Here is a 41574-nt window from a genome sequence, read left to right on the forward strand (position 1 = left end):
CGCCCGAGCCGCTCCCCGCGAACCCCCCACACGAGGACAACGCCGCTCCGGCGCCGGCCAGGCCGACGGCGCTCAGGAACGTCCGCCGCTTCATCTGCGCCGCCGTCCACGATGTGCTCATGAGGTGCCTCCCATTCCCCCGATGTGATCGCGGTGCAGGCGCCGCGCGAATGCCCGTACCTGCTCGGAGATGGCCATCTCGACCGGCAGCCGCTCCATCGACGAGGCGCCATAGAACCCGTGAACGCCGTCGGTCTGCTCCAGCACGTAACCTGCTGCCTCGGGATCGGCGATCGGACCTCCATGGCACAGCACGATCACGTCGTCTCGAACCTCACGAGCCGCTGCTGCCCATGCATCGATCGCCGTCACGCACTCGTCCAACGTCCGTGACGTCTCGGCACCGATCGTGCCGCCCGTGGTCAGCCCCAGATGGCACACGACGATGTCCGCCCCTGCTTCGGCCATCGCGGCGGCATCCTCGGTCGAGAAGACATACGGTGTCGTCAGCAAACCCTCGACCGCGGCTGCCCGGATGAGGTCGACCTCGAGGCCGTAACCCATCCCCGTCTCCTCGAGGTTCTGACGGAATGTGCCGTCGATGAGCCCCACCGTGGGGAAGTTCTGCACTCCGGCCAAGCCCAGGTCGCGAACCTCTCGCAGCAGCCGCTGCCGGTTCATGAACGGATCGGTGCCGTTTAGCCCGGCAAGCACGGGTGTCGTCTTCACCGCGCCGACGATCTCGGCAGCCATCTCCCGCACGACATCATTCGCGTTGCCGAACGCGAGCAGCCCAGCGAGCGAGCCGCGCCCGGCCATCCGGTAGCGCCCGGAGTTGTAGATGACCAGCAGGTCCACGCCGCCGAGCTCCTGTGCTTTCGCAGACAATCCAGAACCAGCACCGCCCCCGAGGACGGCCTGCCCGGAATCGATCTTTGCGCGCAGACTCTTGAGCACGGATTCGCGTGTAATGCTCACTGGGACTTTGCCTCTCTTGTCGTTGCCGGAACGCCCGTCATGTTGCCGGGGGCGGACCATGAGGCGATACTGAGCCGCGAAACGGTCCGTCACCAGAGCCAATGGAGGCCAAGTGGACAGATCGTGGAGTCGTGAAAGGCTCACCAGAGTTCTGGGTGACTGGTCGTGTCGTGACGACGGAGCGCTCTTCCGGCAGCTGGCCGAGCGATTCCGACAGTTGATTCACGCCGGCGACATTCCCAATGGTGTTCGCATACCGTCAGAACGTGCGATCGCCTCAGCCTTGGGCGTGAGCCGCTCGACGGTCGTGACGGCCATGGACCAACTTCGCGACGAAGGGCTGATCGTCAGCCGGCAGGGCGCCGGCACGTACGTGAGCCGTGCCGGCTGGCACAGTGCCGCCCGTGGCGACAGCCGGCTGAACACGTTCCTGGACTCCAACCCCATCAAGGGGTTGATCGATCTACGCAGCGCGGCGCTTCCCGGACTCCCCATGGTCGCGGACGAGATGAGTCACCTGGGGAGTGCGGACATGAAGAACCTCGTCAGCTCGCACGGATATCTGCCACACGGGCTGCCATTGCTGCGAGAGGCCGTTGCACGGTACTTCGAGGACTTCGCATTGCCGACCGAGCCCGCAGAGGTCCTGATCACGTCGGGCGCTCAGCAAGCACTCAGGCTGGTCTCATCGGCCGTGCTCGAACCTGGTGCCACGGTTCTCGTGGAGGAGCCGACGTTCCGCGGAGCCATCGAGACCCTACGGTCGATCGGAGCGAGTCTCGTCCCGGTGGCGAGCGGTCCCGACGGCATCGACCTCGCCGAGCTCCGCCGACTGGCGCACCAGACCTCACCTGCCATGATCTTCGTCCAGTCGGGCGGCAACAATCCGACGGGGGCCGTGATGAGCGCCCAGTCCCGTGCCACGCTGGCCAGGATCGCTGCTGACGTCGACACATTGGTCGTGGAAGACGCAGCGGTGAATGACGCGGCCATCGACGATGCCCCGCTGCCACCGATCCACGGCTTCGGCGCTCGAGTGATCACCATCGGCTCGGCCAGCAAGAGTTTCTGGGGCGGCCTGCGAGTGGGCTGGCTACGCGGCGACGGTGATCTCATTCATCACCTGACCGTCGTGAAGGGCGGCGAGGATCTGGGGACCTCGGTTCTCGCCCAGCTCCTGACGGCGAGCCTGATGCCGAAAATGGCACTTGCCCGCCAGCAACGGCAGGAGAGTCTGTGCCGTTCCCGCGAGATACTGCTCGAACTGCTGGCCGACTCCTTGCCTGATTGGGAACCGACCGTCCCGCATGCGGGGGCGTCCATGTGGATCCGGCTGCCGGAAGGCAGCGCGACCGCTTTCGCACAGCATGCCGGCCGGTTGGGAGTGTCGATTCTCGCCGGGCCGACATTCAGTTGCGCGGACAGGCTGGACGACCATGTGCGCGTCGCCTTCGCCGCCCGCCCCGAGGTCATCGTCCACGGTCTCGGTCGGCTTTCCCGCGCCTGGCGGGAGTTCGCGTGAGTGGTCCTGCTCGCCCGCGAGCATCGGAGAGTCCGCTGCGCTCAGCGCTGTCCGCCCTCGCCGACACCGTCATCCTCGGCGCTCTGGTCCTGCTCGCCTCCGCGCCAGCCGTCACGTGTGTTCTGGCCCTCGCCGCCGCTGTCGCGGTGGTCGAGCGACGGAGAGACGACCAGGGCGACTCGGTCCTCACGGTGTTTCCTCGCGAGCTGGTGCGACACGGCCGACGCGGTATCGCAGTCGGGGCAGTGGTACTCGCCGCCTCCGGCGTCGTGGCCGTCGACGTCCTGTTCATCGTTTCCGAGTCCGCTGGCTGGCAGCGCGTCGCGGTACTCGCGGGCGCGGTCCTGCTCGGATTGGCCGTCGCCGGTACCTGGGTGTGGGCTCCACTGCTGCTCGTGCACGCTGACGGCAGCGCGCTCGACGTAATCCGCCTCAGCGTGCTGCTGACCTTCGGCCGACCGCTCCGCACCGCAACAGCACTCGCGGCATGGGTGGCCACGCTGGCCGCTGCAGTGGCCTTCCCTCCGGTCGTGCCCGTGGCAGTGGCGCTGACGACGCACCTGGTCGTTACTGTCTGTGGGCACCATCTCAGGCACATCGCGCGGCGGTCACCACAGCGTGCTGGGCTCGACCGAGCATGAGCAGGCTGGCGGCAACGCCCGTCGAGCCGAGAACGGCAAGGCGCGGGTCCGAGTTGTGAATTCCGTAGATGCCGAAGCAGAGCAGCTCGGCCAGTATGAGCAGCCAGGTCCCGCGGGAGATTCCGGTCGGCCGCGGCGTTCGGTAGGCGGTCCACACTGACGGCGCCACCTGAAGCACGAACGACACCGTCAGCACCGTGCCGATCCCGACCCGGCCGGTGGTCAGCCATGCGAGGACGAGCAGGGCCGCCCAGCCCGCCGCTACCCCGGCGGGGCGGCGCGGGACGCCACCTCGGCTGCTGAGCAGGATGGCGAGCACGCCCGCCAGCACAGCCGCCGAGATCGCCGGCACCAGAGCGGTCCAGAATCCGGATAGCGCGAAGTAGATGATCCATCCGCCGTTACTGACACTGGTCAGAGTCGCCCACGACCACGACACTCCGGAAAGGTCGCCGGCGCGCCAGACGCGAGCGAGCTGCGGCAGGAATTGTGGCACCCCGAAAACCGCCGCCGCGACTGGCAGCCAATCCGACACCTGATCCATCGACGGAATCCGCTTCCCTCTCACCTGTGTGCTGCTTGCGAGCAATGATAAAGCGATCAGGGGGCAGTGATTTTGCTACTTCTTGCCGTATTCGCGGCCGTAGTGAAACAATCAAGCTCATGGATGCGATCGACCGACAGATCCTTGCCGAGCTGGAGTCCGAAGGGCGGCTGACTGTCACGGAGCTCGCCCAGCGAGTCCGGCTCAGCCCCGCGCCGTGTCACAGGCGTCTGCGCGAACTGGAGCGGACGGGAGTCATCAAGGGATACCGAGCCCAGGTGGACCCAGCCGCTGTCGGGCTCGGTTTCGAGGTCGTCGTCGCCATCACCATGGACCGCGAAGACGCCGCCACCATCACTGCGTTCGAAGCAGGGCTCGCCGCAGTCCCGCACGTGCGGCACGCGGAACGGCTGTTCGGTGACCCGGACTACCTTCTACGCGTGCTCGCCCCTGATCTCGCCGGATACGCGGCGATGCGCGACGAGACACTCGCCACCTTGCCGGGCGTACGGCGACTCACCTCCACCATCGTCATGAAACGTATCGTCGACAGCCGACCGTTGCCGCTCACCTCCACCAGCTCGACGCCCACGTAGCCGGCTGGTGACGATGGCGAGCACGATGCCAGCTCGGAGGTGACCGCGACCAGCGTCGTCGCGGGCGACCGGGCCGAACCCGAGCGCGGGAACCAGGAGGGTTCGGCGTCGACGTGCGCGCTCAGCGGTCGTCTTCGCGAGCACGCCCGGCAGTACGGCCAGCGACTGCTTCTCGCGCCTCGTTCGCCAGGTCCGACTCCGTGGTGGGGTAATCGCGCCACGCCGTGTAACCGGTGGCCGACGGATCGTCGAGGATGCGTTCGTCGACGCGGATGGGTGCGCCGACGATGCTCGCGAGGCTGAGCGCGTCGCTCGGCCGGGCGTCGACGTCGCGCCGGCCTACGGGTCCGTCCACGACGACGACCGCGTAGAAGGACCCCTCCACGAGTCGGGTGATTCGCACCTCGTCGACGCGTCCGCCGGCCGCACCGAGTAGACCGGCGGCGAACTGGTGGGTCATGGGGCGTGGCATCTCCACACTCTCCAGAATCACCGCGAGATAGACGGCGTTCGTGGCCAGAACGCCGATCGGCAGCTCTCTCGCCCCACCGGTTTCCTTCAAGATCACAATGTGCATCTTCAGGTACGCGTCGTCGCCCCCCGGGCGGCGGATGCCCGCGATCGTCACGTCGACCCAGCGCGGTTCGGGCGCCTTCTCGTCGGTCATCCGAGGCTCCTTCTCGACAAGTGCGGAGAGCCGAGGCGCGAGGACACCTCGAGCCTGATGGAGACGTGCCTTGACGGCGCCTGGGCTGATCCCGAGCTCGGCCGCCACCTCGCGATGACTCAACCCTTGGAGGTAGAACAGCATGACCGCGTCACGTTGGCCCGGCGCGAGTTCGGCGACGGCCTCACGAACGCGCTCAGCCACGACGGCAGCCTCGGCAAGCTCGTCCGGGCCAGGCCCGTGATCAGGGTGGTTCTCACTCGGGACGCCCGCGACCCGGCGGGATTCCTGGAGCCATCGTCTCGCCACGTTCAATGCGATGCCACACAGCCACGAACCGAAGCTTGCTGGTTTCGCCAGCCGGTCGAGGCTCACCAGAGCCACTACGATCGCCTCCTGGCTCGCATCGCGGGCCAGGTCCCGGTCACCCAGCACGGTCTCCGCCAGCCGGCGAGCTGTCTCGCAATGGCGGCCCACGAGCATGGCGAACGCCTTCTTGTCGCCCAGCCGAGCCAGTGCGGCCAGATCCTGGTCGGGGACGTCGTCACCTATGCGCTCCACCGCCACGCTCAATAGTGCAGCCGGTAGCTGCGCGGGTTAGCTTCGCCCGTCGCCGCCGTTACGCCCCACCGGCGAACCCCGGCGACGCTGCCGGCCAGATCGTCACCGGACACGCGGGAAATCCTCCGGCACGTCACGCAGCCCGAAGACTCGCCATCGGTCCGATCTTCACTGAAGGCATACTTCCATACTAGGGTTGCAGTTGTTGGGCCGCCGATGGACACGCCTGTGGCAGCAGGCCGCGGGCACACGACGAAGGAGTCCGACCATGCCGCCACCCGCCCGCCTCCCGATCCACCGCGCCCGAGCTGTCCTCGCCTCGGCCGCGCTCCTGCTGACCGTCGGCGCGGTCAGCGTGCCCGCCAACGCACAGGACGCAGACCGAAGTCGTTCTGCCGAGGCTCCGGAACTGCCCGAGGTCGAATTGTCGGAGGTGTTCAACGCCGGTCCCCGTCATCTCACGGCCCTCGACGGCACTGTCTACAGCCCACTGGAGGAACCGCCCATCATCATGGGCCACGACAACGGTCAGAGCACTCTCTACGACAACGGTGAGGGTTTGAGGTTCTCCTATTGGTCCAACGGTGACACCGGGTTGACCGAGCCCAACAGCGACGGCAAGCGCTTCCTCGGCAACACCGCCGCTCGCACGACCGATCTCGACATGAGCGACAACGTCACCGAATGGGTCTTCGACGGCGATGGGAACGGGCCGCAGGAAGCCTGGAAGCTGAACGCCGATGAGGAGGCCTGGAACGAACTGCATCTCGACACCGACGCCGCAACGGCGGGATGCCAGCCGGCGGCTGGCGTGGAGTGGATGCAGTGCGGCGACGAGTACGCGATCTGGGGCGCGGGGATCATCGCCGACCCGGACAACGAGCGCATCCTGTCCTTCTACAACCTGATCAAGCGGTATCACGCGCTCGCCGAGGACCGGCCCGACCCCGACAACCCCGGTCAGACCATCCCTTGTACCGAGCAGGATGTCATCGACCGCAACGAGGCGTGCAGAGCGTTTTTGTTCGACGGCGTCGGCCTCGGCATCGCCGAATGGACGGAGACGACCGCCGACGGCGACGGATGGGAACGGATCAACATCACGAACGCCACAGACCCAGCGATCCCCACCGCTCTCTGGCCCTATGACGACGACCCCGCGACCCAAGACACGAAGTTCGACAACGCATTCTTCCTGTATGACGGCTACATCTACGCCTACGGCTGCTTCGAGGAGCGCGCATCAGGTTGCGCGTTGTCGCGGGTGCCGACGAACGACCCCGCCTACGTTTTCGATCGCCAGGCCTGGCAGTTCTACGCCGGGACAGAGCGCGACAAGAAGGCGTGCCCCGAGAAGTGGGCAGCGGACGCAGAATGCCGGGTGGCATTGCCGGTCGACACCAACGGCGGCCCAGCGCAGACCCTCAGCGGCGGGGCCGCGGGGTCGTCGGTGTTCTGGAATCCGGAGCTCGAGCTGTTCATGTGGATTCACAGCGGATTCTGGAGCAACGACCTCCTCTATCGCGTCGCGGACCGCCCAGAGGGACCATGGTCACAGGCTGGCGTGTTGGGTACCGCAGTGCCATCGGCCGGCGAGGGCTTCGGCTCGGTCAGCTATGCCGGTTTCGCCCATCCTGAATATGCCGAGGACAACGGATTGGTGCAGTACATCACCTACGCTCACACGACCGGGTTCTTCCGCAGTGACCTCGGGATACACAAGGTCAGGTTCGCTGACCCCGACAGCTGAGACCTCGCCGCTTCGCGAGGACGAGAGAGCCGGATCCCATTCGAGGGCTCCGGCTCTCTCGGACTTGAAACCCGTGCTACAGCGGCCTCCGGACCTGCGCGGGGGCTTCGCCGATACCGTCGCCCGCCATCAGTGTTGCTGTGCCGCGGACAGGGAACGGTAGACACCCGCAGCCTTCAGGGCCTCGTAGACGTTCCCGAAGACCTTCCAGAGCTCGCTGTACCGCTCGTGCCGGCCGGGATCCGGCTGGTAGGTCTGCTTGACATGGACCATGCTCGCGACCCCCGATTCGACGTCCACGAAGATGCCCGCACCGACCGCGCCGAGGATCGCGGCCCCGAGAACGGCGCACTCGCCCTCCTGCAGGATCGAGGTCGGCTTGCCGTAGATGTCGGCCTGAATCTGGCACCAGAGGTCGGACTTCGTCGCCCCGCCGGCGAGTCGGATCTCCTTCAGGTCCAGTCCCATGGCGTCGTAGGCGGCAAGGACTTCCCGCGCCTCGTACGCAACCCCTTCGAGAACCGCCCTGGCGAGATCACCGAGATCGTGCTTCAGCGTGAGGCCGAGGAATCCGCCTCTGGCATGTTCGTCGTAGTGCGGCGTCATGGACCCGGCGAGATACGGGTGGAAGATCAGGCCGTTCGCGCCACACGGCGACCTCGCCGCCAGTCGGTCGAGGATGACATATGGATCGATCCGAGTGAACGGCTCGATGTAGCGCGCCAGGTATCCGATGTTGTCGCGGAACCAGCGATAGGCGGCCCCGGCTGCGGCCTGGATGCCTTCGGCTTCCCAGACCGGCTCCGGCGTTGCGTGCACCGAGCGGGTGATGACCCGCTGCGGATCGCTGACCGGCCTGTCGAGGTAGGCGACGGAGTTGCCGGCCGTGCCGATGGTGAGCTCGCACAGCCCCGGCTCGATGACTCCCGCGCCGATGCCGGCGCATTGCTGATCTCCGCCGCCGGTCGATATCGGCAGGCCGACCGGCAGCCCCGTCCGCCCTGCCACGGCATCGCGGATGATGCCGACCTGGCGACCGGACGGAACGATTCTGGGAAGCTGATCGAAACGGATCCCGACGGCGTCCAGGATCTCCTGGCTCCATTCGAGTCGCTCGACGTCCATCAGACCGGTCAATGAAGCGTTGGACCAGTCGATACACCAGTCGTCGATGTCACTCAGCTGGCGGAGGAAATACTCCTGTGTCGTGAGGATCTTGTTCGCCTTCGCGTACTCCTCTGGTTCGTTCTGTTGCATCCACAAGATCTTCCCGATGGGCCAGAAGGCGCTGATCGGCAAACCAGTGATGGCGTAGAACCGTTGCTCACCGATGTCGCTTCGCAGCTGGTCGAGCTGCTTCGGGTGCCTGGCGTCCTGCCACGACAGGCCCCGGCCATTGCGCAGCACTCTGCCTTGGTCATCGACGTAGAGGTGAAGGCCCCGCTGCGTCGACAATCCCAACGACGAGATCGCCAGCGGGTCGACCCCTGAAGACCGCACGATCTCATGCAAGACCGTGAGATTCGCCTCGTCGAGCATGGTGATGTCCTGGTCGACCCAGCCTGGATTGGAGTACTCGCATTCGTACTCCTGGGATGCCTCGGCGACGACGGCACCGTCGAGGTCGTAGAGCTTTGCACGTGCGCTCGTCGTCCCGTTGTCGAGTCCGATGATGTACCTGGTCATGAGGGCTCCTTCGACCTCTGGTCTGAGTACACGACGTCCGCGCCAGAGCGACTCACCTCGCGATGTCGAGGACCCACCGCAGCTGGTCCTCGATGCTCTGTCCGGCCGGCAAGGTCAGATCGAGCACCGCGCTGCCGATGGTGAACGCCCAGTAACCGTTTCGCTCGAGTTCACGGATGCGTTCCGCGCTGTCGACCGATCCAGCGTTCACCACGGCGATGTCCGGGATTCGACCGACCGCAGAAAGCAACGCGGGAACATCGCCCACGTAGCGATAACCCAGCAGCATCACGCCGTCCACGTACGGCGTCTCGATCGTTGTCTGGACGTCGCGAACGATGTCGGAGATCGCACCATGAAGCCGCCCGGGCTCGATGGTGAGATCTCCGACCGTCGGAAAGTATCCGACTCCGCTTCCCTCGACCACGTCGAGGACAGCGGCCGTGTGCGTACCTCCTATGAGGCATTCCGCGCCCAGCTCAACGGCGAGTGCGGCCGCCTCGTGTTCGGCGTCCGCGCTGGCACCGACGATCTCGATGACCAGCTTTCGCCCGTCACCGGCTATCGCGGCACCAAGTTCACGGAGTGCGCCGACGGGAAGCCCGACGTTCTTGAACCCGACATAGGGCAGCTCCTCAGCAGTGAGACCCCGGGCGACCTCGTCATAGACCTCGAAGGCATCGGGGATCGTGACGTCGTTCTTCGTGAGCATGAACTGCGTTGTGATCATCTTGCCTTCCTGGTCAAAGGCCGGTGACGAGCGCGTCGACGCCGAAGACGACTGCGGTCAACGACCAGATCGTGTTCGCGGGCGGGTCGATGTGTGTGTCACCAGGGTTCTGAACAGCGCGGGCGAAGAACTCTCCGAGAACTCCGGCCACTGCCCCGACGAGGCCGCCGATCACGAGGTTGCCGGAAGCGGACGCAGCCACAGCCGACGTGAGCGTCATGTGGTGGGTGACGGGCACTCCTATGCCGATGGCGGCGAAGACGAGCGAGACGGCCGAGACCGCGAAGCCGGTAGGAACGGCGACGCTCTCCAGGTCGGGGTTCGATGCGCTGATCTCGAGCGTCGCGTAGCTGGCGAGCAGCCCGGCGATGACACCCAACGTGGCAGCTTGAGACCAGTGCCTCTGGTGGGGCACCCAAGCCTCCTCGGCAGTGGAGGCGAAGCGCTGGCGCAGGCTCGGCCGCCGTGGCCAGCTCCCGAACAGCCCTTTCCGGCCGAACGCCATTCGAGATATGACGCCGAGGGCGACGACGGTGAGGGCGATGGAGTCGGTGCGCCCCGCGAGAGTGGGTCCGAGAAGATCGACAACGAGGTACCCGGCGGCGCCGAAGACCCCACCCACGATCAACGGCCCCGGCTTGCCGATTTCCGCCAATGCGAAGCCGATGTCCTTCCCGTCGGCCAGCTGGTTGCGTCGGGCTGCATAGGCGGCACCGGCGACTCCACCGGCGAACGCGACGTGTGGGCCGAAGAACGGCCCCAGCGCGACTGCATCGACGAACGTCGTGCCTCCACCGCCGAGTGCGATCGCGATACCGACGAGAAGAGCGACACCGCAGAAGATGAACGCAGCGAGAGCACCGATGGCCGCGCCGAACGCGCCTCCACCGAGCGCCGCGAGCAGGGATGTCCAGTCCATGGCCTCAGCTCCGTTGCGCTTGTGCATGTTTGGTTGCGTTTCGCCCCGGAAGCTATCGCAATCTGCACGGCTTCGCAACAATCAGCCTGTGCGACCTCGCATTTTCACGCCTATTGCGGCATAATCGCGCACATGGAGATGCCCGAGAGTGCGCTGGAAGACAACCTCTTGAAGTCTCAGCGACACGACCGGATCCTCGCGTTGCTGCGCTCACAGGGTCAGGTCCATGCCACGAAGCTCGGCGACACGTTCGGCGTGTCTGCCTACACGATCCGCCGCGACCTCGACGAACTCGCGGACGCCGGCATGTTGGAGCGCGTGCACGGCGGCGCCGTTCTCGCCTCCCACGTGCCCCGCACCTACGCCGAGCGCCAGGAACAGTCCGTTGCCGAGAAGACGCAGAGCGCACGCGCCGCGATCGGACTCCTCGAGTCCAACCAGCTCGTGATCGTCGACGGCGGAAGCACAGCCGCTCTCTTCGTGGAAGCGCTCCCGTCGAACTATCCCGCCACCTTCGTGACCCACGCTCCCTCGATCGCGGCGGCACTCATCGCCAAGGAGCCCGACGACGTCATCTCGATCGGCGGCCGGGTCGACCCGTTCTCGCGGGTCTGCGTGGGAGCCACCACCGTCGAGGCGTACAACAACCTCACCGCTGACCTGTGCGTTCTCGGCATCTGGGGCGTCAACGTGACTCAGGGCATCTCATCGCCCTACCACGAGGAGGCACTCGTGCGATCGGCGATGGTCGCGGCCGCCGGCAGGGTCGTCGGCCTCGCCGTTTCGGACAAGCTCGGGACGGGTGGCGCCTTCAAGGTCGCCCCGGTCACGGCTTTGACGCACCTCTCCGTCGAATCCAATGTGCCTGACGAGCTGCTTGCCCCGTTCGAGGAGGCAGGCGTGAAGGTCCTGCGCCCCGAGTCGAACCCGGTGGACGTTGTATCCAGCCGGTCGCGGCTTTCGACAACCGGGCATACCGTCGAGCGCCGAACGCCCCAGTTCAGGAGCAGCCGTCGCGTGGACGACCAGTGAACGGCCCGCAGACGGGTGACGGCCGGCGTGTCGCCCTCGTGACGGGTAGCTCGCGAGGTCTGGGCAGCAGCATCGCACGCCGCCTTGCGCGCGACGGGCTCTCCGTCGCCGTCAACGGCCTGCCCGGCGAACCTCAAATGTTCGAGGTCGCTCGCGCCATCCGTGACGACGGCGGCGTCGCCGATGCCTTTCCCGCCGACGTCACTGACGATGAGCAGGTCACCAAGCTCGTGGCGGCGATCACTGATCGCATCGGCCCCGTCGAGGTGTTGGTGCTCAACGCGACCGGCCCACAGCCCGAAGCCCCGCTGGGTGAAGTGACGTGGCACGACCACCGGGCACAGCTCGACTTCTTCGTCAAGAGCCCCGTACTGCTCGGCCGCGCCGTACTCCTCGGGATGCGGGCCCGGCGGTTCGGTCGCATCGTGCAGATCGACTCGGAGGTGGCCGACCGGCCGCCTCCCGGCCGGTCGGCCTATGCCACCGCCAAGAGCGCACAGATCGGCCTCACCAGGAGCTGGGCGCGTGAGCTCGCACCCCACGGGATCACGGTCAACACGATCGCGCCGGGGTTCATCCCCGTCGAGCGGCACGCTGACGTGCCTGCGGAGATCCGAACCGCGTATCTCAACTCGGTCCCCGCGGGACGCATGGGTACACCGGAGGACATCGCCCACGCGGTGAGTTTCCTTGCCTCGGACGAGGCGGGCTTCGTGACCGGTCAGCGCATCGTCGTCGACGGCGGCCGCGCGCTGATCGGGTGACCCCAGGGGCGCCGGGACGGCCGACGCGCTCCTCTCGCCCGCCCTTGGCGCGCCGACCACTATCTCGCAATTGGCCCTGGTGTGCGCCGTTCGTGGCGCTGACACTGAGGCTCACTCAGCGAAGGTCGTCGCCCCTGGTGCCCTCGCCGGAAGGAGTCCCCGTCATGAGGCTGTCCCGCCGCGCCATCGTGGCGCGTGGTCGAGCGTGGGGGGCGGTCCTGGGTGCGGCACTGCTGGCCGCCGCCCTCACCCCGCCGGAGTCGCGGCCGCTGGACGGTCTTCCCGCAGCGGCCGACGCCGACCTGACGACTGCCGGCCACTCGCCCGGACGCGGCCAGGTGCAGATGCCGCTGGTGCCCGGTGTGTCGGCGGACCCCGCGATCACCACGCACGACGGCCGCTATTACCTCACGTACAACAAGGAGGGGTTCGCCGACTCGATCGTGATGCGGGTCGCGTCCAGTCTCGACGGCCTGTACCACGCGCCCGATCAGGTCGTGTGGGAGGGCGGGCAGGGCCCGGCGGAGGTCAGGTCGCGGGTCGGGCTGGGGTCCTGGCTCCTGTCATGGAACGGCCGGTGGTATCTGTACGGCTGGGGGGACGACGGCTCGAGCGTGACGACGTCCATCCCGTTCGTTCTCGAGAGCGAGGGCGACGATCCTCTGGGTCCGTACCGGTTCAAGGCCATGTTCTCGTCGCCGGCCCCGGAGATCGGAGGCGATGGTCATGGATATGCGGCGAGTCCGGTCAGGGTGGGCGACCGGCTGTACCTCACGCAGACCTCGCAAGGTCGTATCTTCCTCGCGGAGCTGGCCGACCCGTGGACGCTGGCCACCGGCTGGTCGCCGATACTGAAGCCTGGATCGGACGGCTGGGAGTGCGCGAACGGGCGGTGCCTGGTCGAGGGTGGCTCGGCCGTGGTCCGAGACGGCCGGGTCGCCCTCCTGTTCTCGGCCGGAGGATACGAGTCTCCCGACTACTGCGTCGGTATGGCTGTGGCCGACGTGGGCGACGACCTCCGTGATCCGGCGGCCTGGACCAAGTCCGACGACTGCGTCGTCGCCCGCGACGACGATGCCGGTGTGTACGGGCCGGCGTCGATGATCTGGTTCACCAGTCCGGACCAACGCGAGGACTGGGTGGTCTATCACATCAAGACGACGACCGAACTCACCGGCGGCGATCGTGTTCTCCAGGCCAGGCCGGTGACCTGGCGCCCGGACGGGACGCCGGACTTCGGTCACTCGCTGCCCGAGGACGCCTTCCGGCTGCTCCCCTCCGGGGATCCGGGCGGGCGGTTCCACGAGGCGGAAGACGCCGACAGAACGGGCGCCCGGGAGGTCCGGTCGGGCGCCGCCTCCGGAGGCCGCTACGTCAGGATCGAGAACGGCGACTCGGTCACTTTCTCGGTGACCTCGAACCGAGCCGGCACGGTTCCGGTCTACGTCTGGGTGCGCGCGGAGACCGGGCAGCGTCCGAGGCTTCACGTCCGGGTGAACGGACGGGAGCCCGTCGCCGTCGCAGTCCCGGTCGGTGGACGTTCCGAGGGCTTCGAGGCCGGCCAGTTCGCCACGGTCGCGCTGCCGCTGCGCTCCGGAGCGAACACCATCGAGTTGACCGGCGCCGACCAGGTCGTCGGAGTCGATCGGGTCTGGATCGACTCGCCGTTGACCGCCGACGGCGCGGCGGCGGCACAGCTGGGTGACCGGTTGGTGGTGCTCGACGTGGTCGACGGCGGGATCGAAGCGACCGCGTGCACGGACGAGACGTGTGAGCTGCTCGATCCGCCGCCACCCCCACCGGAGCGTCTGGTCGGCCATCCCGGGGCCGTCTCGCGGGACGGAACGTCCGTCGACGTCTTCGCCATCGGCACGGACGGCACGGTGTGGCAGACCGCTCTACGCGACGGGCACTGGAGTGCGTGGGACGACCGCGGCTCGCCGCCCCCGGGGGTCGCGCCAGGAGGCGTGTCGGCAGCAGCGCGGACGTCAGACAACCTCGACATCTACGTGTTGGGCACGGACGGCAGGGTGTGGAGCACCGCGTGGCAGGCCGGCGGCAGCTGGATCGGCTGGTTCGCTCCGGACCAGCGCGGATACGGTGTCGGACAGGTTTCGGCGCCGTCGGGTGTGGGGCGCCGGCCGCTCCAGCTCGACCTGGCCAGTGTCGGCAGCGATGGGCAGATCTGGCTCACGTGGTGGAACCGGTCCTGGAACCGCAGCTATCCGGTCGGCGCACCGCCGGGCGGGGCGACGTCGGCGCCGGCCCTGGCGTCGAGGGACGAGAGCTCCTTCGACGTCATAGTGCGTGGCGCGGACGGCAACATCTGGGGCGCGGAGTTCGACGACACGCACGGATGGAGCGAGTGGGTACGCGTCCCGGGCGAGCTACCCGGTGGCGCGGACTCCGCCCCGGTTCTGGTGGCGGACCGAGCGACGGGGACGGCCACTGCCGCGGTCCGGACGGCCGACTCATGGTGGACGGCCACGCTCGAGGGGACCAGCTGGTCGCCGTGGCGGCGGCTTCCGCCGCCGGCCCGACGGTGACCGCCGACAATTCAACGGCCGAGATGATTGCTATGGGCTCGAACATGCGACGGTCGGAGCGGCAGGCTCATTTTCGAGACGTCCTTGCCGAGATCAATGCCGACGACCGCGGTTTCGCAGTTTTTCGAGGACGCCGATAACTTTGATGCGAAAGTCCGGGTTGGTATGGGTGATTCCGGCACAACAATAGTCGAGGCAATCAACCGGTACAGTGACGACCCGCCACCGGAAGCGCCGAGGTGTTGGAACGACTGGCCAGGCTAGGATTCACTGTCACCGATGGCGAAATGTACCCGTGGCGTCCGATCGACACGACCTCGCTCGGATCTGCCAGCTTTTCTCGGTTCGCCTAGTTGCCCACGGCAACGCCCGTACAGCGGCTTTTACCGGTTCACCGGCACGGGATCGTTCGACGACACACCGATCTGCTGCTTGCTGGCCGGGAGTCCAGACCGTTCAGCGCCTCCGGGACGGCGCCAGGGTCGGTCAGCTTGGTCACGGTCGGCCACCTCACGGTCACTGTTTCGCGTGATTGTCTGCGTTGACCGGTTCCGGCACCGGCCACTCGTGTCCTTGGCTACCTCTCGTTCGCGTCGCGACGCTCGTCCGATGCCTTCGTCAGGTCCGGACGCCCGTCGTCCGGAGCATTGTTCGACGGCTCGGAGTCCTGATCCTGATGCTCGGCATCGAGAGCCTTCTCCTGCTGTTCGTTCTTCTCGGCTTCGCTCATCGACATCCCATACTCACGAGCTCTCGTGACCATTCGGTGAACGGCTCAGATCGAGGGTCTGCGGTAGCGAGATCCTGGCCCCGATTGGCGACGCCGAAGACGGGAAACAGAAGCGGCATGAGTGTCCAAGACCGCACAGCGACTTCGCGACGACAGCCCACCATGCCATCAGATGTCGCGGCCGGCCCACACCTCTTGGACCCATGTCGCGTCCGCGACCGCGATAATGGTGTCGCGGGCATGGATGCTCGTCCTGACCAGGACCCACACGAGCGCGCCAATCATGCGAGCACGACCACGGCGCTCACATTCGACCCGCTCAGAAGGCGACCAGGTAGCTTCTCACCGCGGCCCGGCGTCACCCGGCTAGGTCTTTCGATGGCTTCGATCGTCGAGCCGCTCAAGCGCGAGGGAAACCACGACAGCATAGGCCGCATGTGGCACGACATCGGCCGCCCAGTCCAGAGCTCTCCATCGACGCGGATCCGTGACGCGCAGACCGATCATCGGAGCATTGCCAGCCAGCGTCGCGAGGACCCAAGCCGACAGGGTGGCCCGTGGCGATCGGGTCCACTTCCCGGCCTGCGCCACGCCAAGCACTGCACCAGTCCCTACGCCTACGGCGACGCCGAGAAGCGCGCCCATGCCGGACAGACGCGCCTCCCGCTTGGCTTCGTCGCCGGCTGACGAGACACCGATGAGCTCGGCTATGCGTTTGACCGTGTCGTGCGGCGTGGAACTGCTCGGTCGACCCCGGGCGATCATGTCGAGATACGTCGTCGCGTTCAATGCCGTCGTGCCGGCTGCACCGGCGAGCGCGCCATGCACGAGATGGGGCGTCAAGGTTGCCATGCCCATGTCATTCCCGTTGCGTCGAAATCCAGTCAGGAGCTGCCGTCGGACAGCGGTTGAGACTAGGCATCGATCCGGCGACCGTGACGGCTGGATGTCGGTCGTCGAACCGGTCGAGAAGCTGTTCGTCCTGCGCTTTGTCTTGACTATTGGCTCTGCCTTCGATGCCCCCGCGCAGCAGGGCCACGGTGATCGTGGACCAGCGCGGCGCTTCTCGGTGCGCCGCCACTACAACCCAGCCGGTGAAGGCCCAGCAGTCCGCGAGACCGAATCCACCTGTTCCGGCCCAACTGGCACGTTCTGTTTGACCTCGATCACTGCATCACCCCCGGCGTCGCCGTAGTACGTCACTCCCGGCCGTACCTACCGCGCTTGCGTTCAGCCTCGCCACGGTCCGACGACGTCATGAATGCCAGGTAGCCAGCAAAAGGGCAGCATGGAGGCGAGCTCTGGCCAGAAACCTGCCTCGAGTGAGGCTCAGTCGCGTCATCGCGCATCGCGCGCGATCCCGCGTCAGCCACGTCACCGATCGGCTCACCTGACTCGTATCCGCGGTCTCGTCCCGATGGCCGGCGCGATCGGCCATGCCGTGGCCCGGTTTGCCGGCGCGAATCCCGGGCACAAGTTGAAGCAGGATCTGCAGCGGATCAAGTCGTTGGTCGAGACTGGCGTATCGCCGTCCCACGCCGCACAGCCGACCTCCGACGTGGAGTAGACCCGTGCCTGGTTGTGCCACCCCGCACCAGGGTGCTTATTCGCCGCGTTCGCTCACCTGGAATCGCACCTGTCCTTGCTCGCTGACTCGAGCACCGAGCGTTTTGTGATCAAGTGCGGTCGCCGCTGCCGGCGCCAGGAAAACCCGGGCGCCTCCGATGTCGATCACCTCGTCCAGCGGCGCCGGGCCAGCCGCGAGTTCCGCCGCGAAGGCAGGCGAGCCGTCCTGTTTGACGACGGGGGCGATGCGCAAACCTGCCCCCTCAGGCACGTGAGACTCGTGGACGAGTGAACGGATCGCGGAGACGGCGTTGTCGGTCATTGTGAGCATGTGAACCTCCTCATGGAAGTCAAGGCATGTACCCACACAGCACGGAGCCACGCGCCGGGCACTGCGTCGCGGCGTCCTGCCGGGCGAACGCGAGGTGCCTCACTGAATCGGTCGGAGAAGTTGGTCTCGGACGAAGTGCCAGGTCTGCGATTCGCGGAAGTGCATCACATACTCCTGCAAGATCTTCGGCGCGCCCACGAGGAACAAACAGCCGTATCTGCGTGACCTCATACAGAAGCACCGCGTGTCGCGTCAGGACGCGATGGCCCCACGCAGCATCGGCCTTTCCCGCGCACCAGCAGCCCCATGCCCGCGACGCACAACGCAGCGACTCAGTCTGCGTTCGCAAGGCTGAGCAGGCATCGCTGTTGCATGCCTCTGTCTTCGGCTCGACGCACTGGTGGCCCGAGTCACGCTCGCCGGTCCTGCGCCACTACGGCAACGGGCGCCTGTGAATTGCCGTCCGGGGTTGGCGGCCGAGCTCCCATCGACGTCAACGGCGGATCAGCGACGCCTCTCGGCCATCTCTCGGCCAGCGATCCGAGTACCGAACTCTCGCCAGCCCACCCCGGAAGTCGAGTCCCAGCCAAGGCGATCTCCTCCCCTGTTCCGGTGCGTACACGATGCCTCGAGGAGGCGCTGTGGCGGGACGAGCCACAAGGAGTCTGGGACGGCATGACGTCGAGCGAACGACCTCACGCCGCTCTGCTGGGCACAATGGGCGCAGCAGAGCACCTGCACGCCGACCTGGATGCCGTGTCCGATGACCTTGCAGCCGCAGTGGGCGCAGGTCGGCGCGCAGCGGTGGATGGCGCGCATTCGAAGCTGTCGAGGACGAATTCCTGGCCATCGGCGGTGCGCAGGGTGAAGGCGTCGCGATATTCGTTGCCGCAGACCTCGCAGCGGTTCATTTGGTGCTCCTGCCGGCTGGTGGCGTGTGTTGCCGGACTACGGACGCACACCCCGTACGGCCAGGTCTGAGTCAGCATGTGAGCGTCACAAGTACGTGGCCATCCAGGTCTCGCGGCCGAGGTCGTTCGATCGCGCGACGCTTCGTGGTGCTCGGAGTGGGAATGAGATCGCCATGGGTCTGCGATGTTCGAGCCGGTGGAGCGGGCACGAGTTCACTGCTGTCAGCGGCAACTGGATGCACGCAGCGGTCCTGGGTGAGGCCGACGGCGTCGAGATCGTTTGCGTCCACGGGTTGGGAGTGTCCCATCGGTACTATCTTCCGCTTGCCCGCGAGCTGGCGTCGGCGGGCTTGTGCGCTGTCGCGCTTGACCTGCCCGGATTTGGACGAAGTCGCGGGCCGGCGACGGCTCTTGGCGTGCGTGGTCTGTCGCTCGCCCTGGCTGGGTGGTTGCGAGCCAGCGGACGAGAAGGGGCGCCGCTGGTGGCCAACTCGGCGGGCTGTCAAGTGGTGGTCGATCTTGCGGTGCACGCGCCGGAGGCGGTGGGTCCGCTCGTGCTCATCGGCCCGACCATGGATTCGAGTGCCCGCAACCCGGTTCGTCAGATTGTGCGGCTCCTGCTGGACGTTCCGTTCGAACGTCCCTCGGTGTGGGCAGTGTTCGCGGGGGACTATGCCCGGTGCGGTCTACGACGTGCATGGGCAACCTTCGGTCATCTTTTGGCCGATCGCATCGAGGACAAACTCGGTGGTGTCCTCACGACAGTTGCCGTTGTCCGCGGGCAGCACGACCCGATCGCACCTGGCCGCTGGACGACCTTCCTAGCCAACGGCCTCAGCGACGCGTTCTGCGTCCAGGTTCCGGCCGCAGGTCACGTGGCGCAGTACTCCAACCCGGCTGCCGTCGCGCGGATCGTCGTCGACATGGTCTCGTGACGCCTCGACGTGCGATCTCTTGCGGAGCGCCCTAACACGGGGCGGTTGGCGTAGCCGATCCCGGGTATCGGCCGTTCGTAAGCACGCGTGCAATGCCGTCCCGAGGAGGAGACATGACGACTCGTACGGTGGCCGAAGTGATGACTGAGCAGGTAATGAGTGTGCCGACGACTGCTCCGGTCCGTCAGGCGGCTGAGGTGATGAGAGACAACGACATCGGCGACGTCGTGGTCGTCGATGACGGTGTCGTGCGTGGCGTGCTGACCGATCGCGACATGGTGATCCGTGTTCTCGCCGACAACAAGGAACCCAATGCTGTGACCGTAGGAGAGGTCTACAGCGCCAACGTCGTGGTGGCGCAGGCCGACACCACCATCGACGACGCGGTCCGCGCCATGCGTGATCGTGCGGTACGCCGGCTGCCGGTGGTCGACCGCGAAGGACGTCCGGTCGGTGTCGTCTCGATCGGCGACTTCGCACGGTCCGAGGACCCGCACTCCGCGCTAGCGGACATCAGTGACGCGCCACCGAACACCTGAGGCCGCCACCGATCCAGCTGAGATGAGAGGAGCGACGACCATGCCAGCCAGAGAGGACATGCCGTCGACACTGCGACGTTCGCCGAAACGGGCGCAGGAGGTGTGGGCCAAGGCCCATGACTCGGCGGTCGAGACATATGGCGAAGGCGAACGCGCCCACCGCACCGCGTTCTCAGCGCTGAAGCACCAGTTCCAGAAAATCGGCGACCACTGGGAGCCGAAGGACGGAAAGGGCCCATCGGATCCGCAAGCCAGCCGCCGAACTCCGTCGGCGCGGACGCGACCACGCGAAACGGCCGGCGGCGTGGACGCCAACGCATCCAGGAGCGACCTGTACGAGACGGCCCGCAAGCTCGGCGTCGAGGGCCGCTCCCGGATGACCAAGGGCGAACTCGTCGATGCGATCGACAAGGAGAACGAGCGCCGCACTGCACGTGCGCGGGACCGCTGACCGTACCAGCCGGTCGGACCGTGAGCTCAGGGGCGAGGCGTATGTGGGCGCGGCGCATACGTTACGCGACCGACTATGGTCGAGATCCGCAGAACTGGTCGCGAACCCGTCGAAGCGAGGCCCTCTTACCTGCTGCGCCTCGCTTTGTAGCGTTGGGCCTCGCGCTTGGGGTGATAGGCACGTTGGGGCTCGCCGCGCGGCTGTGGAGCGACGCGAGCACCGGTGTTGTCGGCGGATTCATCGTGCGTGGGCTCGTCGCGGTCGGGCCGCGCTGCACCTCGCGAGCGTCAACAGGCGGGGCGGCGCGCCCGCCACGAGACACCACGGCGCCCACGCGTCCGCCGGTTCTCGAGGCGGCGACGAGGGCTGCCGCGGCGCCGGTGCTGGCGCCGAGATAACCAGCGAAAAGCTCGCCATAAAGGGCTCCTGGGCAAGCCATCTGCTGCCCGGCCAGTCGTGGCCGATCGGGACGGAGACGCGGCCAGCAGGTCGACCTCGTCGTCGGTGGTTTGGCTGAAGTCGTCGTAGTAGGCGCCGATCGACACCATTCCTTCCAGGGCGGTGGCGCATACGACGTCGTCGGCGATGGCCGGGAGGCGGCGCGCGGTGTCGGGCGGGCACACGGGGGTCGCGAGCAGCAGCCGGCGCGGCCGGTAGCCGCGCAGGGACCGCAAGGCCGCCTCGGCTGTGACCCCGGTGGCCAGTCCGTCGTCGACGAGAATCAGGTCACGCGCCTCTGGTCGGGCAACGAGGCGGAGCCCGCGGTAAAGGTCCACCCGGCGTGCGAGCTCGGCACGCTCGTCCTGGACGAGCCGACCCAGCTGGCGCCGATGCCGAACTCCGGTTGCCGGGCGCCCCGACCTTGTTGTGGCATGTACATGGTTCATGGATGACGTCGTTGTCCATGTGGCCGCAGGATGTCGCGGAAGTCGCCGCGGATTGCTCTTCGCGAGCAGGACATCGACGTCGTCGTGCTGCAGCGGCCGCACGAGGCCCTGCTGTGCCGTGAGTGGCTCGGACGCCGACCGGGGGCGACGTGCCGGCTGTGTACCTGGAGCACAACACTCCTGGCGGCGGCGCGGTGACGACGCGCCACCCGCTGGCCGACCAGAGCGAGATCCCGATCGTGCACGTGACGCATTTCAACAACGTGATCTGGGACAACGGCATGGCGCCGGCGACCGTCGTCGAGAACGGCATCCTCGACCCCGGCTACAAGTACACCGGCGAGTTGGAACGGACGGGTGTCGTCGTCAACGGGATGCATCTCGCTCGAGCCGCCGAGGCCGGCCCCGGCGATTCGGCAGTTCGTCGGCGATCAGGACGCGGCGCGTGAGGCCGGTCTGGTGGCGCGCGAGGCGGCGACGGCGCGGTACGGCGTGAAACGGTTCCTCACGGTTCCTCACGGACTGGGACGCCGTGCTCGACGACCTCGTCTCCCAACTATTGCCCGCGGATGCCGCCCAGCAGGGCGTCTGCGGCGGCCACGACCTGGTCGACCTGAATCGCGGCCAGTGCCGGATCGAGGTGGTCACCGTGAGGGTCACCGCTAGGGCCGTGCCACAGCGCGATGTGCGGGCCGGATGCCGGAGGCCCCCAAATGCTGGGCGGCGTCGGCCCGAAGAGGACGACGGATGGCGTGCGGAACGCCGACGCGAGGTGGGCTACGCCGGTGTCGTTCGAGACAATGAGTGCAGCACGGGCGATCAAGGCCGCCAGCTCGTCCAATGGCGTCCGCCCTGCTAGGACAGCCGCGGGGGGCAGACCGGCCAATACGCAAACTGTTTCGGCCAACTCGGTTTCGGCCGCGGACCCCGTGACCACGACTGGTCGCCGCCCGCCGCGTGAGACGAGCTGTCGGGCCACCGCGGCGAATCGCTCCACCGGCCAGCGGCGGGCGGCGGTGGCGGCGCCTGGGTGGAGGACTACCGCACCGTCGACTGGCGAAGCCACGGTCGGCGGCGACAACAACAGGTCGTCGACCGGCGCGGCGACCTGCAGCTCGGTCTCCACCAGCCGACACCAGCGGAGCACCTCGTGCTCCGCACGCATCCACGGCGGACCAGTGACACCGAGCTTGTCGTTGCCGAACGCGACCAGCCGGCGCGGTCGCAGCGTGGCGAGCAGGACGTGACTTTGTGGGCCGCGGCCGTGCAGGTTGATTGCGACGTCGGGCCGTGCTGCGGGCCACGGCAGCGGTTCCAGTGGTCGGGCTGGCCACAGCAGGTCGATGGCGCCCGTCAACGGCGCCAAAGGCGCCAGCTCCGGGGCTGTGGCGAGCACGAGCCGATGCCTCGGTAATGCACGCCGGATCGCACGGAATGCCGGCACACCGGTGAGAAAGTCGCCGAGTCCGAGCGCCCGGTAGACGAGCGCAACCTTCTCTACGGCCACGAGCTCTCGATCGAGGGGGTCACGACGAGTTCGCGTACTTCGCAACCAGGCGGCTGGTCGAGGGCGAAGAGGACCGCGAGGGCGACGTCGGACGGACGGTTGAGCTTGGCGTCGGCGGGCGGCTTGTATTGCTCATCGCGTCCGTCGAAGAACGGGGTGTCCATGCCGCCAGGTATCAGCAGCGTCACACCGATGCGGCCGGCCGTCTCCGCGGCGAAGGCTCGGGTGAATCCGACGACGCCGAACTTCGACGCGCAATAGGCAGTTGCGTCGCTCAGGGCCCGCAGTCCGAGCGTCGACGCAACCGTGACGACCCGGCCGTGCCGCCTCTCGAGTTCAGGCAGCGCGGCGCGGACTACCCGGACGGTGCCCAGGAGGTTGACCTGCACTACATGCTCCCATTCGTCGGCGGGGACGTCCGCCAGCCGGCCACAGGAGTCGACGCCGGCGCAGGTGACGACGGCGTCCAGGCCTCCGGTCCGGTCCACGGCGGTGCGCACGGCCTCCTCGGCGGCACCGGCCTCGGCCAGGTCGGCGACGACGTGTTCTACCGGCGCAGAGGGCGGGGTCCGGTCGAGTACGACGGCGCGTGCTCCGGCGTCGTCGAGCATGTGCGTCACAGCAGCACCGAGTCCGGACGCGCCGCCCGTGACCAGCACGGTTCCCAGAGTCATGTAGTCCTCCTGGTGGTCAGTTCTCGCAGCTTGGTGTCGATCGCGCGCCGCCGAGGGCCCCGCACTGCCGCTGCGATGTCGCGACCGGTCTCTCGGTCCCGCCCGATGACCGGTGAGTCCGCTGTCAGCCCGGAGGCGGCGCCGGTACCGACGAACCTCGTGGCATCGGCGACGGCATACTGGACGGCCTCGTCGGTCACGCGGCCGGTGCCGAGCACCATCGCGGCGGCGGCCGTGTACGAGCGCGGTGGCCTGTCGGGCCGCGAGCGGCCATGCACCGTTTGGTCCGGCGTCAATGCTCGCTGGCGCTCCGCTGCGGTGTACCCACGTATCGGCCTCGTCGGCGTTGGGTGTGACCAGTTGTGGGTCGGGTATCGGCGCGGCTCCGTGCGGATGGGGATCCCAGATCACAGGCGGCTGCCGGGGAAGCGTCGTCAGTAGCCACCGGATGCTCGGCACAGCCGTGACTCCGCGGCCGTAGTCGGAGACCGAGTCCGCGTCCGCGGCCGACAGCGCGTCGACAGCGGACCTGGTCAGCTCGCCGATCTGAGCGGGCTCGCCGCCGGTATCGAGCCGGACGACGGACTGACCGTCGGCACGGATTCGCCGCTTGACAGGCGTGCTGCCCGTGTAGGGCAGGGCGTGAACACCAACCACGTCGCCGATCAGTTCGCGCAAGCGGGCGGCCGGTTCGTCGTCGGCCATCGCCGCGATCAGGCTCAGTTCGGCGCCGCGGGATGCGGCGACGTAGGCGGCCAGCGCCGCGCCACCGGGCCGGGCCTGTTCGGAAACATCGTCCAGAACGGGAACCGGGGCGTCTGGTGACAGGCACCGGGCGCGACCCACTAGGTCGACGTCGAGCAGGACGTCACCGATCACCGCGAGACGGACCGTCATGTCACGACCTCGAGGTCAGCGCCGACTTTGGCGTCGAAGCTTGCGCACATGATGTGGAGTGCGACCAGGTGCAGTTCCTGCACGGTTGCTGTCGTCGGCGCGGGCACGCATAGAGCTTCATCCGCGAGTTCGGCCAGCGGGTTGGGCTCGGGACCGGTGAACGCCCACACGGTCAGTCCGCTGGCCCGGCCGCGTCTGGCAGCGGCGAGTAGGTTCGCGCTCCGACCGCTCGTCGACAGCAGAACCAGCACGTCCCCTTGGCGCCCGTGTGCTTGCACCTGCCGGGCGAAGAGCTCCTCGACGGAGTAGTCGTTGGCGATCGCCGTGAGGCTCGAGGTCTCGGCGCTCAAACAGATGGCCGAGAACGGCGGACGATCGTTCCGGAACCTCCCGACCAGCTCGGCGGTCAGGTGCTGGGCCTGAGCCGCGCTGCCACCGTTGCCCGCGGCGAGCAGCCTCCCGTCGGTGGTGAGAACGCCGGCAAGGTTCCGGCCCCACGTGTCGGCGATGTCGGCGCACGGGCCAAACCGTGCGATCGCCGATTCAAGGCGGCGGACGTGTCCCTGGTGACTGGGCTCCCGAAACGTCATCACGGGACCTTCGAGGAAATGCGACCAGTTCTCGCGGCGACCCGGGCGTAGACACGCTCGGTGTCGCGAGCGATCCGCTCCCAGCCGTAGAGCCGGCGGGCCCGCTGCAGACCATCGCTGCCGTAGGCGTCGAGGCGCCGGGGGCTGGCCAGCATCTCGCGCAGCACCTGAGCCAGGCGGTCCGGCCGGTGGGGCGGCACCAATTCACCGGTGATGCCCGGCACCACCGTGTCGAGCAGGCCGCCCACGACGGTGCCGACGACCGGCCGGGCGCACGCCATCGCCTCCAGCGGGACGATCCCGAACGGCTCATACCACGGCGCGGTGACGACGATGTCGGCGGCACCGAACAACGCCGGCATGTCCGTCCGTGCCACCCGGCCGAGCAGGTGTAGCCGGTCGGCTGTGCCGTTCGCGGCTGCCCGGGCGCGGATCCGTTGTGCCTCGGGGTCGGCGGCAAGAGCGTCCGGGGCGGGTCCGCCGGCCACGTGGAGTTCGACGCCGGGCAGTTCGCTCAGCGCGTCCACGATGTCGGCCAGCCCTTTGCGCTCGACCAGCCGGCCGACGGTGAGCAGGCGGCCGGCCCGCGGGCCCGGCCGCGGCGGCGTCGGCACGAAGAGTTCCAGATCGACCCCGCACGGGATGATGGTCGTGCGGCCGGCGCCCAGGCCCATCAACGCCAGCTCGGCCACTTCGGCGGTGCAGGTGGCGATGATGTGGTCGACCTCGGCGCAGAGAGTGTGCTCGATGCCGATCCGCTCAGACGGGCTGGTGTCTTTCGAGCCCTGGTGCCGCCGCTTGACGGTTCCCAGCGCATGGAACGTCTGCACTACCGGAGTCCTGGTTGCGCGGCCGGCCTGCACCGCCGTCAGCCCGCTCATCCAAAAATGGGCATGCGCGATGTCGTAGTGTTCGTCTGCCCAGCGGTCGGTCAGGTAGGCAGAGAACGCTGCCATGTGCGGGAGCAGCTCATCCTTCGGCACCTCTGTCGGTGGTCCGGCCGGCACGTGCTCGACGACGTAGCCGTCCGGCGTCGTCACCTGGGGCGGCGAGTCCGGATCGTCGCGCCGGGTGAACACCGTGACGTCGTGTCCGCGTGCGGCCAGCTTCGTGGCCAGCGCCGCCACGTGGACGTTCTGCCCGCCTGCGTCGACGCCGCCGATGACGGCCAGCGGGCTGGCGTGTTCGGACACCATTGCGATCTTCATCAGGTCACCTTCCCGCGGCCGGCTCGTGCGTCTGGCGTGTGGTGGCAAGGGCTGCGATGGCACGGATGACTTCGTCCGCGAACACCGAGGACAGGGCACGGGTGCCCGGGGATCGTGCACGTCGTGACCCGGCTGTCCCGGCACGGCGCGTGCTGGTCGCCGAGCAGGACGTGCGGCACCCGGTACGGCGCCCATCGCGCCGCCGGCAAGGTCCGTCGTCAGTCGCTCCACCCAGTCCGGCTCGGGCACGACGTCGTCGTCGGGGAAGCTCACCCACGGAGTGCGGGACTGCCGCCAGCCCCGGTTGCGCGCCGCCGCCGGACCGGACCGGGTGACGGAGTCGTCGATCACGAGGATGTCGGCTGGCCGCGGCCCGCTCACCTCGCGCAAGCGGCGCAGGAGCACGTCGAGGCTGTTCCGTCCGATCGTGGGGATGACGATGGTGTTAGACAGCCGGGGCATCAGGTCACCGCCGGCCTGCGGACGACGAACGGGCCGATCGCCAGTAAGTCGATAGGCGTGGAGCCGAAGCACTCCAGGGCGTCGCGCGGGCTGTCGACCATCGGCCGCCCGGCGGTGTTGAAGCTGGTGTTGATGACGACCGGGAGCCCGGTGCGATGTTCGAAGCATTCGAGCATCCGGGCCAGTAGCGGCTCGTCTGCCCGATGAACCGTCTGGATGCGGGCGGTTCCGTCGACGTGGACCGCCGCCGGTATGCGCGGGCGCCACGCCTGCGCCACGTCGTGGGTGAACAGCATGTAGGGCGAGGGCAGTGGACCGCGGGAGAACAGCTCCGCGGCCCGCACCGCGCTCACCATCGGTGCCACCGGCCGGAACTGCTCACGGCCCTTGATGTCGTTGAGCCGGCGCAGGTTCTCGACCCGGCCGGGATGAGCGAGCAGCGATCGGTGGCCGAGCGCTCGAGGCCCGTACTCGCTGCGGCCCTGGAACCACGCGACGATGCCGTCGGATTCGAGGCATTCGGCCACGGCATCCGCCAGGTCGGTTGGCCGTTCGTACGGTAGCCGCGCCTTGCGCAGGTGGTTCTCCAGCTCGTTGTCGGTCCACGACCGGCCCAGGTCGGCGCCGGGCATCGGCAAGAGCAGATCGCCGTCTGTATGTGCCACCTGCAGGGCGGCGCCGAGCGCGGTGCCGGCATCGCCGGCCGCGGGCTGTATCCAGACCTCGTCGTAGCCGCTGCGTTCGGCGACCACCGTGTTGGCGACGCAGTTCAGCGCCACCCCGCCGGCCATGGTCAGGCGATTGCCTCCAGTGTGGGCGCGTAACCAGCGAGCCAGCTCCACCAGGACCTCCTCCAACCGGCACTGCACGCTCGCCGCCAGGTCGGCGTGAGCCTGCGTCCACTCCTGGCCGGGCCGCCGGGCCGGCGCGTACGTGGCCCAGTCGACGGGTTCGGTCCGGAAGCCCCCGTCACCGGTGGTGTAGACGGCAGAGCGCAGAACGTCGACGTACCGCGGCGTGCCGTACGCCGCCAGGGCCATCACCTTGTATTCGTCGCTGCTGCGCAGGAAGCCCAGGTGCTCGGTGATGTCCTCGTAGAGCAGGCCGACCGAGTGCGGCAGCTGCTGTGTGGCCAGGGTCTTGAGAATGCCGGTGTCGTCGTAACAGCCGGCCAGGTGACTCGCACACTCGCCGCGACCGTCGAGCACTAGTACGTCGCACTGGTCGTACGGAGCGGCGAGGCCGGCCGACGCGGCATGCGCCACGTGGTGCGCAACGTAGCGCACCTTGCCTGGGCGGAGCCCCGGCAGCGCGGTCGCGATAAAGCCCGGCGCACGTTGGGCGTACGTCCGGCGCAGATGGTCCCAGGGATCGTGCAGGCACATCTCGGCGGCCGAGCGGGCCAGACCGGGATCGAAGGAGTAGCCAACGGCATCGAGATCCCACGGCGCGAGACCAGCCTGATCAAGGCACCAGCGGGCCGCCTGCTCGGGCAGCTCCCACGCCGAGAACGGGACCGGCCGCTTGCCGTGCTTGCGTCGGCTGAAGCGTTCCTCCTCGGCGGCCGCGACGATCTGGCCATCGATGACCAGTGCTGCCGCGGGATCGTGGAAGATCGCGTTGATGCCCAGCACCTTCATGCGGCCTACCCCCTTTGCGACCCTTGACGCACGCACCGAGAAGTGCCCACTTCGCCTGAATAGAAACGGCTCTCCCAAGAAGTGCTTCTCGCCCAGAACGCCCGGCCCGCCGTAGGGCACCGCATCACCCGTGGAGGAACCGGCCGGCGGCAAGCCAGTCCCCGCGCGGCCAGCAGGAGAACAGCAACACGACAACCGCGGCGAGCACGATCCCCCGGTAGCCAGCTACCTCGGCGTTGTCAGCTTCGTGATAGGAGGTCGAATCGTGTGGGGAGACTCGGAGGGCGGACGTTGCGCCGGTGCGGGCGCCGCGTGAACCGTGTGAGAACGGGTGACGAGAATACGGCGGCGTTCCCTACGGCGTTGCCGATCTCGCGCGTTCGACGGCAGCGTGCACGGGCTCGATCAGGTGCGCCACCTCGTCCAGCCATTGGCGTGATGGCAGGTCACCGGCTGGCGGCGTACGACACGACTCCTCAACCCACCGACCAACGGTCGGTATCAGATCCCGAAGCATCGCCTGGCGCTCCGCCGGAGTCGCTGTGTAGAGCGCCTGGTTGATCTCACCGATGGGGTCGGTCATGGCGTCGCACCTCCGTTCGTGCTCGTGCGACGTATCGCGGCCGTGCCATACCCTCACGTGGCCGACATAGTCGCCGACTGGCCGGATGTCGGCGGCGTAGCGGCGATTGTCGGGGACTTCGGGCCCGTTGCCTTCGGAGCGCTTGAGCTTGGGAACATCACACACGACTTGATGTTCGGCCTTCGACGGGCGCAGCAGCGCCTCGCTGACACGGAGATCGCGACTCCGCTGATCACAGATTCGGATCCCCAGCGCTGATCTCGGCGAGCGCCGAGTCGGGCCTTCGGACCTGCGCGAGGTCTCCCAACGACACGACGCCTACGGCGCGGCCGTCGTCCACGACCGGCAGCCGGCGCACTGCTCGCTCGCGCATCAGTTGGACTGCCTCTGCCACCGAGGCCTGCGGACGTGTGATCACGACCGGGTCCGCACTGGCCACGTGGGCTGCGAGCGTCGTTTCGGGATCGATTCCCTCGGCAATCACGCGGACTGCAAGGTCGCGGTCGGTGACAACTCCACGAAGGGCACCATCGTCGAGCACGAGCACGTCGCCGATGTGATGGTCGCGCATCGCCCGCGCCGCCTCGAGTACGGGCGCGGTGGGCGAGACACCGATGATCTCCCGCGTCATGACGTCGCCCACTGAGGTCGCGGCCATGACTCCCGCGGCGCTGTGAAGCAATGGATCGTCGTCGGCCGGTGGTTCAGGATCGCGCCATTCTTCGACTCGGCTGGACCGGTTGGCGCGAATGGTCCCCTGGAGTTCGTGTTTCAGCTGGTCGTCGTGGCGAGGACCGTGCTTGTCGCTTCCACGTTCCATCGAGACCGCTTCCCTTCGATGATGGACGTCGCCCGACTCAGTACCCTCTCGGGCGGCCCGCAACCGCCGCCGTCAGGAAGCGCGTCGTTCGCTTGCCGTGGACATGTAGGGCTGGCTTCGGACCACCTGGATCCGCCATCACCCACCGGAGCGTCTGGTCGGCCATCCCGGGGCCGTCTCGCGGGACGGAACGTCCGTCGACGTCTTCGCCATCGGCACGGACGGCACGGCGTGGCAGACCGCTCTACGCGACGAGCACTGGAGTGCGTGGGACGACCGCGGCTCGCCGCCCCCGGGGGTCGCGCCAGGAGCGTGTCGGCAGACGGCCGGCGCCCCACATCCGACGGCGTCGAAACCCGTCCGACACCGTATTTGCGCTGGTCCGGAGCGAACCAGCCGACCAGTGGGATCGTGCCGGAGCCGCGAGAGTCACCGTCGGAGTGACCGTAGCCCCGTGACGCTGAGGCCACGGTCCACCCCGAGGGCGTCAGGTCCGCTTGATAGTGCAGCGGCGAGCGTGTCGCACCACCTGTTTCCGGCGCGTCGGCGACCCAGGACACCGGTGCGCGTATATCCCTCGTGAACCTCCGAGGAACACTGCGTGCGCGTCGCCCTAACCGCTTCAGCGTGATCTCCCCCGTCTTGCACCCTGTCAGGGTGCGATACTCCACGTCCGCTCCGCTCCGTCGGTGTCTGGCTTCATCGGCCGGTCGACCGCGAACACCGTCGCGGTTCGCCGCGACGACCCGACGAACGTCCACCGCCCTCGGGCCGGCCCGCTCGCGACGTCGCGATCCGCGGTACCGCGCGAGGTTGTCATGAAGCTGTTCATCCAGATCCCGTGCCTCGATGAGGAGGGGACTCTCCCCCTCGTGCTCGAGTCGATCCCGCGTGAGATCCCAGGTGTGGACGAGATCCACGTGCTGGTGATCGACGACGGCTCGACCGACCGGACCGCCGAGGTGGCCCGCTCCTACGGCGCCGAGGTGCTCCGCCATCCGCGCACGATGGGGCTCGCCAGGTCTTTCCGCGACGGCGTCGACTACGCGCTGGAACACGGGGCCGACATCGTGGTGAACACCGACGGCGACAACCAGTACCCGCAGGAGCGCATCCCCGACCTGGTCTGGCCGGTGATCGCCGGCCAAGCCGACGTGGTGATCGCCGACCGGCAGACGGGCACCATCGGGCACTTCTCGCCGTTCAAGAAGGCGATGCAGAGGTTCGGCTCGCGAGTGGTGAACTTCGCCGCGGGCACGGACCTGCCGGACGCCGCCAGCGGCTTCCGTGCCTACTCACGCGCCGCGCTCCTGCGGCTCAATGTGGTCACGCAGTTCAGCTACTGCATGGAGACCATCATCCAGGCGGGCAACAAGCGCCTGGCGATCACCTCGTTGCAGATCGTGACCAACCCGAAGACCCGCGAGTCGCGCCTGTTCAAGAGCCACTGGCAGCACATGTACTTGTCCGGCCGGGCGATCGCCCGGTCCTACCTCATGTACCGGCCGAACGTGATCCTCAGCTGGATCGGCGTGCCGATGCTGGTGGCGGCGCTCGTGCCGTTCGTGCGGTTCTTCGTGTTCTGGCTCATGGGCGACGGTGACGGCCACGTCCAGTCCCTCGTCGTCGGAACCGCGCTGCTCGTGGGGGCGCTGCTGACCTTCGCGCTCCTCGTGATCGTCGACCTGCAGCGCACCAACCGCATTCTCCTGGAGGAGACCCTCGAACGGATCAAGGCGCTCCAGTACGGGGACGCGTGGCGCGACCCGGGGACGGCCGGTGCCGTGGGCAGGCCGTCGGACGGCGCGCCGGATCTGGTGCGGCAGGCGGAGGACCTGGCCGCCAGCGAGGTCGTCGCATCGTGAGAGTGGTCGCGTTCGGGACGTACGACGTCACGGCGCACCCGAGGGTCCAGGTACTCATCGACGGACTGCGCGAGCGCGGGATCGACGTCCGCGAGATCGCCGAGCCTCTCGGCCTCGACACCGCGAGGCGAGTGGAGCTGCTGAAGAAGCCGTGGCTGGTACCCGTCCTCGCCGTGCGTCTGGGCCGACGGTGGCTCACGCTCACCGGCCGCGCGCTCCGGCTCGGCCGCGACGAGCGCCCGAGCCACGTGCTCGTCGGGTACCTCGGCCACTTCGACGTGCTGCTCGCCCGGGTCCTCTTCCCGTCCGCCACCGTCGTGCTGGACCACCTGGTCTTCGCCGCCGGCACCGCCCGCGACCGCGGCGTGGGCGCCGGCGGTCGGACCCTGCTGCTGTCGGGCCTCGACCGGCTCGCGATCGCGGCCGCGGACGTCGTCGTCACCGACACGGCCGAGCACGCCGCGCAGGTGCCGGCGCGACGAAGGGACGACGCCGTCGTCGTCCCCGTCGGTGCGACGCAGGCATGGTTCGACTCCGGAGCGCGAGCCGAGGCGTCGATGACGCGTGCGGCCGACGACGGCGCACTCGGGGTGGTCTTCTTCGGCCTGTTCACGCCACTCCAGGGCACCACGGTGATCGCCGAGGCGCTTCGCCTGCTCGATCGCCGCGGCGTCAGGGTCCGAGCGACGTTGGTGGGGTCCGGGCAGGACGCCGCCGCCGTGCGGGCGAACCTGGCCGGGATCGACCCCGTGGACGGCACGGTCGAGGTGACCTGGCACGACTGGGTCCAGGCCACGGACCTCCCGGATCTAGTGGCCGCACACGACGTCTGCCTCGGGATCTTCGGCACCACGAGCAAGGCGCTCGCCGTCGTCCCGAACAAGGTGTACCAGGGCACGGCGGCCGGGTGCGCGGTCGTTACGAGCGACACCGGGCCGCAGCGGCGCGCGTTCGGCGACGGGGCCACCTTCGTCCCGCCCGGGGACGCCGAGGCGCTCGCCACCGCGATCGAGACCTTCATCGACCGCTCCGTGCTCGCTCGGGCGAGAGCCGCCGGCCGCGCGGTCGCCCACCGGTTCACCGCCCGTGCCGTCGTCGCGCCGCTCGTCGAGGCCCTGGGCGCGGCGCCCACGACGCCCGCCCGATGACACGGCTGCTCGCGCTCTCGCGCAACCGGTGGGCGCGGCGGGCGTTCCTCGTCCTGGCGCTCGCCGCGGCGGCCTGGGCGACCGCCAGCCGGTGGGACGAGGTCCGCGACGCCTGGTCTGCGTTGCCCCCGCTGACGGTGCTGGCGGCGTTCGCCGTTTCGCTCGCCTACGTTCTCGCCACCATGGTCTCCTGGCGTGCGGTCCTGAGCGATCTCGGCTCGACGGTGCCGCTGGGGTCGGCGGCACGGATGTTCTTCCTCTCCCAGCTCGGCAAGTACCTGCCCGGCGGGGTGTGGAACCTCGTCGCCGCGGCCGAGATCGGGGCCGACCTGGCGATCCCGCGACGCCGGTCGGTGACGGTCATGGCCGTGGCGCTGCTGGTCTCGATCGTCACCGGGCTGCTGGTCGCCGTCGTCGCGGTCCTCGCCGGACCTGACGACGTCCGTGACACGTACGGCCCGGCGATGCTCACGCTCCCCCTGCTGGTCGTGCTCCTGCTGCCGCCCGTGACGAACCGGCTGCTCGGGCTCGTGCTACGGCTGCTGAGCCGTCCGCCACTCGACCACCCGCTGAGTGCGACCGGCGTCGCCGGGGCGTCGGCGTGGGCGCTCCTGGCATGGCTCCTGGCGGGCCTGCACACCTGGCTGCTCGCCACCGCGCTCGGGGCGGAGGCAACGCCCGCGACGGCGGCGCTCGCGACCGGCGCGTACGCGCTCGCCTGGGCGGTGGGTCTCCTCGTCGTGGTCGTCCCCGCCGGGCTGGGCGTGCGCGAGGCCGTGCTCGGGCTCGTCCTCGCCGATCAACTGGACGGCGGCGCCGTGGTCGTGGCCGTGCTCGCCTCACGGGTGCTCATGACCGCGGCGGACCTCACGCTCGGCCTCGCGGCGGCGAGGAGGAGGCGCTAGCCGTGCACGAGGCCACCGGCTACCGGGCCGCGCTCACCGCGATCACGCTGCTGGTGGTCGCGGTGGCGGGCTGCTGGGCGGTGCTCACGCCCGCGTTCCGCGCCCCTGACGAGCCGCAGCACGTCAACAGCGTGCTCCGCCTCACCTACGGCGGTGGCTGGCCCGCGCCCGGCGAGGCGCTCATGGGCCGCGCGATGGATGTCGCCCCCCAGCAGGCGGCGCTGGAATCCGACATCCCGTCGCGGCATCTGAACCGTGACGACGTCGTCCAGTACACCGACCTCGATCCCGTCCCGGACCAACAGCGCCTCGAGGTATCGGCGAAGAACGCTCTCCCCGAGCCCGGGAGCATCGTCCGGAGCCTCGACACCGTGGATCAGATGACCCAGCACCCGCCGCTCTACTACGCGGCCGCGGCGACCTGGCTGCGGGCCACCGGGACGGCGGAGGCCCGCTGGGACCAGCTGCTGCTGTCCCTGCGCCTGTTCGACGTCGCGCTGCTCGCGCCGCTGCCGCTCCTCGCCGCCGCGGCGGCGCGCACCCTCCTGGGGGACCGCCCGGAAGCGCGGCCGACGGCACTCGTCGCCGCCGTGGGCGTGCTGTTCGTCCCGATGTCGGCGCACATCCTCTCGGCGGTCACCAACGACGCCCTGGTCACGCTCTCGGGCGCCGTCATCACCTGGCTCGTCGCACGGGTCCTCACCGGCGACCTTCGGTGGTGGACGGCGACCGGGCTCGGGCTCGCGCTCGGCATCGGGCTCCTCACCAAGGTGATGGCCGCGTTCGCCGTGCCCATGGTGATCCTGGCGTACCTCCTGGCCGGGCCCGCCGGACGGCGCGTGCTCACGGACCTCCGTCGGACGTGGTGGCCGCGGACGGCACGCGTGCTCGTCGTGGGTGTGGTCGCGTTCGCCGTCGGCGGGTGGTGGTGGCTGCGCAACCTGCTCGTGCTCGGCGCCGTCCAGCCCGTGGGGATCCCCGAGCGGTGGGAGCCGGCACCGAGCGCGGGGCTCGGCTACTTCGTCACCACGGTCCTCACCGCCTTCACCCGCTCCTTCTTCGGCGACTTCGGTTGGCTCGAGCTGCGCGTGCCGCCCCCGGTGTACTGGAGCGGCGCCACGATCGTGGCGGCGCTGTGCGTGGCGGGGTTGGTACGCCGGGACTCTCGCAAGGACGCCGCGGTGCTGCTGCTCCTGCCCGTCGCGCTGTGGGGCGGCGTGGTGGTCAACGCGTGGCGTCACTACGTGCAGACCGGCTGGATCACCGCGATCCAGGGACGCTACCTGTTCGTGGGGCTCGCGGCGCTGGCCGCGGTGGCGGCGCTCGGGCTCCGTCCGCGCACCGGGGCGGTGCCATGGTTCGTCGCCGGCGGCGCCCTGGCGGCCGCGGTGTCCCTGGCGTTCGGGTTCCGAGGCATGTACTGGGGCGACCGGGAGAGCGCGTCCGACGCGGCGGCGCGCCTGGCCGGGTGGAGCCCGCTCTCACCGGGTCAGCTCGTGGCGGTCGGTGCGCTGACGCTCGTCGTGGCCGCGGTGGCCGTCGTGGCCTGCGTGCGGTTCGCCGTCGTCGAGAGAACCAGGCGTGCCGTCCCGACGGCGGCGACCGCCGCCAGCACCGCCACCGCGACCGATGGGGCGAGCGGCTCGGTGTAGTACCAGAACTCGTCTGGCGGTGTCGTGAGCTCGACCACGACCCATCCGGCGAGATCCGCGAGCGTGATCGCCGTCCACACGGACACCAGCAGGCGGGGCCGAGCGGTGAATCCGGCGGCGATCGCCAAGCAGACCGGGAGCGATACCGGCAGCAGGTAGCGCGGGTACACGCCGCCACCGTTGGAGGCGAACACCACCTGCATCGTCACCAGCACCACCACCGGCAGGGCGAGCAGGAGACGCAGCGCGAGCCGGTCGGTGGCCGGGACGTCGCTGGAATCGCGGCGGTGGCGGACGGCTCGGACCAGGGCGATCGCGATCGGGATCCACACGAGCACGATGCCGGTGACGATCATCGTGTCCGTCACATACGCGGTCCGGGGTGGCTCCTGGCCCGCCCACCAGAACAGGTTCGGCAGCCGCAGCCAGGTGACGTACTCGACCAGCACGAGCCAGAGGGGTTTCGACGACCTGCCCTGGTGCTCGTAGGACCAGTCGAAGTGCGATCCCGTGACGGTGCCGGTCAGCTCGACGTTGCGGACGTAGAACCAGCCCGCCGTGGCCAGGACGAGAACGGGCCCGCCCAGCGCGAGACCGACGACCGGCGGCCACCGCCCCCGTCCCTGTTCTGCCCGGACGAGCCCGGCGAGCCCGGCCACGCCCGCGACGACGACGGCGACGACCCCCGCCGAGAGCCGCGTGAGCGCCGCTCCACTCGCGAGGAGCGAGAGCGCCAGGACGAGCCGGGCGTCCAAGCCACGCCTGATCGCCGCCGCCGCGACGCCGAACGTGGCCGTCACGAAGACGGCCGCGAGGAGATCGTTGTAGCCGGAGCCACCGGTGTGGGACTTCGCCGCCATCGTCGCGACGACGAAGGCGGCCACCGCCGGGACGGCGCTGCCGGGCGAACAGATCCTTCTCGCGCTGGCGTGCGCGACAAGCACCAAGACCCCGGAGAGCAGCACGTTCACGCCTCGGGCGGCGTACACCGCCGCCACCGGGTCGCCCGCCTCCGCGAGCGGTCCGACGATCGAGGCGACGAGCAGGTAGTACAGGGGCGGATGCTGCGCCGTCCACTGGACCGGGGCGAGCCACGCCCCCGCCGGGCGGTGCTCGAGACCGTCCTCGAAGACGGGGAGCTCGCCCTGCCACACCTGGTAGGCGTAGTCGATGTGCGGGGCCTCGTCACCGGTTACGTACGGCGCCTGGACCAGCGCCGCAACGGCCGAGAGGAGGATCGCGGTGAGCACGGCGAGCGGCAGGAGCGTGCGGGGCGCGGGCGTCACGCTACGGGCTCCTTCATCCGCTGCGGCTGGACCGGCGAGATGGCCTCCCGGATCGCCCACCGTGCGAGGAGTCCCGCGGCCGCCAGCCCGGCCACCAGCACGACACCGAGCAGCACCGGCGGGAACGGATACCAGTAGGCGATCGCCTCGACGGCGCGCGCGATGGCCCCGAGACTGCCCGCACGCGTGTCCGCAGGCAGCCAGTAAAGGGCCCAAACGTCGTGCCAGAACGCCGTATGGATTGCCACGGCGAGCGCGAGGAGACCCGGGAGGACCCACCGCCGCCGCGCCAGCGCGAGCGGCGCGGCCCCGGCGACAGCGACGACCATCAGCCCGACGATGCCCGGAAACAGATAGCGGCCCTGCTGCGCCGCCGCGATGTTCCCGAACGCCGCGAACTGCTCCCACGAGCCGCGCGCGACGATCCCGGCGAGTGCGGGGACCGGGAACAGGAGGACCAGCGCGATCGAACGGGGAACGGAGCGGTGCACGAGCGCGGCACCGATACCGACCACGACCACGACCAGGACGACCCGGGCCATCCACCAGGAGCTGTCGAGCGAGCGGGAGGAGTCGTGGTCGTTGACGAAGAAGAGCGTCACCATGCGCTCGGCGAAGCGCGCCAGCCAGTCCCACCCGCCGTCGGACCAGCCATGGACGGGCGTGAGGTCCGGCGGTTCGGTGTGCGTGCCATGCGGCTGGAGCGTGCCGTGGACGACCACGTTCCGCAGCCACCACAGCGCTCCCGGCACGCCGGCCGCGCCCGCCACGAGCAGCCCGCGGACGGCGGCGACGCTCCGCCGCTCCCGCGCACCCGCGACCACGTAGGCGAAGACGATCCACGCCGGCATCAAGAGCGCGAAGCCCTTGGTCAGCAGCGCAAGGCTGGTGACGAGCCCGAGGAGAGCGCCCGTTCGCCACCGGAGGTCACCGGTGAGAACCCTGGCCACGAGGTAGGTGGCCGCCGCGGCGAGGACGATCAGCAGGTTGTCGTTGTTGATCGACGACTCGATGTGCGTGAGCTCGGGGACGACGAGCGGTGTCGCGGCAGCCACGACGGGCAGTGGCTCCGCGAGCCCGAGGCGCTTCGCGGTGAGAAAGAGAAGGATCGGCAATGACGCGGTGAGCAGCGCATTGCCCCAGCGCAGGAGCATCCACACGGCGTCGAAGGGTTGGTCCGCCCAGCCCGGGATCGTGGTCACGACGGCCGCGCCCAGCAGGTAGTACAGCGGCGGGTGCTGGATGAGCTGATTGCGGTGTCCGTCGGTCAGGGTGCTGCCACCGGCCTCGGCGTAGGACGGACGTTCGCCGCGCTGAGGGACGTCGTCGCGGTCGGCGAGATGCTGCTCGGCGGCAAGGCGGTCCACGGGGACGAAGTAGCCGGCCTCGATGCCCTCGGTCATGAATGCGGTTCCGGGGTCCGGCCACGGCCACGCCATGCCCTCAACCACCTGCACGACGAGGTCCACCTGCTGACGCTCGTCAGGAGACCGCGCGTTCGGGAAGACGGCGGTCTGCGTGAGCGCGACGGCCAGGTGCACGAAGGCGATCAGCCACACGACCGTGGGCACCGCACGCCTCATGGCCAGGAGCCTAGATGGCACGGCCCGGTCGCCGGCCGGGTGATTCCGGCTGTTCGGCCAGTGTTCTCCAAGCCCGGCGCTAGGGACGGCCGGGTGCGCTGAAGTGCTGGTAGTCCGGGTCGGAGAACAGGCCGCCCCATTCCCAGCCGATCCGGTCGAACGCCCGGCGTACGACGTCGCCGTCACGAATGACGCCGGGCTGCGCCGGCGCGTGCGCGGAACGGTCCACGTCGACGAACGGGACGGCGGCTGGCGGCTGTACGTCGGCACCCACGACGTACGGGTTCTGGACCGGATTGATGTCGATGGCACGCCCGTAGGCGTGGTCGGACCAGTGCGACTGGCCGGCGACGCGGCGGCAGTTGTAGCCGGACGTGTTGTTGGCCGCCATGGATCTGTCGTCGTCGCCACCGTACTCGTCGACGAGCAGCATCCGCTCGATCGGGAACCTGTCGGCGTACAGCGCGGCGAACACGTCGACGACGTCGGATGCGACGTCCGCGTGCACCACCAGCTCCCCCCGGCGCGCGCGACCGTCGAACCCGACATGGGTGACGACGACGTGCCGCAGGTCGGCGAGCGAGACCGGACACGTCTCGGGGTCGTGGCTGCGCATGCCGAGACGCACCGATGGATCGATGTGGTCGATGGACGACGCGAAGTCGGGAAGCCGCTCCTCGGCGCCGTCGGGAGCTGCCCGCTGGTCGGCCGCGCCGGACTCGCCTGTCGTCGCCGCGCCGGTGCCGGGCCCGGGGGCCAGGTCGGTGCAGCCCCGCAGGTTCTGCCACGCTGTGACCGCGGAGGACCGTGCGCTGTCGGTCAGCGGTATCGGGTCGCCGCCCTCGGGGAGGAACCGCCCTGGCAGCCACTCGTCACTGACGACCTCGCCCCCACGTACGGAGAGACGGAGCACACCGGTCTCCGAGCGTCGGCCGTTGTACCAGTAGAAGTTCCCGAGCCCGTAGCTGACGTAGGTGGAGCCCTGCAGACCGGCACCGAGGGGCATGTGCGTATGGGTACCGACCACGATGTCCGCTCCGGCCGTGCCGAGCATTCTGGCCAGGCTCTGTTGGGTCGCGGTGGGGCAGACGCTGTACTCCTCACCCCAGTGCAGATAGACGACCACGAGGTCGTCGGTCTCCGCCGACTCGCGGACGGCGGCCGTGAGCGTCGCGGCCCCTGGACCGCGCGCCGACGCGATACCCGGCCCGGTTCCGGGGGCTGCCGCCCAGATGGCGTCCGCGCTCTCGCGCGGGGACGCATCGGCGGCATGGACGGCGATGTCGGTGCCCTTCACCTTGACGCGGTACGGCGCGAACGCCTGGCGGTCGTGTCGCCCGACGCCGACGACGGCCACCTCGCCGTTCTCTGCGGCCAGAATGGTGTCGCTCAGGCCGGTCGGGCCGAAGTCCGCCCCGTGGTTGTTGGCCACGGACACGACGTCGACTCCGGACCGATGGAGCAGGTCGAGAGCAGCCGGCCCGGTGCGGAACCAGTAGCGGTTCGACGGGTCCTCGAGCTCCTTGCGGGTCGGAGCGCCCCTCAGTGTCACTGCCGACTCGAGGTTGACCATCGCCAGGTCAGCGTCGCGCAGAACGTCCGACATCGGGCCGAGCGTGGCGTCGGGGTTCGACGGGACGTCGCTGTACGCACCCTCGAAGTGCACGTCGCCGGCGAAGGCGAGCCGCACGGTCGGGACGGTCGGGGCGTCGCCCGGGGACGTATTCGCCGGGGCGCTGCTCGGGGAACGGGTGGCGACCGAGCGCTCGCGCGGCTCGTGGGCCGACGCCGGCCCGACCGGAGCCTCGGCCGCGACCGCGCCGGGGATCAGGGAGGCCGCGGCGATGCCAGCCACAAGAGCGAGGCGGGAACGTCTCGGCATGATCACCATCATAAAAGCGGCGAATCACCCACGCTCCGATACGGCTCACGGTTTGACGTGATCCAACGAAATGATCACGTTCAGCAGGATCACCCGAGCCTCACCATGATTGCGAGCATGGTGCGACACGAGATCTCGTGCTGAACGTGATCATTCGGGGTACCACGCACCCCACGGAAGCAGCGGAAGTGGCGGCGTCCCGGACGGCTACCTGACGGTGCCGGTCCCAAGAGGTCATCGATCAGTGTGAGCCGGGCAGTCCGCCTTGGACGCCGGCGAGGAAGTATTTGGACAGGAAGGTGAACAGGAGGAGCAGGGGGAGGCTGGCGAGCATGTAGCCGGCGAACATGGGCCCGTAGTCGGTGCCGGCTTGGCCTTGGAAGAACAGCAGCCCGACCGAGACGGTGCGCAGCTCGTTCTCGGTGATGGTGAGCAGCGGCCAGAAGAAGTCGTTCCACACCCCGTTGATGGTGATCAGCGCGACGGTCCCGATCACCGGTAGCGACAGCGGCAGCGTGATCGCGGTGAACAGCCGCGCCGCGCCGGCCCCGTCCACCCGGGCGGCATCGAACAGTTCCTGCGGGATGCCCTCGATGAACGTCTTCATCAAAATGGTCCCGATCACCACCCCGCCGGCCACGTGCGGGATGATCAGCACCGGGTAGGTGTTGAGCAGATCCAAATCGCGCATCATCACGAACAACGGGATCAGGCTGGAGATGCTGGGCACCATCATCAACACCGCGATCGCGGCGAAGAAGAACCCCCGCCCCGGGAACCGATACCGGGCCAGCACGAACCCGGCCAGCAACGACAACACCACGATCGCCACGATCGACACCGCCGCCACCACGATCGAGGCCACCATGTAGGGACGGATCTGCTCCCACGCGGTGGCGTAGTTCCCCCAGTGCAGCGGCAACACCGGCACCCAGTAGCTCTGCGCGAACTGCAGGTTGTCCTTCACCGACGTGCTCAACATGAACACGTACGGGAACAGGCTCACCACCACCAACACACCCAGGGCGGCCTTGATCCCCCACTGCCGGCGCCGCCACCGCCGCGGCCGCGTCGTCGCCGGCACCCGGCCCGACACAGCGCTGGTGGGGGTCTCGATCACCGCGCTCATCTACAGACCCCGCACATTCGTCGCCGCCGGGTCCGAACGACGGGCGAACACCACCACCGCGCTCAACACCAACGTCACCACGAACAACGTCGTGGACAACGTCGCGGCATACCCCCAGTCCTGCCCCTGGAACGCCACATTGATCATCCGCAGCACCGGCACCATCGTCGCGTTGTCCGGCCCACCCGAGGTCACGATGTAGGCCATGAACCCGTACTGCAACGTCGAGATCACCGCCAAGAAGAACAACAACCGCACCTGCCGGGCCATCAACGGCAGATCCACCGCGACAAACCGGCGCACCCGCCCCACCCCATCCAACGCCGCGGCCTCGAAAATCTCCCGCGGCACATTCCGCAACGTCGAATAGAAGATCAGAAACGGCAACCCGGCAATGAACGGGAACCCCACGAACAACAACGACCACAACGCAAACGACGGATCCCCCACCCAGTTC

Annotated in this window: 35 protein-coding genes and 5 pseudogenes; 16 read left to right on the forward strand and 24 right to left on the reverse strand. The window is 68.7% G+C overall.

Annotated features, from left to right (window positions below; genetic code table 11):
* Positions 1-117: 117 nt before the first annotated feature.
* Entirely contained in the window at positions 118-957 is an 840-nt protein-coding gene (locus E1269_RS27040; protein ID WP_203434119.1) for a phosphoenolpyruvate hydrolase family protein, read from the reverse strand.
* 133 nt (positions 958-1090) lie between these two features.
* Here E1269_RS27040 and E1269_RS27045 point away from each other — a divergent pair, with 133 nt between their 5' ends.
* A complete protein-coding gene (locus E1269_RS27045; RefSeq protein WP_131900464.1) occupies positions 1091-2500 on the forward strand; it encodes an aminotransferase-like domain-containing protein in 1410 nt (469 codons plus the stop codon).
* Positions 2501-2541: 41 nt separating this feature from the next.
* Here the strand turns inward: E1269_RS27045 and E1269_RS27050 are convergent, their stop codons facing one another.
* Both E1269_RS27050 and E1269_RS27055 read right to left on the reverse strand, forming a co-directional pair.
* A complete protein-coding gene (locus E1269_RS27050; RefSeq protein ID WP_131900466.1) occupies positions 2542-2901 on the reverse strand; it encodes a hypothetical protein in 360 nt (119 codons plus the stop codon).
* 187 nt (positions 2902-3088) lie between these two features.
* Complete coding sequence (locus E1269_RS27055; RefSeq protein ID WP_131900468.1) at positions 3089-3730, reverse strand: hypothetical protein; 642 nt, start codon at positions 3728-3730, stop codon at positions 3089-3091.
* 74 nt (positions 3731-3804) lie between these two features.
* On the opposite strand from E1269_RS27055, the gene E1269_RS27060 reads away from it, so the two are divergent.
* Positions 3805-4281, forward strand: a complete 477-nt coding sequence (locus E1269_RS27060; protein ID WP_131900470.1) for an Lrp/AsnC family transcriptional regulator — start codon at positions 3805-3807, stop codon at positions 4279-4281.
* Positions 4282-4402: 121 nt separating this feature from the next.
* Here E1269_RS27060 and E1269_RS27065 read toward each other — a convergent pair whose 3' ends face one another.
* Positions 4403-5515: a bifunctional nuclease domain-containing protein gene (locus E1269_RS27065; protein ID WP_131900472.1), complete on the reverse strand. Its 1113-nt coding sequence runs from the start codon at positions 5513-5515 to the stop codon at positions 4403-4405.
* Positions 5516-5777: 262 nt separating this feature from the next.
* Between E1269_RS27065 and E1269_RS27070 the strand changes: the two genes are divergently transcribed.
* A complete protein-coding gene (locus tag E1269_RS27070; protein WP_131900474.1) occupies positions 5778-7259 on the forward strand; it encodes a DUF4185 domain-containing protein in 1482 nt (493 codons plus the stop codon).
* Positions 7260-7388: 129 nt separating this feature from the next.
* On the opposite strand, the gene E1269_RS27075 is transcribed toward E1269_RS27070, so the two are convergent.
* The 3 genes from E1269_RS27075 to E1269_RS27085 are packed head-to-tail and all read right to left on the reverse strand — an operon-like array spanning position 7389 to position 10675.
* Positions 7389-8945, reverse strand: coding sequence for a xylulokinase (locus tag E1269_RS27075; RefSeq protein WP_131900475.1), 1557 nt, complete (start codon positions 8943-8945; stop codon positions 7389-7391).
* A gap of 52 nt (positions 8946-8997) precedes the next feature.
* Positions 8998-9657: a hypothetical protein gene (locus E1269_RS27080; protein WP_131900477.1), complete on the reverse strand. Its 660-nt coding sequence runs from the start codon at positions 9655-9657 to the stop codon at positions 8998-9000.
* A 31-nt stretch (positions 9658-9688) separates the two neighbouring features.
* A complete protein-coding gene (locus E1269_RS27085) occupies positions 9689-10675 on the reverse strand; it encodes a DUF7973 family transport facilitator (RefSeq protein WP_131900479.1) in 987 nt (328 codons plus the stop codon).
* A 51-nt stretch (positions 10676-10726) separates the two neighbouring features.
* Between E1269_RS27085 and E1269_RS27090 the strand changes: the two genes are divergently transcribed.
* The 3 genes from E1269_RS27090 to E1269_RS27100 all read left to right on the forward strand — a co-directional run bounded on the left by E1269_RS27090 (position 10727) and on the right by E1269_RS27100 (position 14936).
* Positions 10727-11626 (forward strand): DeoR/GlpR family DNA-binding transcription regulator, encoded by a 900-nt coding sequence (locus tag E1269_RS27090; protein WP_131900481.1) that lies wholly within the window; start codon positions 10727-10729, stop codon positions 11624-11626.
* Between the two features lie 38 nt (positions 11627-11664).
* Complete coding sequence (locus E1269_RS27095; protein ID WP_203434120.1) at positions 11665-12390, forward strand: SDR family NAD(P)-dependent oxidoreductase; 726 nt, start codon at positions 11665-11667, stop codon at positions 12388-12390.
* 164 nt (positions 12391-12554) lie between these two features.
* Complete coding sequence (locus E1269_RS27100) at positions 12555-14936, forward strand: family 43 glycosylhydrolase (protein WP_131900485.1); 2382 nt, start codon at positions 12555-12557, stop codon at positions 14934-14936.
* A 577-nt stretch (positions 14937-15513) separates the two neighbouring features.
* Here E1269_RS27100 and E1269_RS32535 read toward each other — a convergent pair.
* Positions 15514-15666: a hypothetical protein gene (locus tag E1269_RS32535; protein WP_162606650.1), complete on the reverse strand. Its 153-nt coding sequence runs from the start codon at positions 15664-15666 to the stop codon at positions 15514-15516.
* Positions 15667-16032: 366 nt separating this feature from the next.
* The gene (locus E1269_RS27105) at positions 16033-16518 is read right to left on the reverse strand and encodes a hypothetical protein (RefSeq protein ID WP_203434121.1); all 486 of its coding nucleotides are present in this window, start codon (positions 16516-16518) and stop codon (positions 16033-16035) included.
* 565 nt (positions 16519-17083) lie between these two features.
* On the opposite strand from E1269_RS27105, the gene E1269_RS32540 reads away from it, so the two are divergent.
* Positions 17084-17233, forward strand: coding sequence for an SRPBCC family protein (locus E1269_RS32540; RefSeq protein ID WP_162606651.1), 150 nt, complete (start codon positions 17084-17086; stop codon positions 17231-17233).
* A 36-nt stretch (positions 17234-17269) separates the two neighbouring features.
* On the opposite strand, the gene E1269_RS27115 is transcribed toward E1269_RS32540, so the two are convergent.
* On the reverse strand, positions 17270-17563 hold the full coding sequence (locus tag E1269_RS27115) for a Fe-S cluster assembly protein HesB (RefSeq protein ID WP_131900489.1): 294 nt from the start codon (positions 17561-17563) through the stop codon (positions 17270-17272).
* Between the two features lie 372 nt (positions 17564-17935).
* On the opposite strand from E1269_RS27115, the pseudogene E1269_RS34420 reads away from it, so the two are divergent.
* Positions 17936-18199, forward strand: a pseudogene (locus tag E1269_RS34420) (hypothetical protein); the annotation flags it as partial.
* A gap of 42 nt (positions 18200-18241) precedes the next feature.
* Here the strand turns inward: E1269_RS34420 and E1269_RS34425 are convergent.
* Positions 18242-18474 (reverse strand): annotated as a pseudogene (locus tag E1269_RS34425) (Prokaryotic metallothionein); the annotation flags it as partial.
* A 95-nt stretch (positions 18475-18569) separates the two neighbouring features.
* On the opposite strand from E1269_RS34425, the gene E1269_RS27125 reads away from it, so the two are divergent.
* The 4 genes and pseudogenes from E1269_RS27125 to E1269_RS34430 form a co-directional block, all read left to right on the forward strand.
* Entirely contained in the window at positions 18570-19409 is an 840-nt protein-coding gene (locus tag E1269_RS27125; protein WP_203434122.1) for an alpha/beta fold hydrolase, read from the forward strand.
* Between the two features lie 140 nt (positions 19410-19549).
* The gene (locus E1269_RS27130) at positions 19550-19948 is read left to right on the forward strand and encodes a CBS domain-containing protein (protein WP_275264648.1); all 399 of its coding nucleotides are present in this window, start codon (positions 19550-19552) and stop codon (positions 19946-19948) included.
* 40 nt (positions 19949-19988) lie between these two features.
* Entirely contained in the window at positions 19989-20399 is a 411-nt protein-coding gene (locus tag E1269_RS27135) for a ChaB family protein (protein ID WP_131900495.1), read from the forward strand.
* Between the two features lie 889 nt (positions 20400-21288).
* Positions 21289-21657: pseudogene (locus tag E1269_RS34430) on the forward strand (glycosyltransferase family 1 protein); the annotation flags it as partial.
* 185 nt (positions 21658-21842) lie between these two features.
* Here E1269_RS34430 and E1269_RS27150 read toward each other — a convergent pair.
* The 9 genes and pseudogenes from E1269_RS27150 to E1269_RS27180 all read right to left on the reverse strand — a co-directional run bounded on the left by E1269_RS27150 (position 21843) and on the right by E1269_RS27180 (position 29667).
* Positions 21843-22793, reverse strand: coding sequence for a glycosyltransferase family 9 protein (locus E1269_RS27150; protein WP_131900501.1), 951 nt, complete (start codon positions 22791-22793; stop codon positions 21843-21845).
* Positions 22784-23467: an SDR family oxidoreductase gene (locus E1269_RS34435; protein WP_131900529.1), complete on the reverse strand. Its 684-nt coding sequence runs from the start codon at positions 23465-23467 to the stop codon at positions 22784-22786. Before E1269_RS34435 ends, E1269_RS27150 begins: the two co-directional genes overlap by 10 nt.
* Positions 23468-24360: 893 nt before the next feature.
* Entirely contained in the window at positions 24361-24954 is a 594-nt protein-coding gene (locus tag E1269_RS27160; RefSeq protein ID WP_131900503.1) for a D-sedoheptulose-7-phosphate isomerase, read from the reverse strand.
* Positions 24954-26162: a glycosyltransferase gene (locus E1269_RS27165; RefSeq protein ID WP_420810678.1), complete on the reverse strand. Its 1209-nt coding sequence runs from the start codon at positions 26160-26162 to the stop codon at positions 24954-24956. Before E1269_RS27165 ends, E1269_RS27160 begins: the two co-directional genes overlap by 1 nt.
* A 4-nt stretch (positions 26163-26166) precedes the next feature.
* Positions 26167-26371 (reverse strand): annotated as a pseudogene (locus E1269_RS34440) (glycosyltransferase family 9 protein); the annotation flags it as partial.
* Positions 26372-26426: 55 nt separating this feature from the next.
* Positions 26427-26624: pseudogene (locus E1269_RS34445) on the reverse strand (glycosyltransferase family 2 protein); the annotation flags it as partial.
* Positions 26624-28264: a carbamoyltransferase family protein gene (locus tag E1269_RS27170; protein ID WP_131900531.1), complete on the reverse strand. Its 1641-nt coding sequence runs from the start codon at positions 28262-28264 to the stop codon at positions 26624-26626. The gene E1269_RS27170 and the pseudogene E1269_RS34445, both read right to left, overlap by 1 nt.
* A gap of 355 nt (positions 28265-28619) precedes the next feature.
* Positions 28620-29012 (reverse strand): hypothetical protein, encoded by a 393-nt coding sequence (locus tag E1269_RS27175; protein ID WP_131900507.1) that lies wholly within the window; start codon positions 29010-29012, stop codon positions 28620-28622.
* A gap of 67 nt (positions 29013-29079) precedes the next feature.
* On the reverse strand, positions 29080-29667 hold the full coding sequence (locus tag E1269_RS27180) for a CBS domain-containing protein (RefSeq protein WP_203434124.1): 588 nt from the start codon (positions 29665-29667) through the stop codon (positions 29080-29082).
* 818 nt (positions 29668-30485) lie between these two features.
* Here E1269_RS27180 and E1269_RS27185 point away from each other — a divergent pair.
* From E1269_RS27185 to E1269_RS27200, 4 genes are read left to right on the forward strand one after another with little or no spacing between them, the layout of a single operon-like run.
* Complete coding sequence (locus E1269_RS27185) at positions 30486-31532, forward strand: glycosyltransferase family 2 protein (protein ID WP_131900535.1); 1047 nt, start codon at positions 30486-30488, stop codon at positions 31530-31532.
* Positions 31529-32680 (forward strand): glycosyltransferase family 4 protein, encoded by a 1152-nt coding sequence (locus E1269_RS27190; protein ID WP_203434126.1) that lies wholly within the window; start codon positions 31529-31531, stop codon positions 32678-32680. The genes E1269_RS27185 and E1269_RS27190 overlap by 4 nt, the downstream gene beginning before the upstream one ends.
* On the forward strand, positions 32677-33585 hold the full coding sequence (locus tag E1269_RS27195) for a lysylphosphatidylglycerol synthase domain-containing protein (protein ID WP_131900511.1): 909 nt from the start codon (positions 32677-32679) through the stop codon (positions 33583-33585). The genes E1269_RS27190 and E1269_RS27195 overlap by 4 nt, the downstream gene beginning before the upstream one ends.
* A 2-nt stretch (positions 33586-33587) precedes the next feature.
* Complete coding sequence (locus tag E1269_RS27200; RefSeq protein ID WP_131900513.1) at positions 33588-35237, forward strand: DUF2142 domain-containing protein; 1650 nt, start codon at positions 33588-33590, stop codon at positions 35235-35237.
* A gap of 1282 nt (positions 35238-36519) precedes the next feature.
* Here E1269_RS27200 and E1269_RS27205 read toward each other — a convergent pair.
* The 4 genes from E1269_RS27205 to E1269_RS27220 all read right to left on the reverse strand — a co-directional run.
* Complete coding sequence (locus E1269_RS27205; RefSeq protein WP_131900515.1) at positions 36520-38106, reverse strand: glycosyltransferase family 39 protein; 1587 nt, start codon at positions 38104-38106, stop codon at positions 36520-36522.
* A 79-nt stretch (positions 38107-38185) separates the two neighbouring features.
* Positions 38186-39988: a CapA family protein gene (locus tag E1269_RS27210; protein ID WP_162606653.1), complete on the reverse strand. Its 1803-nt coding sequence runs from the start codon at positions 39986-39988 to the stop codon at positions 38186-38188.
* Positions 39989-40229: 241 nt separating this feature from the next.
* A complete protein-coding gene (locus tag E1269_RS27215; protein WP_131900519.1) occupies positions 40230-41117 on the reverse strand; it encodes a carbohydrate ABC transporter permease in 888 nt (295 codons plus the stop codon).
* The coding region (locus E1269_RS27220) for a carbohydrate ABC transporter permease (RefSeq protein ID WP_131900521.1) at positions 41118-41574 on the reverse strand (457 nt) is incomplete at its 5' end.

The organism is Jiangella asiatica (assembly GCF_004349065.1).
GTDB classification, from domain to species: Bacteria; Actinomycetota; Actinomycetes; order Jiangellales; family Jiangellaceae; genus Jiangella; species Jiangella asiatica.

Coding starts and splice junctions, on each gene's coding strand:
- E1269_RS27080 (WP_131900477.1), bottom strand. CDS start 9,657: ATGCTCACGAAGAACGACGTCACGATCCCCGATGCCTTCGAGGTCTAT.
- E1269_RS27210 (WP_162606653.1), bottom strand. CDS start 39,988: ATGCCGAGACGTTCCCGCCTCGCTCTTGTGGCTGGCATCGCCGCGGCC.
- E1269_RS27185 (WP_131900535.1), top strand. CDS start 30,486: ATGAAGCTGTTCATCCAGATCCCGTGCCTCGATGAGGAGGGGACTCTC.
- E1269_RS27105 (WP_203434121.1), bottom strand. CDS start 16,518: ATGGCAACCTTGACGCCCCATCTCGTGCATGGCGCGCTCGCCGGTGCA.
- E1269_RS32535 (WP_162606650.1), bottom strand. CDS start 15,666: ATGAGCGAAGCCGAGAAGAACGAACAGCAGGAGAAGGCTCTCGATGCC.
- E1269_RS27070 (WP_131900474.1), top strand. CDS start 5,778: ATGCCGCCACCCGCCCGCCTCCCGATCCACCGCGCCCGAGCTGTCCTC.
- E1269_RS27115 (WP_131900489.1), bottom strand. CDS start 17,563: ATGCTCACAATGACCGACAACGCCGTCTCCGCGATCCGTTCACTCGTC.
- E1269_RS27215 (WP_131900519.1), bottom strand. CDS start 41,117: ATGAGCGCGGTGATCGAGACCCCCACCAGCGCTGTGTCGGGCCGGGTG.
- E1269_RS27100 (WP_131900485.1), top strand. CDS start 12,555: ATGAGGCTGTCCCGCCGCGCCATCGTGGCGCGTGGTCGAGCGTGGGGG.
- E1269_RS27075 (WP_131900475.1), bottom strand. CDS start 8,945: ATGACCAGGTACATCATCGGACTCGACAACGGGACGACGAGCGCACGT.
- E1269_RS27160 (WP_131900503.1), bottom strand. CDS start 24,954: ATGACGTTTCGGGAGCCCAGTCACCAGGGACACGTCCGCCGCCTTGAA.
- E1269_RS27060 (WP_131900470.1), top strand. CDS start 3,805: ATGGATGCGATCGACCGACAGATCCTTGCCGAGCTGGAGTCCGAAGGG.
- E1269_RS27130 (WP_275264648.1), top strand. CDS start 19,550: ATGACTGAGCAGGTAATGAGTGTGCCGACGACTGCTCCGGTCCGTCAG.
- E1269_RS27205 (WP_131900515.1), bottom strand. CDS start 38,106: ATGAGGCGTGCGGTGCCCACGGTCGTGTGGCTGATCGCCTTCGTGCAC.
- E1269_RS27165 (WP_420810678.1), bottom strand. CDS start 26,162: ATGAAGATCGCAATGGTGTCCGAACACGCCAGCCCGCTGGCCGTCATC.
- E1269_RS27090 (WP_131900481.1), top strand. CDS start 10,727: ATGGAGATGCCCGAGAGTGCGCTGGAAGACAACCTCTTGAAGTCTCAG.
- E1269_RS27170 (WP_131900531.1), bottom strand. CDS start 28,264: ATGAAGGTGCTGGGCATCAACGCGATCTTCCACGATCCCGCGGCAGCA.
- E1269_RS27195 (WP_131900511.1), top strand. CDS start 32,677: ATGACACGGCTGCTCGCGCTCTCGCGCAACCGGTGGGCGCGGCGGGCG.
- E1269_RS32540 (WP_162606651.1), top strand. CDS start 17,084: ATGGCCGGCGCGATCGGCCATGCCGTGGCCCGGTTTGCCGGCGCGAAT.
- E1269_RS27180 (WP_203434124.1), bottom strand. CDS start 29,667: ATGGAACGTGGAAGCGACAAGCACGGTCCTCGCCACGACGACCAGCTG.
- E1269_RS27135 (WP_131900495.1), top strand. CDS start 19,989: ATGCCAGCCAGAGAGGACATGCCGTCGACACTGCGACGTTCGCCGAAA.
- E1269_RS34435 (WP_131900529.1), bottom strand. CDS start 23,467: ATGACTCTGGGAACCGTGCTGGTCACGGGCGGCGCGTCCGGACTCGGT.